Source organism: Fibrobacter sp. UWH5, from assembly GCF_900142505.1.
GTDB lineage: Bacteria > Fibrobacterota > Fibrobacteria > Fibrobacterales > Fibrobacteraceae > Fibrobacter.
Genome location: NZ_FRBB01000014.1, coordinates 1 through 56,626 on the forward strand (window position 1 = coordinate 1; position 56,626 = coordinate 56,626).

Sequence of the window (56,626 nt, forward strand, 5' to 3'; positions counted from 1 at the left end):
CTCAACACAATCAGGCTGGGCGTGTCAAACGCAAGGATCGAGGCGACGAACAACAAGATAAAGCTACTGATACGGACTGCCTATGGCTTCAGGAACATGAACAACATGCTGTCGCTGATAATGTTGAGCTGTTCCTATGTAGATGTAAAGATAGCCTACGAATGGGAATCGGAATCGAGAGAATCATCTAGCAAGGCTGCCTAAATGCTTCCACACATGTTGATGATGCCTCATTTTTTTTAGTATTTTTTTTTCAGTAAATTCAACATAAAATGGCAGTCCTACACATTAGTAGAACATAGCCAAAATGTTTATATTCAAGATATGCGTGGGTTAGTTTTTACAATTCTTATTTCTTTGCTGGTCTGGGCTTGTGATCCGGGATTACATGATGGTGGCTATGTGGATCTCCATGCGGTTACAAAGGCCGTGCATCGTCCATCGGTTTTGGAAGTTTCAGTAGACGTCTCTGGAAAATTAGACAGCGTCGCCGTGACATATAGCGACTGCTACCGCAATCGTGATATATCTGTTGTTGATTCCGTTGTGTTGTGCCCATCGAAAGTTCATCACGATGGAGACGATGTAGAAACCCATTGTCATGACTTTTGGGGTCAATGTTCGGGACCATGGACTGCGAAAATTCCTTTGGATGAAGATCATCATTTGCGTTTTGACTTGCTGGACGAAGATAGCGTGACGAAATCCTACGATGTGGATATGACTCCTTATCTAAATGCCGTAGTCAAGGAAAATGAGTCTTTTAAAATTTCTACTTATGACGAGGGGGTTCGGTTAGATGCGTACGTGTGGGCGAATGATATGACGGTGTCTGATGATGGAAGCTTGTTGGAAACGTGCTTTGAATATAGTGTTGATAGTGTAGCCTATGACTCGTCCTATAAATGTTGCCAGGGAAGTGTTGGAAAAAAAGAATGGGATAAGTTTTGCAGCGATTATATAAATGAATCTGGTTATGGGGTGTATCTTTCGGGAGAAGAAATGTGCATGCAAACTCCAAGCAGGGAGACCTGTATATCCGATTCCGTTTCACTGGTGGTAAGTGAGTATCATCCTGTAAAAAATGGGAGCGTTCCTTGTAAGAAACTCTCGTTGAATCGTAAGGCGATTGTGGATGACTTGTGGATTGTGGATGATTATGTTCGTCGTTCTCAAGTAAAGGATTCGTTGGATGCCTTTTTTGATGAAGCTGTGGTTGGTTTTGCTTATAAGAAAAATTTTGTTTGGCTTGCAACCTACGGCATAGGTGAGCAAAGTTCCTTTGAAACGGATTCTATTGTTGTTCTGTTGAAGTATTCGGAAAAGTAATCCCTGTTCTCTTTATTTTACAATCGCTCTCGGGTTACTCCCGAGGGCTTTTTTTGTGAGAAGTTGCATTCGTCAAAAAAAATGTTGGCTATGTTCTTTCAAATAGTAGATGTAATATAACTATCTAAAAAACACACCCCATTAGAAACTGAGATTCACCTACCTAAAAACTGTATCTTAGATACTTGGTCTAACCTAATTTTTGTTAGGTTAGACCATTTTTTTATTATACATCTTGTATTATAAAAAAAAGAAACACCCCGCTTGCGCGAGGTGTCTCCAAATGTTCCAGTTGTCGTTGGATCGACTCTCGGACTAACGAGAGTAGTATTCCACAACGAGCTGTTCTTCAAGCTGAACGGGGATCTGGTCGCGGAGCGGGAGCTTCACGAGAGAGCCGGACATCTTGTTAGCATCGACAGTCAGATATTCGGGAACAGCTGCGCCAGCGGCGAGTGCTTCCTTGATCTGTGCATGTTCCTTAGACTGTTCGCGAACTGCAATCACGTCGCCGGCCTTGAGCTGACGAGAGGGAGAGAAGCTGCGGACGCCGTTCACGGTGAAGTGACCGTGAGCAACATACTGACGAGCAGCGAAGATGGTGCGAGCGAAGCCCATGCGGAGCACTGCTGCGTCCAGACGGGTTTCCAGCAAGATCATCAGGTTGTCACCAGCAGAACCTGCGCGACGGTTTGCTTCGGCGTAAGCCTTAGCGAGCTGTGCTTCGGAAATGTTGTAGGTGAAACGGAGACGCTGCTTTTCGACGAGCTGCTGCTTGTAAACAGAAGAGGACTTCTTGCGGTTCTGACCATGCTGGCCAGGTGCGAAGTGACGGCGGTCGAGAGCCTTCTGAGTCTTCTGAGAAACAGCAAGGTCCAGGGAACGGGCAACCTTGCCCTTAGGTCCACGGAAAGAGGACATATTAACCTCGTAAAAGGAAGCTCTTTGGTTAATGACGTATGCTGGTAGAGCTTAACACGACATACGCTAGATGTTGGACCTATATATAGAAAATCCAATAGGGGTTTTCAAGTGTCATAGGAGTTCACGCAAGGAAATCCGGCTACCAGCGGGGAAACTTCCACCGGAGGAACGAGGTGGTGAGGTCGGAGCGGAGCTCCTAGAGGGGGTCTGGTCGCGTCTAGCGACGCTAGATGTCAGAAAAATGCACCATTAACCCCCTATAAAACCTCTAGCACGCTTGCGTGCGACCTCACACCTGAAGCGTAGCGTTCCTCACTCCATTTTGTCTATATTTATCTCATGAATTGGAACGAACCGCAGATTATTGATATTCCTATTGTACACGATGAACGTGGTAATTTGAGTGTTGTGGAAGGGGGACAACTGGTCCCTTTCGATATCAAGCGTGTTTATTATCTGTATGATGTTCCCGGTGGATCTACCCGCGGGGGGCACGCCCATCGCAAGCTTCGTCAGCTGATTTTTGCGGCCAGTGGCAGTTTTGACGTGGTTCTGGACGATGGTAAGACACGTCAGAAGTTCCAGTTGAACCGTTCCTACAAGGGGTTGTATATCCCCACCATGACTTGGCGTGAAATCGAGAATTTCTCTTCTGGCGCAGTATGCATGGTTCTTGCTTCGGAACATTACGAAGAAGCCGACTATATATATGAATATGAAGACTTCCTCAAAGAAGTTAGATGATGCATGGGGGCTACTGCCCCTGCGTCGTTAAAAATTTTTTGTGTAGTAGGTGTTGAGGGAGGCTTTGCCGCCTAGGCCTTCCTTGAACTTGAACAGGGTTTCGTTCAGGTATTTGCCGCCATCTTCGGTGGAGATTCCCCAGGACACGTTCTTGAAACCCTTGGTTGCCGCTTCGCGCATGATGGACGTGAGGACTGCCACGGTTGGGTTGAATGCGTCAAAGCTTGGGTCTGGGGCGATGTACTGGTAGTGTACGGCCTTGGTTTCAGGGAAGACGAAGAACATGGCTCCTGCGATGAGGTTTTCCCTGCCGGTTTCGTCTTTGCCGAAAATGCCTCGAAGCCAAATGTTATCTGCAATGCGGGCGGAAGCGAGATCCTTGATTTCCTCGATGGAATGGACTGGCTTGACGTTGTACTTGGCTTTTGAAATTTTCAGAAATTCGTAGAACGGTCCGAGTTCATCAGCCTCGATGGGGCGGTAAATGATGTCTTTGTGTTCGGCCTTGTATTTTTCGTATGCTTTAACCTGTCTGCGCTTAGCCCCTTCGCAGAGATCAAAAGGATCGGCGAATGTTCCATCCGGCGCAGAAACGATGGTTGTTACGGCGCTTAGTTCAGTATGTCTTTCGTAGCCCAGGTGCTCTAACAGGTATTCCACAAGGGCAGGGGATTCCTGACTAAATACGGCCGGGGTTAGTTTCAGACGGACTCTTCTAAAATTCTTTGCGAAATATTCGTCGGCGAATTTCAGGATTTCCTGCAGGCGGCTGGCGGTGTAAAAATCCTTTGAAATGACAGGGCCGCCGAAGGTGGAACCTTGGTGGGATATGAATTCTCCGTCTGCTGTAACCGTGCCGGGGAAATAGGCTGTTATGATCCCGCTTTTGTGGATGGCGAAGCTTGCATCCTTGAATCGATCTTCCGGATGGTAGTTCAAAAATTGCCGGGTCTGTAGAAAGGTGCCGTTGACGGACTCCCGGTTCACAAACCGGTCCAGTCGTTGGTCCAATTCCTTGTTGTAGGGCAAAATCTCGAACATATTCACAAATTAGTATTTAACGATGGATGAAAACTTTAGATTGTCCATTAAAATGGTGGTTTTATCGGTTTTAATGCTTTAGACTGTTTTTCAAATAGGGATATTTTCTACTTTGAGGTTCATGATTCAAGTTCCCTATTACCCTTTGAAGCGAGTAAGCGATTCCTACGGCTCCGAAATAAAGGAGGCTGTCAATCGTGTGATGGATTCTGGTTGGTATATCCGTGGCAAGGAATGCGGCGGTTTTGAAGAGAAGTTTGCCAAATACTGTGGATCTCGCCATTGCGTCGGGGTAGGGAATGGTCTTGAGGCCTTGGCCTTGATTTTGAAGGGTTATGTCTCCTTGGGCCGTTTGCAGCCTGGCGACGGGGTCATTGTTCCTTCCAATACTTTTATTGCCTCATGGCTTGCGGTAAAGGCTGCTAATCTTGTGCCGGTTCCTGCGGAACCGGATGCAGAAACTGCGGTTTTGAGTGCCGTTTCTGTGGATCGTGCGTTTGCAGGTGCCCTGCAGGACGGTCTTAAGGTTCGGGCAATTCTGGCGGTTCACCTGTACGGTCGTCTTTGCCCCATGATGGAACTGAAACAGTTTGCAGAGAATCGCGATCTTCTTTTGCTGGAAGATGCGGCCCAGGCTCATGGCGCGTCATTTGCTACTGAAAATGGCGTTGTTCGCGCCGGGAATCTCGGAGACGCAGCCGGTTTCAGTTTCTACCCGGGAAAGAACCTGGGGGCCCTTGGGGATGCCGGCGCCGTGGTTACCAGCGATGGCGAATTGGCTGCCGTTGTCCGCAAACTTGCAAATTATGGTTCCGAAAAGAAGTATGTTCACGAGTTTGCCGGTGAAAATTCCCGCCTAGATGAAATTCAGGCTGCAGTCCTGTCCGTGAAGCTTCCTCGACTGGACGAAGAAAACCGCCGCCGTAATGAAATCGCTAACCGCTACCTGGCCGAAATCAGAAATCCGCTGGTGAGGTTGCCAAAGGCTGCTGTTTCTGTGCCCGCCGGTACTGTGGCGGATTGTGTGTGGCATATTTTTGCGGTACACTGCGAACTGCCTAATGGCGAAAGTTGTCGCGACGCCCTTCAAAAACATTTGGCAAATCGTGGTGTAGAAACGCTTATTCATTATCCGACGCCGCCCCATTTGCAGAAGGCCTTTGCCGATGATTTTTCCACCGGGGCTTACCCAGTTGCAGAACGTCTGGCCAATGAGGAGTTGAGCCTGCCTTTACACCCCTTCATGACTGAAGATGAAATTGCAGCAGTAATTGAAGGCGTTAACAACTTTAAGGATTAGTCTATGTTTGTGAAAAGTTTCCTGGGTTCGGGTGCGGTAACGGCTTTTAACGCCTTGAGGGCTTTTGCCATCAACAAGCTTTTGGCTGTTTTCTTGCCGCCTGCAGCCTTTGCCTGCGTCGGGCAGTTCATGAACCTGTTGACTATCGGGCAGGCCACTTCCAGTCTTGCTCTTCAGAATGGCTGGACTAGCCTGACCGCTCAGAATTTCAAGAACGAAAAGCAACTTCTTGGAGTGTGGCGAGGCGGTCTTCGTCTGACAACTTTTGCGAGCCTGTTCACTTTTGTGGCTGCAGTTCTGTTCTGTTTCATGGCTCCATTGGAAACTCTGTTTCCTGGGATGAATACTCGACTGGTGCAGGCTGCAATCCTGTTTGCTTTGCCAGGTGTATTCGCTACCAATATTATCGCCATCTGTGCTGCCGTCATGAACGGTATGGGTGAAAATCGCAAGTGGGCGCTTATCAATATTGTGGCTTCCTTGTGGCAAGTTTTATGGGTTGCATTTTTCCTTTATACGGGCCAACTGTCTGTCCTTTCTATTATTGCGACCCAGTCCATCGTGGCCGCCTTTTTTGCCATCCGCATTGCAAGCCAGGCTGGTTTTAGAGTCAAGAAAGTCTGGTCTACGGCAGCCGATATTCGTGAACCTTGGGTCTCTTATGCCTTGATGGGCTTGGTTCCCATGGTCATGACTCCCGTTGTGCTTACGGTAATCCGAACCGCAGTGGCTTCGAACTTTGGGCAGGATGCCGCCGGCATCTGGCAGAGTGTGTTGAAGGTTTCGGACTTCCTCTTCATGATGATGTCGGCTATTCTTACCGTGATTATCCTGCCGAAGGTTTCGGCCCAGCAGACTAGGCAGGAATTTTTCAAGTTGTTTAATCCCTTGCTCTTGCGTGTGATGGGAATTTCTCTGGTGATGGTGACGGCTTTATTTTTGTGCCGCGGTCTCCTAGTGCAAATCCTTTTTTCAAGAGCCTATATGGGTGCCGCCGATTATCTGTTTTATCAACTGTTGGGAGATTTCTTTAGGGCTGGTGGATTTTCCTTGGCACTGGTCCTGATCGCTCGCCGCGAAACAAAGAAGTTCCTTTCCATTGAAATTGGTTCGGAAATTTTTCTGGCCGCAGGTTCCCTGATCCTAATGAAACTGGTGGAATTCCAGGGACCCATGATGGCTTACGCCGTAGAAAACTTCCTATACTTTGCAGTTATGTTCGTTGTTGTCCGGAGGCTGAAATGGAATCAGCAGTAATCGTTTCTGTGCTGATGGCCTGCTACAAGCATGAACGTTTTGTAGAGGCGGCTGTCCGTTCTGTAATGGCTCAAGAGGGCGTGTCCTTTGAATTGATCGTTATTGATGATGGCAGTCCCGATAGGTCGCCCGAGATTCTTGAACGCTTGGCAAACGAGTTCCACTTCAAATACGTCCATCGTCCGAACAAAGGGGTGGTGGCGACCATGAATGAATTGCTTTCTATGGCGAAGGGCAAGTATTTTTGCTCCATGGCGTCAGATGATATGATGCCTGCAGGCCGATTGGCTGAACAAAGTCAGTACCTGGAAAGTCATCCTGAAGTTCCCGTATGCTTCGGACAGATTGTGGTGATGGATGGGGAAGGGAATCATGGCGAAACCCCGGACCCGCGCTATACCCGTTCTGTTCCTCAAGTGACATTCGAGGAATTTTTCATGGGGAAGAAAGAAGTTCACGGCTGTTCCGAAATGATTCGCCTGGATGTATTCCGTGATATGGGCGGCTATGATAAGGAATTCCCTTTCGAGGATTTTCCCCAGTGGCTGAAGTTCTTCCATAGGTTTGGAACGTTACCTGTGTTGCCTACCTTGTGCTGCTACTACCGCGTTCACGGAAACAACATGTCCAGCAACAGCACCTTGATGTATGGCACGTTCTTAAAGGCGCTGGCTCGTTACTCCGATCATCCCCTTTACCCGAAAGCCGTGAAAATCTGGAAGTCCCATTGGTTCTCCATGCTTGCTTATACCAACAAGGCCGAGGCCGTTCGCAGGATTCCTCAGCTAGCCTCGTTCTCCTGGGACTTTTTCAAAAGGTTCCCGAAGCTGTTTGTGCCCAAGTTTATTCTGGACCGCCGTTTTAACGTCTGATTCAAAACGCCGTTATCGTCTGAAAATTTTCTTGATGGTCCCTGCAATTCCCAGTGACTTTAGGTTTGTCCAAAGGGCAAGGGGAATGGAGAGAATCTTGGCGACCGGTGTCGGGAAAATCTTGTAAAGCTTTTGACGACGTTCAATTCCCTTGCGGACGGATTCCGGTCTCCAGTTACTTTGAAAGTGGTGGATGCAGTAGGTTTCTGCAGTGGCGCGAATCTTGCCGTCTATAAAGCTCTTGGGTGAAAAGAAATCTTCTGGGAAAATTTCCAAAGGGTCACGCAGACTGTTAAAGGCGTTGGCAAGGATGTTGGGCAAGACCAGCTCATTCACCTGGGATTCTGTGTAGTTGAATGATTCTTGTCTGTAGAAGTCCAGGGCTTTTGTAATGGAGGGGTGATTTTTGTTTGCGGCGAGAATCGCGCCTTCTATGCGGCGGGATCCGTTTTCGAATCCGAAGAAATATTCGCGGCCCATTAACGGATCGAAACTTTTCACGACTTCAACGTCGGTGTCGAGATAGATACCGCCTTCTGTTTCTAGGGCGTACAGACGGACTGCATCTGCGGCGAAGGCCCATTTTTTTTGGGCGAGGGCCTGCATTACCCAAGGAATGCCTGTGGCTTCGGCTTTGGAACGGTCCCAAAGGATCAGTTCATAATCGGGTAGAACTTGTTTCCACCCGTCCAAAAATTGGGTTACATCAGCAGGGAACGGCTCCCCGGAAAACCAACAGTAATGAATTTTCCTAGGAATCATTTTTCATCCCTCCTAAGCATTTTTTGCAAGACGTCGCGGCCTCCGAAAGAGATTATGTTGGCCACCTTGTTGCGAAGTCTAACCTTGAAATCCAACAGGTTCTGCAATCGAAGTTCCTTGATGTGATTCCAGGCGCGATTGCGGTAATCCTGGAATTCGTCGGTATCGGGGGTGCGCTTCAGAATGCTGTAGCTGGTGCTGATGAGCATGTTCTTTGCGGCACGAAGTAACTTCGGGTTCCTTATTTTTTCCGTGATAGTCGTACAAAGGTTTTCGGCGATGTCCAGCAGTTCCGCTTTCTTTAAATTGTAGGCGGAATTCAGGATGCTGGTTTCGCGTTTGCGGTACAGATATAGAGGCAAACTTACGGAACGGATTTCCTTTGCGCTCAAGAAAATCTGCGGGATGGTACAAAGGTCCTCGAAGTACTTGCCCCTCGGGAAGCGGACGTCTTTCCAGAGCCTTGCTGAGTAAAGTTTGTTCCATGCGGAATGGTCGGGAATCCTGTCTTGGTACAGCGCCTGGATAAGGGCGTCTTCGGGGGACCAGATTTTCTGGATGGACTTGCTTCGGTTTCCTGGAATCTTGGCGGGCAATTCGGTAAAGCTGTTGGACCCGCAGCAGATAATCTCTGCATCGGAATCTTGTGAAGCCTTGAGCAGGGTTTCTAGAAATGTGGGGGCGATCATGTCGTCGCTGTCGACGAATGTAATCCAGGGGGCGGTGACCTTCTGGAGGCCTGCATTGCGGGCTTCGGAAAGTCCTGCGTTCTCTTGGGACAGAAGCGTGAAACGTTCATCACGTTTGATGAATTCTTCGACAATTTCTGCAGAGTTGTCTGTGGAACCGTCGTTAACGACAATGGCTTCGAAGTCGGCAAAGGTCTGGTGCTGTACGCTGATAAGGCATGCTTCCAGATATTCGGCGGTATTGTATACCGGAATAATGACGCTTACGGTTGCCATAGGGTGGGCTTTTTTACGCCTGGTTTAGGTTTTGGACCACTTCGCCCCAGCCCATTTGCACAAGGGCACCTGCTCGTACCAAGTTCCCCTGGGCGTCTTCGTATTCCTTCAGGATGCGGCTCCATTCGGTTACGTCGCGCTTGAACTTGATGTCCTTGCGAATTTTTTTCATGAGCATGTCCTGTTTCCATTGGGCGGCTTCGCCAAGGAACTTGCAGGATTCGTCCAGTGCGTCGAGATAGGCGGGCACCGCGTTCAGGAAGGTCTTTTCAAAAGGTTTGGCCTTGCCTTTTGCTTGACCCACAAGGTTCTTCTGATTGATGACGTTCTTGCGCAGTTCGCTCATCAGTCGTACGATTCGCTCGAAATCCACCTGGGGCCAGATCAGGTTGAAGGGCCACATCTTTTTCCAGTGGAACTTGAACATGGACTCGTGGGCCGTGTTCTTGGCCTTCAGCATTTCCTTGAGGTTGTTGAATATAATCTGGGATGGAAGCAAATCACTCATGGCCTCCAATATAGATTAATTCTCCATTTATAACTGAAAAAAGCCCCTTTTGTGGTAATTTTACAAAGCTTAGTTTGTTATTTTGGAAATAAGAAGTTAAATTCACCCCTGCATAAACTTGTAAAAAGGAAATCTATGAATAACAAAAAGTTCAAGATTCTACTTATTGTAGATATCGCATTGATTATCGGCTTGTTTGCCTTGATGATGATCCTCAAGGGTACTTATAATGACCAGGCTCAGAAGTCCGTTGGCGAACAGGTGGGTGCCTACCTGGAACAGTCTAACGGTGTTGTTCAGGAACAGTGGAAGGCTGTTGACCAGTACGGCATGGCCTGGAAGCTCGTTTTTGCCACTTTGACCGGCGACAAGACCGAAGCTACCTTTGATGCCACCGCAAAGGCTATCGAAGAAGACAAGGATGCCCGTTTCAAGCAACTTTCCTATATGTACAACGCTGCAGGCATTCCTCCTCAGGCTCAGAACTCCATCTACGAAAAGGCTGGCCTTGCTGACAAGTTCCTTCTGAAGAATGAAGGCGGCGTCAAGGAAGTGGCTTGCGGTAAGAACTGCGTCATTAGCTTCACCTTCGCAAAGGGCAAGCTGAAGACCGCTGACTACAAGGCTCTGACCGAATACAACATGGGTGCAAACTTTAAGCTGGAAGCTCCGGCTCCCTACCACTTTGAATAAGGAGTAATGAACGATGAACATGAAGAATATTTCCATTGCTCTTTCTGTCGTGGTTGTGCTTTTGCTGGCAACTCTTCTGATGCAGAAGGGTAGCTACGTTTCTCAGGCAACTGAACACTACGAAAAGACCACTACCAAGTCCTTCAAGGGCGCTTCCCAGATCATTGAGTATGTGAACAACTCCATCGAGACCAACAAGGGCGTTTGGACCCTGGCTTGCGAAGCTGTTCAGAGCGTAAAGACTTCTCAGGATCAGGCTCGCCTCGAAGCAAAGCTCTTCCCCTCTGTAAAGGGTACCATGAGCATTGCCAACAAGACTCGTAAGTTCGAAGCTAGCTCCGATTATTACATCGTTTCTAACTTCGCCAAGGTCGAAGTCGACAAGAAGACCGAAGTGAAGTCCCTTTCTGGCCTCGTCTCTGTGAACGTGAATGCTCTTCTGGGCAATGCCGCTGTTGCTGCATCTGACGAAGATGAAGAAGAGGGCGAAGAAGCTGTTGTGGAAGAAGCTCCGGCTCCCAAGAAGGCTGCCAAGGGTAAGAAGGGTAAGAAGCGCTAATCTGGCGAGCTAGAATTGGTGCGGAAAACCTAACTCATTGATACTCAAAGAATTACAAAAATCCTCGCAGAAATGCGAGGATTTTTTGCATTTCTTCACCTGCTAATCACTAGCCACTAACCACTAACCACTAACCACTATTTACTATCTTTCCCCTCGTAAAAACAAATAACACAAGGTGCCGGCTAACCCCCGGCAAGAGGTAAAAATGCTCATTCTTCGTGGTACTCCGGCTCTGTCGGACTTCCGTCTCCAGAAACTTCTGGCTGACTTCAAGAAAGAAAACCTGAACGTCGCAAGCGTTTACGCTGAATTCCTCCATGTGGTGGATCTGTCCGCCGATCTTTCCGCTTCCGAAAAGGAAACTCTGGAAAAGGTGCTCCACTACGGCCCCATGCGTGAAGCCAAGGCCCTGGAAGGTGAACTGTTCGTGGTTTGCCCCCGTCCGGGTACCATCAGCCCCTGGAGCTCCAAGGCTACCGATATCGCTCACATCTGCGGCCTGCCCGCTATCAAGCGTATCGAACGCGCCATTGCCTACTATGTGAAGTTTGAAGGTGCCGCTTCTGCCGACGCTCGCAAGGTGATCGAATCCAAGATCCACGACCGCATGACTCAGGCTGTATTCGCAGACACCGCTTCCCTGGACGTTCTCTTCAGCAAGGAAGAACCGCGTCCGCTGAACATTATTCCGGTGCTCACCGAAGGCCGCGAAGCCCTGGTGAAGGCTGACAAGGCCATGGGCCTCGCTCTTTCCGCCGACGAAATTGACTACTTGGTCAACAACTTTACCGCTCTCAAGCGCAATCCCACCGACGTGGAACTGTACATGTTCGCTCAGGCCAACTCCGAACATTGCCGCCACAAGGTGTTCGGTGCCGAATGGACCATCGACGGTGTCAAGCAGGACAAGTCCCTGTTCCAGATGATCAAGAACACCTACGCTCTGCACAACACCAACATCTTCAGCGCCTATAAGGATAACGCTGCCGTGATGAAGGGTGCAACCGCAGGTCGTTTCTACGCTGACCCCCGCACCAACAAGTATGACTTCCACAACGAAGAAGTGGACATCTTGATGAAGGTGGAAACCCATAACCACCCCACAGCAATTTCTCCGTTCCCGGGTGCCGCTACTGGTAGTGGTGGTGAAATCCGTGACGAAGGTGCTACCGGTAAGGGTTCCAAGCCGAAGGCCGGCCTCACTGGCTTCAGCGTTTCTAACCTTAAGCTGCCGGGTGCAGTTCAGCCTTGGGAAAAGGATTTTGGCAGTCCCAGCCGTATCGCTAGCGCTCTGGACATCATGATTGAAGGTCCTCTGGGCGGTGCCGCATTTAACAACGAATATGGCCGCCCGAACATTCTCGGTTACTTCCGTACTTTCGAACAGGAAGTCTCTGCTGAAAAGGGTAACGAAGTCCGTGGTTACCACAAGCCCATTATGCTGGCTGGTGGTCTTGGCAACATCAAGCACGACCACATCGAAAAGGGGCACATCGATCCGGGTGACCACCTGGTAGTTCTGGGCGGTCCTGCTATGCTTATCGGCCTTGGTGGCGGTGCAGCAAGTTCTGTGGCCAACGGTGCTGGTAACGAATCTCTGGACTTTGCTTCTGTGCAGCGCGAAAACCCCGAAATGGAACGCCGTTGCCAGGAAGTGATCGACCGTTGCTGGGCAATGGACGAAGAAAACCCCATTACCTTCATTCACGACGTGGGTGCAGGTGGACTTTCCAACGCCTTCCCGGAACTGGTGAACGATGGCGGTCTGGGCGGTAAGTTTGAACTCCGTAACGTTCCTAACGACGAACCGGGTATGAGCCCCTTCGAAATCTGGAGTAATGAATCCCAGGAACGTTATGTGATTGCCGTTGCCGGTAACAAACTGGACGTGTTCGACGCTATCTGTAAGCGTGAACGTTGCCCGTACGCAGTAGTGGGCGAAGCTATTCCTGAAAAGCACTTGACTCTTACCGATAAGCACTTCGGTTCTACTCCCATCGATATGCCGCTGGAAGTCTTGCTGGGCAAGCCGCCTCGCATGATCCGTAACGAAAAGAGCCAGAAGCGTCCGCTCACCTCTCAGGTGGTTCCTGCTGATGCAACCATCAAGGATATTGCACACCGCGTTCTCGCTAACCCCACTGTGGCTGACAAGACCTTCTTGATTTCCATCGGTGACCGTTCCGTGACCGGTATGATCTGCCGCGACCAGATGGTGGGCCCCTGGCAGGTTCCTGTGGCTGACTGCGCTGTGACCTCTGCAACTCTCGACACCTACGAAGGTGAAGTGATGTCCATGGGTGAACGCGCTCCTATCGCTCTCATCTCTCCGGCTGCCGCAGCCCGCATGACTGTTGCTGAATCCCTCACCAACATGGCTGCCGCTTACGTCCCCGACATGGGCCGCGTAAACTTGTCTGCAAACTGGATGGCAACTCCCAACTACGAAGGTGACGGTGCCGACCTGTACGAAGCTGTAAAGGCAATCGGTATGGAACTCTGCCCGGAACTGGGCATTACCATTCCGGTGGGTAAGGACTCCATGTCCATGAGCACTGTATGGCAGGACGAAAAGGGTAGCCACCGCGTGACTGCTCCCATCTCTCTGGTCATCAGCGCCTTCTCTCCCTGCGCCGACGTTCGCAAGACCATGACCCCGCAGCTCATCCAGAACAAGGAGACTACCTTGATGCTGGTTGACCTGGCTCGCGGAAAGAACCGTATGGGCGCATCCATTGCCGCTCAGGTTTACAACATGCTTGGCGACAAGGCTCCGGATGTGGATTCCGCTAAGGAACTCCGCGCCTTCTTCGAAACCATCCAGAAACTCAATGCCGACGGCAAGATCATGGCTTACCATGATAAGTCTGATGGCGGTCTCTATACCACCGTTACCGAAATGGCTTTCGCAGGCCACGTTGGTGTTACTTTGGATGTAAACGCTCTCCAGGGCAACGTCATCGACGCACTCTTCAACGAAGAACTGGGCGCTGTGCTTCAGGTTGCAAATGCTGATGTTGCCGCTGTTAAGGCAGCTTTCGCTGCTGCTGGCCTTGGCGACACCGTTTCTGAAATCGGTAAGCTGAACGATACTTACAACCTGGTTATCGGTGACTACGCCGAAGGTCTCTCTGACCTTCGCGCTATCTGGTCCGATACCACTCGCCGCATCGCCGCCCTCCGTGACAATCCGGCTTGCGCTGAAAGTGAATACACCTTGAAGCTGGAACAGGATGATCCGGGTATCACCCCGAAGGTCACCTTCGACCTCAACGCTAGCGCAAAGATCATCAAGGATTACTCTAGCCGCCCGAAGATGGCTATCCTCCGCGAACAGGGCGTTAACGGTGAATTGGAAATGGCTGCCGCATTTGCTAAGGCCGGTTTCGAATCCATCGACGTCCACATGACCGATATTCTTTCCGGTCGCGTTAGCCTGAAGGACTTCAACGGTCTCGTGGCTTGCGGTGGCTTTAGCTACGGTGACGTTCTGGGTGCTGGCGAAGGCTGGGCAAAGAGCATCTTGTTCAACCCCAAGGCTCGCGCAGAATTCGAAGCCTACTTCAACCGTAAGGACACCTTCACTCTGGGCGTCTGCAACGGCTGCCAGATGGTTTCCAACCTGAAGGATTTGATTCCTGGCGCAAAGCACTGGCCCCGCTTCGTTCAGAACCTCTCTGAACGTTTCGAAGCCCGTTTCGCAAGCCTGAAGGTGGAAGATACCCCGGCTGTGCTCCTGAAGGGTATGGCAGGCTCTGTGCTGCCTATCGCTGTGGCTCACGGTGAAGGCCGCGCAGAATTCGCTTCCCGCGAAGCTGCAGAAGCCTGCCTGAAGACTGGCCTCGTGGCTCTCCGTTACGTGGACGGCAAGCACGAATACACCGAACGCTACCCGCTGAACCCCAACGGTTCTCCCTTTGCCATCAACGGCCTCTGCTCTGAAGACGGTCGTGCTCTCGTCATGATGCCGCATCCGGAACGCGTGTTCCGTACCTGCCAGTACTCCTGGCATCCGGCTGAATGGGGCGAAGACGGTCCGTGGATGCAGCTGTTCCGCAACGGCCGTATCTTTGTGGGCTAGCTAGGGTCGAATGCGGCCTGGCCGTATTTTCGTGGGCTAATAAAAGTCTTGTCGCGGGCATGTACCGCGCTGCTTGAAAAATCCGCTTTCTGCTTTACCGCAGGGGCGGATTTTTTTACATTGCAGGTTGTTAAAAGTTAGGAGCTTATTATGAATCTTTTTAAGAAGATTTCTTGGCTTAAGTCTGCGGTGATGGCGATAGTGGAACTTCCTCAAATGAAGATGTCAATGAAATTTCATCTTCAAGTGTAGTTGATGAAATCTCATCCAGTGAAAGTTCTGCAGACTTACCGAATGAAGGTTTTGCAAGTTCCTCCAGCGAAATTCCTGCAAGTTCCGCTAATGAAGGCTTTGCAAGTTCGTCCAACGATAATTCTGGATCTGTGTCCAGCGCGGCTGTTACGTCAATTACTTCAAGTAGCGAAGAAACAGACTCTGACGATATCGTTGCAAGTTCCTCCAGTGAGTTGCCTGTAAGTTCTTCAGGAAATATTTCGCCTTCTAGTAGTGAAGAAATGATTTCATCTAGTTCTCTATCTGAAGGGTTGTCTTCGGGGGCTGATTCTTTCAGAAGGAATCGTTCTTTAATCCCGACGTTACGTATGGCACCTTGGTCGATGAAAGGGATGGAAAAATTTATAAAACGGTAGTGATTGGCTCTCAAACCTGGATGGCCGAGAATCTGAACTATGCGGATTCTGTGCAGACCCCGAGTCTCAAGGAAAGTTCCTGGTGCCGTAATGATGATGCCGATGAATGCTCCATTTTTGGACGCCTCTATACGTGGATTGCTGCCATTGATTCGATCTCGTTGGCTAATGACGCGAATGACCCGCAGAATTGTGGCTATGGAGTCGTATGTGATCGTTTAAAAGACGATGCTCTTGCTTTGGCACCAGTACAAGGTGTTTGCCCCAACGGATGGCATTTGCTCAGTTTAGCGGAATGGGAAACTTTGTTTGAAAGTGTTGGCGGCTGTGAATCTGATTTTTGGTCCGTTACCCAAAATGAAAGTGAAGATTATCATGGCCGATACGCATATTACGTGTTCATGACTTGTTATGCAGACTATGCTTTTTTGCAAGGTAGTGACCGTGTCAAATCGAATGCGATGTCCGTTCGCTGCCTCAAGGATTAGTCAGTACAGTAGTCTTATCAAAAATGTTTGTCAAAATTTACGAGTAATAGTGGTTTGACAAAACTATATTTGTACCACTATTAGAGGGTTTTGACATGAAAATCGGTTCTTCTACATTAGCCCTTGCCTTGGGCGCATTTGTAACATTTAGCTCTGCAGCCCAGATTCAAGGCTTTGTTTCAGGATACGCACCTGGTAACGTTAAAGAAAAAAAAGAAGTAAAAGGTGTTGAATCCAGCCGAGATCTCCATACCGATTTTATGTGGGGACTTGGTGCCGAATATTTGGCTTTCCCGGTCGGTCCCCTTATGGTTGGCGGTGGCCTCGGATTTTTTAGTGTACAGACTGATGGCGGCTATAATGTCGTGATGCCTTCCGTGCCTCTGTGGCTTTCTGTTGGTGTAATTGGCCCTGATAGCTGGAAGGTTCGCCCTTACCTTGGCGCTCGCGTGGGATATCCGATTCCGGCCACTAATTATTTGACTTGGTGGGATAAGCCTCAGGACTTTTTCGTAACGGGAAACGTCGGTGTGCAGCTGCCGTACCATATGGGTGTAGAGTTCGACTGCACCTATCTGACCATGGATAAGTACTTCAGTAAGCATGGTGTGAATTTCCGCCTGAGTTCTGTGAAGTTTGGTGGTTCCATTACGGTTCATTTTGATTTGTCTGGCAAATCTGCTGAAGCCGATAAGGCCGCTACTGTAAATGATGCTGTTGTGGCGGAACCGGTTGTAGAAGAAAACTATGACGCATATGCTCCTTCTGGTGTGAATGAAAATTCTGAGTCTACGGATCCGTATTCTAATTATGGTGAACCCGCTGCAGAAAATATGACTGGTGAACCTTCTGCTGAACCTGCTTATGATGCTGCTCCCGCAGAAGAACAGCCTGCCGCAGAATCTTCTGAAGTTGCTCCGGTTGAAGAACCTGCCGCAGAGGCTCCTGCCGAAGAATCTCCCGCAGAAGAGGCTGTGGCTGAAGAAGCTCCTGCTGAGGAACCTGCGGCTGAACCCGCTCCCGAACCGGAGAAGAAGCCTGTAGCCAAGAAGGCAACCAGCAAGAAAAAGGCTGCCGCCAAAAAGACGACTAAAAAGAAGGCTGCTGCAAAAAAGAAGACTTCTAAAAAGAAAAAGTAAAGTCTAATCTTTGAGAGGTGCCGCGCTATGCGGCATTTCTTGTTTGGAATGCTATTTTTGGAATGGTAAAAAATGTCTGAACAGAATTTAACTCGTGAAACTTTGGTGGAATTCTTCGGTGCTGAAGAATACTCTCGCCTGTGCCGCCATGAGGCGGGGCATGCTCTGGTTGCCTTTTTGTTTAAGCGTCCTCTGGAATATGTGAAGATGACAAATTCCAAGGATCGTCCGGGCGTTACCCGCATTACCGGAAGTGAACTGGACGGCTCTGCCCACATTGCCATTGCGGGCCATATTTCCGAATTCATTATCCGCAAGAATTTCGCTTGTGACCTAGATACGGTGATGCGTGAACTGCCTATGGAGCTGAACCGCAGTGACGCGGACTACCAAAGCTTTCAGGCTGCTTGCTATTACTTCCAGATGTCGGAAACCAACGTGGTGGAGCAGTGCTACAACATTCTGATGGCTTGCCAGAAGGCCTTGCTTGTGATTGTGGATGGGCTGGAACAGCGCACCTGCATGACCTGTGAAGAAATCGCCGCTCTTTTCCAAAAATGATTGCGCAGGTTCATTCGTAAACGCCCCAAAGGCGGTGGATTTGCATGAAAAATGCCGAAATCCACCGCCTTTTTATTAATTTATTTGTAAAATCCGTGGCGGAATGGAACAAAAAGTCCTTTTAAGGGCAGTTGTCTTGGCCTTTTTGTTTGCCTTTTTGATTGTAAAATAGCTCAAAATGCTTTTGATTTAGTGTAAATTAACGAAAAGGCAGTGCCTGAACTAAAAAAATAGTTCAAGACACTGCCTTTTTTAGCGAATTGCTGTTTTCGATTACTTCAAAGCAGCGATAATAGCATCGCCCATGCCGGTGGTACCGACCTTGGTGCAGCCTTCCTGGTAGATGTCGCCAGTGCGGTAGCCCTGAGAAATCACCTTTTCGCAAGCGGCTTCGATGGCGCGAGCAGCTTCTTCTTCCTTGAAGGTGTAACGGAGCATGAGTGCAGTGGAGAGGATCTGTGCCAGCGGGTTTGCGATGCCCTTGCCTGCGATGTCCGGAGCGGAACCACCTGCCGGTTCGTACAGACCGAAGGAACCTTCAGCAATAGAAGCGGAGGGGAGGAGGCCCATGGAACCGGTAAGCATTGCGCATTCGTCGGTCAGGATGTCGCCGAACAGGTTCGGGCAGAGCATGACGTCGAAGTCGCGGGGGCGCTTCAGGAGCTGCATAGCAGCGTTGTCCACGTAGAGGTGTTCGAGGGTCAGTTCCGGATAGTCCTTGATGACTTCGTTCACGACTTCGCGCCACAGAACGGAAGTGGTCAGAACGTTAGCCTTATCGATGGAAGCAACCTTCTTGTTGCGGAGCATAGCGGCGTCGAAAGCGAAGCGAGCGATGCGTTCCACTTCGTAGCGGCTGTACTTCATTGTGTCGAAACCGATTTCTTCCTTGGAGCCCGGAACGCCTTCGCGGCCCTTGGGCTGACCGAAGTAAACGTCACCAGTCAGTTCACGAACGGTAAGGATGTTGAAGCCGTCACCGACGATGTCGGAACGGAGGGGGCAAGCACCGGCCAGTTCCTTATAGACGCGAGCGGGACGGAGGTTGCAGAAAAGCTTGAAGTGCTTACGGAGGGGGAGCAGAGCACCGCGTTCCGGCTGCAGGTTAGGAGGAAGGTGTTCCCACTTCGGGCCACCCACAGAGCCGAAAAGAATACAGTCAGAAGCTTCACCCAGCTTGAGGGTGGATTCCGGCAGCGGAGAACCGCTTTCGTCGTAAGCAGCGCCACCGACGTTGGCCCATTCTGCGTTCACGTCGAAACCGAACTTCTTGGAAACAACGTCCAGAACGCGGACAGCTTCCTTCATCACTTCCGGACCGATACCGTCGCCCGGGAGAACTGCAATCTTGTAATTCTTGCTCATTATTGAGTCCTTGGTTAAAATTTGAACGAATCAAAGATAGTAAAAAACGAGGGGCATTTCTACCTCTCGTTTTGTTTAATTCCCGTTCTTTCCGCCATCCTCGCGAGATTCTCGTTGGGCCACTTCGCGGGGGTGAAAACTCTTGTGTTCCTGCTTGATAAATTCCTTGTCCACATGAGTGTAGATCTGGGTGGTGCTGATGTCGGCGTGACCCAGCAGTTCCTGCAGCACGCGGAGGTCCATGCCCGCTTCGAGGCAGTGGGTGGCGAAGCTGTGGCGGAAGGTGTGGGGCGATACCTGCTTAGTCAAGTGTATGGTATGTTGCTGCACGATCTTCCAAGCGCCCATGCGGCTCATGGGCTTGCCGCGGGAATTTAAAATTACGTTGTCTGTTTCCGGATGGGTGAGGGGACGACCTCGCTCGATCCATTCTTTCAGGTTTTCCTTGGCCTTGCTGCCCAGCGGGATCAGACGCTGCTTGTTGCCTTTGCCGATGGGCGTAAGCCATTCGTTGTCCAGGTCCAGCTGGGCAAGCTTGATACCCAGGGTCTCCGAAATGCGAAGTCCTGCGCTGTACATCAGCTCGAACATGGCTGTGTCTCTCAATGGGTTCTTGCCGTTGGCGGCGCTTTCGAATACGCTGTCCACTTCTTCGCGGGTTAGGTATTGGGGCAGGTAGTGGCCCAGTCGCGGTGTGGCCAGCATGCTCTCGGTACTGAAATCGTACTCGCCCTGGTTCTGCATGTACTTCAGAAATCCTCGGAGGCTGGAGAAATGCCTGGCGATGCTGGTGGGGGAGTATTCCTCGTGAGCGGCCGCATCGGATAAAAATTCGTCCAGTTTTTCTGGGGTTAGGGCTTTTAAATCTAGAGAATGTTCGTCTAACCATCCAACGAAATGGCGCAAATCTTCTTGATAGCTCTGGATCGTGGCCGGGGAGAGGTTTCTCTCGACCCCCAGGAATGCCATATAGGCGTCAAGTCGGTTGAAATTTGGGCTCATAGGCTGGTACTAGGTTTGGGTGCGCGCCTTTGGCGCTAGAGATTTGAAGTGTGAAATACAAGATATAAAAAGATATGAGGTATGAGATATGAGGTATGAGGTATGAGATATGAGATGTCTTCTCTATTCTTTGGCTTTATGCTTGTTGCTGTTTGGTATGTTTCCGGTATCGGTAATCGCCTAAGTGTCTAGATCCCTCCTTGTAGAGGGTAAGGATTGTGAGGTGGCGATTTGAGTCTCTTGCTCTGGATTCCTCGACTACGGCCTTACTGGCCTCCGCTCGGAATGACACGTAAAAGAACTCTTCGCTCATCATTCTTCGCTCTTCACTATCCACTATTTTGGGGTGGTTTCAAAAAAAGAAAAAATTTTTGCCTTTCCCCCTTGCCGAGTGTTCTTTTCTTTTCTATCATTGTGCGCGTCTTCGAGACGCGACTATGGATGATTAGCTCAGTTGGTAGAGCAGCTGACTCTTAATCAGCGGGTCGCAGGTTCGACCCCTGCATCATCCACTACCGCTCGAGCCAAGAAATTGGTGAAAGTGGAAATCAGAAGCGACAGACAAAGATAAGCACCTTTCGCGAAAGCGGAACATGAACTTTGAAACTTCGTCTTCTTCTTTTAAGCTTCGGCTGGAAAGACTTCTGATTCTTCGATTGAAGACGACATAGCTTAATAGCGACCGTCACCTTATGGATGATTAGCTCAGTTGGTAGAGCAGCTGACTCTTAATCAGCGGGTCGCAGGTTCGACCCCTGCATCATCCACTAAAAGCGACAGGCAAAGATAAGCATCTTTCGTGAAAACGAATCATGAACTTTGAAACTTCGTCTTTTGCTTTACATAGCCGCAAGGCATAATGATCTGGATGATTAGCTCAGTTGGTAGAGCAGCTGACTCTTAATCAGCGGGTCGCAGGTTCGACCCCTGCATCATCCACTAAAAGACCTCTCGAAAGGGAGGTCTTTTTTTATGGTTAGAATTTTTTATTACACGTTTTTTTATAAAAAATCCAAAGAATTACATTTTATAGTATGATATTAGTATTACAAAATTTATATCTTGTCAAAAAAGCTATCTTTTAGAGACTAACTTTTCAAATTTGTTTCACACGGATTTTTAATGAAGATTGTTCTCCCTGTTGCTGGCAATGGACTGCGTCTGCGTCCTTATACCGAAAATCTGCCGAAGTGTTTGCTTCCGGTGGCCGGCAAGACTATTTTGGACTGGATTGTTGAAGACTCATTGTTTTTGAAGCCTGCCGAAACCATTTTTATCACTGGTTACAAGGCTGAAACTGTTGATTCATTCCTTGCAGAACGTTCCGCATGGGGTAAAACCCGTACTGTCGTCCAGAATAACCCCCAGGGCCTGGGTGAAGCCATCAGTTTGGCTCTTCCTTTTGTTGGAGACGATGAGCCGCTCCTGATTATTTTGGGCGATACTCTTTTTGAGGCCGATCTTTCTGTGCTGGAACAGGCTGACGAAAACATCCTCTACACCTTCAAGGTGGAAGATCCCCGTCGCTTTGGCGTGGCCGTGACTGATGCCGAAGGTCGTATTGAACGCCTGGTCGAAAAACCCCAGGAATTCGTTTCTGATGAAGCCATTGTGGGCATCTATTACATCAAGGATACCAAGGTTCTTAAGGAATCCCTCAAGTATCTGATGGTCAATGATATTCGTACCAAGAACGAATTCCAGCTGACCGACGCTCTTGAAATGATGATCCAGAAGGGTTGCCGTTTCCGTACTGCACCTGTAAGCAAGTGGTTGGATTGCGGTCTGGCAGAAACCCTGCTCGAAACCAATGCTCACGTGTTGAACCGCAATGACAATTCCGCTGACTTTATAAGAGACGACGTGAAGGTTATTGCTCCCTGCTATATTGGCAAGGATGCCAAGCTGACCAATTGCACCATCGGTCCTAACGTGGCGGTTGGCGACGGTTGCGTTGTCGAAAATTGCACAATCGAGAATGCTGTCCTCTGGAACGGAGTCACGGTCTGCAATAAGCAGCTTGATAACGTTATCATCCACGAGTAGTGGATTTACGATCATGAACTATCTTGCCCTGGATTATGGCGAACATCGTGTGGGAGTCGCTTTTGCCGATTCCGAGCTGAAGTTTGCTTTCGCCCGCGAAACTATCGACCAGAAGACCACAAACTTGTGGGTTCGTCTAGATGCTCTTGTCAAGGAAAACAAGGTGAACGCCTTTGTGGTCGGTATGCCGTACCATCCCGATGGTCGTGCCAATGGCAAGAACGTTGTGGTCGAAAAGTTTGTGCAGGATCTCAAGGAACGTTTCCCGGGTATGCCTGTCTACACTCAGGATGAATCCTATTCCAGCGTGCAGGCCCAGGCTTGTACCGCACATTTCAGCAAGAAGAAAAAACAAAAGAGCAAGGCGGTTATTGACCAGCTTGCAGCCCAGATTATCTTGCAGCGTTGGTTAGACGAGAATTAACCGAAAATGAAACTAACCGAAAATGATTTAAGGCCGGCTTACTGTCGGCCTTTGTCGTTAGTCGTCTTTACGTTTTTTTTCGGCCTTGTCCGTGTACATTTCGTGGTCGGCCCTTTCCAAATACTTTATGATGTCGTCGTTCTTGGAAGTCATGCAGGAGTAGCCGAAGGCAACGCTGAAGCGTCGTCCGCGAATTTGTAGCATCTGGGCCTTGGACTTCAGGTGCAGAATGTAGTTTAGCAACTGAGGTTCCGTAGTTCTCGGGATGATTGCCAGGAATTCGTCGCCGCCCATTCTGAAGAACATGGCGTCTTCGGGGAGTACCATCTTGAACAGCACGCCCACAAGTCGGATGTATTCATCGCCGATCAGATGTCCGTAATAATCGTTTACCTGCTTCAGGTAATTGCAGTCTGCCGATATGAATCCCAGCGGCAACTTGTCGTCGGTAGCGATCGTTCCTAGAATTTCGTTCAGGTAAGTTCGGTTGTATAGGCCGGTCAGTTCGTCGGTAATGGCCAGACGGTGCAGCTGGCGTTTAAGCTTTTCCTGTTCCGTCACGTTGTTGATCAGGGCCACGATGCCGTAAATGTTGCCCTTGTCGTCGTGGACGGGTTCCTTGATGATCTCGAGGAATTCCTGGATTCCGTCTGCGTTTACCTCGATGACGTAATGGGCGCCCTTGCCGGTACGGATAATCTCCTTGTCCTTTTCCATGGCCATCTTGGCGTTTTCTTTGTCCTTACGGATTTCCACGTCGGTCTTTCCGCGGATCGTCCAGCCCGGTTCGTCGGCGCCGTGAAGGTGGTGCCAGTAATGGGTGCAGAACACGTACTTGCCTTCGGCATCCTTCAAGAAGATGTTGGAGGGGAGTCGCTTTAGAATGTACTCCAGTTCCTGCAGATGGATGGATTCCTTGACGTTGGTCAGCTTTTCAAGTCGGTTGACGATTAGCTGCTTGCTGTAAGGGGCACTGATAAAGTCCAGTACACCGTAATCCAGGCACTTGAATTCCTTGTCGGACGGAGTCTTGGGGGTGACCACGATAACGGATGCCGGAAGCAAAGTCTTTTTGGATTGGATCGCCTTTAGCAGACTGTAATCGTTGTCTGTGGCGGCGTCCGACATGATTAGGATGATGTCCGGATTCGTTTCGGTCAGCGTTCCCCAGATGCCATTGCCCGATTCTGTAGTTAAAAACTGGCTGTCGAAATTTTCGACAAGGATGCTCTGGAGCGTCTTGTCAACTTTCGATTTCTTTGAGAATAGAACCAGTTTTTTCATTTACGGTAATCCTTGATTATGCAAACTGTAAAACAGCACACTCCAAATATAAATAGAGCTTGTAAAAAAATTGTGCGATTTTTTTTTGAAAAATGCTATTCCAAATGCGATTAAAGGCTGATAATTAGAAGAAAAAGGTTATATTCACCAAAAAAAGAGAGGTTTCTTCTATGGAATTTTTGGATTTGGTGAAAAATCGCTACAGTTGCCGCAAATTTTGTGACAAGAATGTTGAAGAAGAAAAGCTTCTGCAGATTTTGGAAGCTGGGCGTCTGGCTCCTACGGCGATGAATCATCAACCATTGAAGATTTTCGTTGTAAAGTCTGCCCAGTCGCTGGAAAAACTCCGCGGAATTACCCGCATGGCCTACAACGCCCCGGTTGTTCTTATGGTTTGTTACGACAAGGACTTGTGTTACCGCGCCCTAAATTACAACGACGAACACGAATGCGGCGATATGGATGCCAGCATTGTAACCACGACAATGATGATGCAGGCCACGGAACTTGGGCTTAACACCCTGTGGGCTCGCGGATTCAATGCGGTGGAAATCGCCCGCGGTTTTGAACTGCCCGAAAACCTGAAGGTGAGCTGCCTTTTGGATGTAGGCTACGCCGATCCTATCGAAGGTGGCCCCAGCCCCCGTCATCCTGTCCGTAAGGAAATGGGCGAACTGGTGGAAGAACTTTAATTTCGCTGTGTAAGGAACTAGGATAATTCCTAGATGCTTTCATGACATGTCAGAATTTTTTTGACATGTGTACTTGTTTTTCGCTGATGACGTTGTCAATAGGGTTGGTTAATCTTTTAATTTTCATTGTCCTTTCGGCTCCAGCTGTGTTCCTTGCCAATAAAGTGCTGATAAATGTTTTCCAAAGTTTGCAAATCCTTGATGGGAATATCAATATATTCATGATCTTTGGTGGCGTCCCAACCATGAAAGCGTAATTCAGCGCAGCCCAGTTCATAGTAGAATTCATTTTCTAGGCAATTCCTAAATCGATAGACGACGGTCCTTCTTGTACAGCGCATGTTTCGCCATTTTACAATATCCCTATTGACCTGTTTTGTTTTCATGATTTTGTCAATTTCTTTCCATTTCATGTGATGCCTATATGGTTTAAATTTGAATGTTTCTAATATAAATTTTTGAAGTGTCGTATTTTGTCATTTTTAGATTGTATATTAAGACGTGACAATAGGAAAATAGATTTAAAATGTTGTTATACTTGTGAATTCAATATAGACTGATGAGGGCTTTATGCGGTATTTGATTTTCATTCTATTATCCAGTTCGGTTGCGTATTGTGGCGTTGCTGCAAAGTGGTTTTGGGGATTTAGCTGGCCTGAATATAAAACCTATCAGGAAATTAAGAGTATTCGAAAAAATGTGGAAAAAATTGCTCGTTCTATGGACTCTGACGAGGATGATATTGGATGGAGTAAATCATATGATTCTGATGAGACAAAATATTATGATGGAATGCGAGAGTATTATGAGGAGAAATATGGTACCGATAAAGCGGTGGCGCTCGCTCTAATAAAAACATCAGAACGTTACAAGTTTGACATACTCAATGTCAACCGTATGGTGTATAAAGAAACATGTCCTATAGAACCTTTGACAGATGGAGAAATTGATGTAAAAACGCTAACGATGGTAAAACAAATTGGTTTCGTCAAAAAATCCGGTGGTTGGACTTATGATGGGTATTCTGTGAAGATGGGGATCCCTCGCCCTATTCCTATTTCTGTAAAGAAATATCCTCGCCAGTCTAAGGCAATTGAAGTTTCTTTTTCTCCCAAAATAAATCCTTCAAGGGAGAGAATTGCTCATATTTCTGTAGCAACGAACTTGCCAGATGGTTTTGACATACTTGTTCAGTTGAACAACGAACGTGTTGATTCTTTAGAGTTTGAACAAAATGCTACAGTTAAGGATGGAAAAATTGATATAACGTTTGGTTCGACTGAAATGCCTTTGCCAAAGGGCATATATTCCTTGTCTTTTAGCGGATATATTCTTGGCCAAGAACATGGAGTGGCTCAAGTTGTGGGAAATCGTTTTGAAAGGCTTTGTGGAAGGTATTCCTATGTTAATTGGGGCCTTGGCAATGATGTTCAGGCGAAAAAATTGATATTCTTTGAAGTGAGATGACGTTTTTTTGAATTTTGAAAAAAAGGAATGCTTTGCATGACTCTAGAAGAAATCAAAGAATATAACGAGAATTCCAGGAAGGAATTCGAACGTGGAAATATAAACGGGTATTTGGGTTATTTCATACCTTTTATCTTGTTTTGGGTTGGAATGTTGACTCCTGTTTACACGGATAATATTCTTGTGTGGACCTTTTCTTTAGTCCCGTTTTATGCCTATTCGTTTATTTTGGCAGCTGCATATTCGAATGACAAAACTGATGAATCAGTCATTGCTCCTGCGAGCCTCTCTTTTGTAACATCAGTTTGTCTCGCGATTCTTCTTTTTATTGTTCCTGAAAATTGGGAGACTATAAATACTATTTGCACGATGGGATTTGTTAATGTGTTCGGCTCTTTGCTTTACCTTTTCTTCCTTGCGCTTGAAACTTCAACAAATGTTTCCTTTGGAATGTTTTTGGGACCGCTTTTTTTGATGTTTCACGATAATAAAAAGGGATGAAGTATGTATTATACTGCAAAAATCGTTCAGGATTCAGAAGAAAATCGTGAAGCATATAATATCACGTTTCCTGATATTCCTATGGCGATTTCTTGTGCTTTTTCTATGCCTCAGGCAATTGAGTATGCCCAAGATGTTCTTGAATTAGTTTTGGAAGATGTACTTGACGGATGTATGAAACTTCCCAAAAGGACTGTAGAACCGGATGAGAAGAAGCATTTGTATCGAATTGATATTGGAGCGAGGATGACTGTAGCTCTTGAGGTTTGTCAAGCCAAAGGTCGCTCGAAGGCGAATTCTATCGCAAAGAAAATGGGGATAACTCCGCAATCATTTGCAAAACTAATGAAGCCGTCAAGTAACGTAAGTATTTCGATGCTTGAAAAGTTTGCCAAGGCTGTTGGCAAGAAATTAGAAGTGAAAATTGTGTGAATTGTTGAGCGAGGCGAATGATTATGTATTATGGAAATTATGATCCAAGCCTGTATTGTCATAAGTGTGGAGAAAAGCCTTTTTTCGGAAACTTAGTTCATGGGTTGTGTAGCGAATGCCTCGAAAAGGAAAGGCGAGAAAAAAAACTTGAAGAGATTCGTCGCATAAAAAATCGTGAAGATGCAGAAAAAAGAATACGAGAAATTCTTGAACAAAATGATAAATTCCATCGGGAAATGATGGAACAATCTGAACGACAGCATCAGCAACTTTTAGACGTCTTGTTGCCGTGGCAAGAATGTTGCCATTGCCATAGGCAAGAGAGAAAGGATCGCCTTGTTACAGAAGCTTCAAAAACATATTGTTGTGAATGTGGGCGAAAATTGGAAAAATGTTTTGTCTGTGAACAGGTTTATGTAAAAGAAGAACCTGTCTATGTGTATTCATGTGAAAACGAAGGGGCTGTTAATCAAGAAAAAGCCTTGATCGTTTGTGAAGAAAAGAGTATTTGCCCAACATGTTTTGCCAATGATCAGAAAGAAAATCCTGCGTTTTGGGAAAATCAGGCTTTATTGAAAAAATCCTATGAAGCACAGCCTGCTTGCGAAAAATTGGTGGAATTGGAAAAGAAAGAGATTGTTGGGCGAGAAAATGAAAAGCAAACTGTAGATGAAAAAAAGAATGAAGAGGCGGGTGTACAAAGAGTTCATGTTCGGGGCGTCAGCGCAATTATTTTGATTGTGGGCTTTATGTTGCCTGTAATAACGCTGCTTGTGGAATATTTTTATTTTGGCTGTAGCCGTCTTGATATGGCTAAATCTATAGGTGCTTTTGCTGGTGTGTATTTATTTGTTGGTTTGTTTAATTCAAACATCTTTGTGTTGTCAGTTACATTGCTTCTTTCTTCAGTTATGGCATTATTTGCTTCATTGGCGATTTATTTCGCTCTTTTGGCGTTTGGACTAGTCTCTTGGTGCATAAAAGCCTTGATTGAGCTTTTCTTTGATTGCATGGGAAGTCTCGATTTCATTACGGAAGGCTTCAATATTTTGATTACAGACGGTGCTTGTGTAATTTATTATTGCTTATGCTTGCTACTTGGTTGCCTGTTGGGAATCTTTTCTCAAAAAAGCGATCGATGAACATTTTAGATTAAAACTGAAAAATCATTTTTTCTACATTTTACCCCGAAAACATAAATCGGGGATAACCCAAAGGATAAATCATGCGTGATCAATTCGAAAGCCCGCTGATTCAGCGTTATGCTTCTAAGGAAATGAGTTTCATCTTCAGCCCGCAGTACAAGTTCCAGACTTGGCGCAAGCTGTGGATCTACCTGGCCGAATCCGAAAAGGAACTTGGCCTGCCCATTACCCAGGAACAGGTGGACGAACTGAAGGCTCACGCTACCGATATCAACTTTGACGTTGCCGAAGAAGAAGAAAAGCGCCGCCGTCACGACGTGATGAGCCACGTTTACGCTTACGGTGTGCAGTGCCCCAAGGCTAAGGGCATCATCCACCTGGGTGCAACTTCCGCTTTCGTTGGCGACAATACTGACCTCATCCAGATGCAGCAGGCTTTGATCATCGTTCGTAAGCGCCTCTGCCGCGTCATGGATAAGCTCTCCAAGTTTGCCATGGAATACAAGGACATGGCTCAGCTGGGTGCTACTCACTTCCAGGCTGCTCAGCTCACCACCGTTGGTAAGCGCGCTTGCCTCTGGCTCCAGGACTTGCTCATCGACCTGGAAGAAGTGAACTTCCTTATCGAAGTGCTGCCGTTCCGCGGCGTTAAGGGCACCACCGGTACCCAGGCTTCCTTCATGGACCTGTTCAACGGCGACGAAGAAAAGATCATGGAACTGGACCGCCGCGTTACCGCCAAGGCTGGTTTCAAGCGCGTTCTCACCATCACCGGTCAGACCTACACCCGTAAGTGGGACAACCGCGTAAACCAGGTGCTCAGCTCCATCGCTCAGTCCCTCCACAAGTTTGCTACCGACATGCGCCTCATGCAGGGCGTTAAGGAAGTGGAAGAACCGTTCGAAAAGACTCAGATCGGTTCCTCTGCCATGGCTTACAAGCGTAACCCCATGCGTTCCGAACGTATCTGCTCTCTGGCCCGTTTCGTCATGGCCCAGGTGAACAGCACCGCCATCACTCAGGCTACCCAGTGGTTCGAACGTACTCTGGACGACTCCGCCAACAAGCGTCTTGCCATCCCCGAAGCATTCCTCGCTATGGATGCAATGCTCATCATCGCTGAAAACGTGACCAACGGCCTGGTGGTTTACCCGAAGGTAATCGAAAAGCGCATCATGGCAGAACTTCCGTTCATGGCTACCGAAAACATCATCATGGAAGGTGTGAAGAATGGCGGCGACCGTCAGGAACTCCACGAAGAAATCCGCGTGATGTCTCAGGAAGCTGGCCGCGTCGTTAAGGAACAGGGTAAGGATAACGACCTCCTTGAACGCGTTCTCAAGAACGAAAAGCTCCAGAAGCTGGGCATCACCGAAGAAAAGCTGAAGGAAATTCTCGACCTGAAGAAGTTCGTCGGTCGCGCTCCTGGTCAGGTTGTGAAGTTCGTTACCGAAGAAGTTCGCCCGGCTATCGAAGCAGTGGAAGACTGGAATAATATCGACGCCGGCGAACTGAAGGTTTAATTTTGTCCTATAGCCTGCGCGATACTGCGTTGCTCGCCCTCTCACGTACGATTAGTACGCTACGAGGGCTTGCGCCTTGTCTCGCTTGACTCTAGAACAAAATTGAATGCCTGGTTCTAAAGCGAAATTTGATTCAGATATCATCCCTTCGACAAGCTCAGGGCAGGCTCTGAGCGTTAGCGAAGGATCTAGCAACTTTTAAAGTGCGGCTCCTATGGGGTTGCATTTCTTGTATTTGTTTCGTTTTTTCGAATTTTTGGACTCCATTTTAATTGGTTTATCGGATTTGGAGTCCATGTTTTTAGACAAACTAACGTAAAATGGCGGATTACCGTGTTGTCTAAGTTTTGAATGGACTCCTTTTTTTCATTGTTGTCCATTTTGGAGCCTATTTTTGAACAAGCATTATCGCGTTTGTTGAATACAAAGTAATAAAATGGACTCCAAATAAGCCTGGTTTGCCTCTTTGGAGTCCATTATTGCGAAAAATGACCTTGCGGTGGGTCACAGAACTTATGAAGAAAAATTTTATAATCAGTAATCCTTGAATTAATTATTTTTGGGCAATGGATCAGTGGGCTTTGACAATGGTAATTGGCGGATTAGGTCTGTTCTTCTTGGTGATGACCTATGGAGCCTTGATTTCTAGTAAGAAAAGCGGACATTATTCGTCTGGAGTGCCTCTTGTTGGTGGTACCCTTATTGCCATAGCCTTTTTAATTTCGCCCATTAAATGGCTAGCTTTTTTGGGCCTGCTTGATTATGGTTTTTGGATGATCTTATCAAGTCTTGTGAAAAATTTTAATGCTGGTAGGAAATAGAAGATTTTTAGCTTCATTGTTAGAAATGAAAACTTATATTTCCTTTCTATGAACAACTTTACCTTTTACAGTCCTACAGAATTTGTGTTTGGTCGTGCCACGGAATCCCAGGTGGGGGAGCTTTGCGCTAAGCATGGCGCATCCCGCGTGTTGATTATTTACGGTGGCGGAAGTGTGGTGCGATCCGGCCTTTTGGAACGCGTCAAGAATTCCTTGGCTGCTGCTGGAATTGCCTTTGCTGAAATGGGCGGCGTGCAGCCGAACCCCATTGATACCAAGGTTCGGGTCGGCCTTGAAATTGCCCGCGAATTTAAGCCGGACATGTTGCTGCCGGTAGGTGGCGGTTCTGTTATCGATACGGCCAAGGCTATGGCTGTGGGCTACTACTACGAAGGTGACTTCTGGGATCTTTATGAAGTGGTGGATGGAAAGAAAAAGGCTACGGGAACCCGTGCGCTGCCTATTGGCGTTGTGCTGACTATTCCTGCGGCAGGTTCCGAAGGCTCCGGCAATTCCGTCATTACTAATACAACGACGAAGGTGAAGGTGGGTATCCGCTATCCCATGCATCTTCGCCCGAAGTTTGCGGTGATGAATCCGGAGCTGACCATGACCTTGCCGGAATGGCAGACAGCCTGCGGCGTCAGCGACATGATGGCCCACATTCTGGAACGTTACCTAAGCAACACTCCCGACGTGCAGATTGGCGACCGCCTTGCCGAAGGTATGCTCCTTGCCATTATGGAATGCGCCGAAAAGGTCATCGCGAATCCCGATGATTACGAAGCCCGCGCCAACATTATGTGGAGCGCCACGGTGGCTCATAACGATACCTGCTCCATCGGCCGCGTCGAAGACTGGAACAGCCATGCCATGGAACATGAAATTTCCGCGGAGTACGACGTTACCCATGGCGCAGGCCTTGCGGTGATTTTCCCTGCATTCCTGCAGTATGGTGCCAAGCATAATCCTCACAAGATTGCCCAGCTGGGACATCGCGTGTTGGGTATTGCAAACTCCGGCGACGAAGCTGCCGACGCCATGGCTGCGGCCCTTGCCATGAAGACTTGGCTACACGACAAGCTCCATATGCCTGTGACTTTCGCGCAACTTGGCATAGAAAACCCCAACCTGGAACTTCTCAACGAACGCCTCCACAAGCTGAAGGGTGAAGTTCTTCACGGCTACATGGATCTGGACGCCGCCGCCACTATGGAAATCTACAAGCTGGCTTTGTAAGGTTCGTTGTGTCGGGAAAGTCCTATAAATTTTACGGTTGGGAAGGTGCGCCTGAAAAAGTGCTGCACCTTTACGATCTACTTTCCGAAATCTGGTGCGTTGAAACTTGCGCGCCCCGCCTTCGTCAAAAATGGTCCCGCAAAAACAAGACTTGCGGACAATGTTCCATTACCGCATTTTTAGTGCAAGATCTTTTGGGTGGGGATGTGTATGGCATTCTCCGGCCGGAAGGTGGTGTCCACTGCTATAATGTAATTGGAGATCGTGTTTTTGACTTGACCAGCGAACAGTTCGGCAGTGAAAAGCTTTGCTATGAGGGTAATGCATTGCAGTCTCGTGAGGTTCATTTTGCCAAGGAAGAAAAACGGCTTCGTTACGAGATGCTGAAATCTCGATTGTTAGAGGTTATTCCGGGGCATATTTAAAAGGGTTGCCTTCGCTTTTTAGGAATCATCCGTTCTGGATGATTCCTTTTCTATTTATTTAAAAGTATGCGTTTTTTATTTATGATATTATATTCCTTGTAAAGAAGGATTTTTTTTATGTCTACTATTCGTAAGCGCTTGTCTACTGAATCTACCTCACGTTCCGAAATGGCCATTTTCGATATGGCCTCCTGCTTGGATGAAAAATGGAATGTGTGGATGAATGTTCACCTGAATTTTGCCGTGAGAGGCCGGGGTAATGATGTGGACCGCGAAGTGGACTGCATCCTTTACCACAAGAAGTATGGGATGCTCCTGATTGAATGCAAGGACGGCCAGATTTCTACGGAAGAGTCGCAGGGTTCCGAAAACGGTTTTATGTGGAAGCAGGGAAACCGCGTGATGGAACGTTCTCCCGTTCAACAAGTGCAGTCCTTGATTTATCCACTTCATGATCATTTTAGCGGTATGTTCCCCAAGGATGAAGGGGCAGGCTATCACCGGGTTCGTGTGCAGTGGGCCGTTTGTTTTGCGGATATGGATAGCGTTGGAAAAATTGGCAGCAATGCCATGCAACCTAAACGCGCGATTTTAAAGTCGGACCTGAAAAGCTACAATACTTTGGAACGTAAGGTCAAGAAAATCCTGGAAATGAAGGAAGAATCTCGGGGAGGAAATCCCTTCCCCAATGATGAACTTTCGGATGAAAATTTTGACAGGCTGGTTTCGTTCCTGGGTTGCTTTGATGAACCTTCCTGGCCGGAACTTTGGGATATGCAGGCAGAAGCCCGTGTGCGCCCGACGGAAATTCAGGAAATGCTGATGGAGTCCATTGTTCGTAACCCGCGCATGCGTATCGAGGGTGTGGCTGGTTCTGGAAAGTCGTTGTTGGTGCAGTGGGAGGCGACCCGCCTGGCTCGCGAAGGGAAGCGGGTTGTGGTTCTTTGCTACAATGATTTGCTGGCGGAACACATGCAGCAAAATTTTGTGGAGGCTGGCCTAGATGAATCGCAGGTGGTGATGTCTGGATTCCATAAGTTGGCGGCTAAATATGTGCGCCTGGCCAAGGTCAAGGGTGTTGCCCGCAAGGAACCGGATGATGCTAAGGAGAAGGCTGAATATTTTGAATCCATGTCGGTCTTCTTTAAGGAGGCTCTGGAAAAATTACGTGGCAAGAAGAATCGCTTTTTTGATGCCCTGATTATTGATGAAGGACAGGACTTTGCCAACGATTGGCTTGATACGGCTTTGCTTCTGTTGAAGGATCCAGAAAAGGGGATTGTGCGATTCTTCTATGATTCCAAACAGACTTTGTACAAAGGCCGCGAGGTTCTGGGGAATGCTGCCATTAATGCCATGCCTGTAATGGTTCTTAAGCGAGGCTTCCGCAGCACCAAGAAAATTTTGAACTGGGTTCATGACGTAACGGATATCCGTATCCCTTGTTACGAAGATACGGTGCCTGGCCGTGAGGTAGATGTTCGCCTATATGACAAGCCCGAAGACCAGGTTGAAATGTTGCGGAAGGTGGTTCTGGATCTGAAAAAGAAGGGTGTCGAACCTAAGGACATTCTGGTTGTTTCATTGAGAAGCAAAAATCATTCCGGCCTGGCGTCGTTGAACGATGATGTATTCCAGTGGAGCGATGTGAGCGATTCTTTGAACAGTCTTGCCATAAACATGGTGTCGGCCTACCGCTATAAGGGCTTGGATAAGCGGGTGGTTATTTTGACGGATCTAGAACCGTCCAAGAATGACCCTGGCGCGCCTCATAGCAATGCCAATCTGATTTTGGTGGGGGCTACCCGAGCCAAGGAACATCTGGTCGTTTTCAAACAGCGAAAGAATTTCTAAAAAATATTTTTTCTATCTTGTCTCCTGTAAATAATTACAGGAGTTTTTTATGTCCGTTCAAGTAATGGTAAATGGTATTCCGGGAAACATGGGCAAGATTGTGGCCGAAACCTGTGTCAAACGCGGTTTGGAACTGGTCCCGTATTCCCTGACTGGTGAAATCATCGTCGAAAATGAATCTGAAGTGGCTGGCAAGACCATCCAGCTTCTGAAGCCCAGCAACCGCGAAGAACGCATCGGCGAAGTCCTTGCCAAGTACCCCAACCTCATCTGCGTGGACTACACTCATCCCACTGCCGTAAACGACAATGCCGCTTTCTATGTAAAGCACAAGATTCCGTTTGTCATGGGAACTACCGGCGGTGACCGCGACGCTCTCCTGAAGCTGGTTGCCGATGCAAACCATCCTAGCGTGATTGCTCCCAACATGAGCAAGCAGATTGTTGCCTTCCAGACCATGATCGAATGGCTGGCTACTGAATTCCCCACAGCCTTCAGCGGCTACAAGCTTTCTGTGGTTGAAAGCCACCAGAAGACCAAGGCTGACACCAGCGGAACTGCACGTGCTGTGGTTGGCTCCTTCCAGAAGATGGGCTTCAGTTACACTCCGGACGATATCGAAAAGGTCCGCGTCGAAAGCGAACAGATGGAACGTATGGGCGTGCCCGAAGAATACCTGGGTGGTCATGCATTCCACACCTACAGCCTGGACAGCGAAGACGGCACCGTCCACTTCGAATTCCAGCACAATGTGTGCGGACGTAAGATCTACGCCGAAGGTACCGTTGACGCCGTGAACTTCCTTGCTGAACAGATTGCCGCCGGCACAGCAAAGCCCTTCAACATGATGGACGTCCTCCGCTCCGGCAAGATGCGTTAATCAGCTTAAAGGTTAAAGGATAAAGTTTATAGAAGAATAATGCGAGGCTAAGCCTCGTTGATGAAGAGCGGCGTAGCCGCCTAGCTAAGTTCTTTAACCTTTCCGCTATCACCTCGTCGCTAATATGCGTTCTTATATCCTTCGACGTTTGCTGCTGATGATCCCGACTCTTATCGGGATTTCATTGGTGTGCTTTATCCTGATTCAGCTGTTGCCTGGTGGCCCGGTAGAAGAAATGATTTCCCGTGCCCAGCAGGCTGCTGCCATGAAGGGTGGGGTAGATGCGTCGAAGGCTCTTTCTCCAGATCAGATTGCCCAGATTCAGGCTTATTTCGGTTTCGACAAGCCGGCCTGGCAGCGGTACCTGACCTGGCTCTGGAACGTACTTCATTTGGATCTAGGGAACAGTTATACTTACGGTCTTCCTGTGTGGGACGTAATCACTAGCCGTTTCCCCATTTCTCTTTTCTTTGGTTTTACGTCATTCTTCTTAAGCTACTTGATTTGTATTCCGTTGGGACTGTGGAAAGCGGTTCATCATGGAAGCAAGCTGGATACCTTTAGCAGCGGCGTGATTTTTTCGGGCTATGTGATGCCCGGTTATGCCCTTGGTATTTTGCTGATTATCTTTTTGGCCGGCGGTTCTTACCTGGATATTTTCCCCCTGGGCGGTTTGACATCAGACGAATTTGAAGATTTCACGTTCTTCGAAAAGTTAGCGGATCTGGCGCACCATCTGGTGCTGCCTATCTTCTGTTATATGATCAGTGAATTCGCCTTCTTGACCTTTCTCATGAAAAACTCCGCCTTGGAGGAGCTGGGCCGAGACTATATGCGAACTGCCCTGGCCAAGGGCATGAGTTTCAACCAGGCTTTGGTACGCCACGCTCTGCGCAACGCCCTGATTCCCATTGCCACCCGCCTGAGCGAAATCTGCACCCTTATGTTTGCCGGAGCGCTCTTGATCGAAAAGGTTTTTGATATCGATGGCATGGGATTGCTCTATTACAATTCCATGGTAAACCGTGACTACAATGTGGTTATGGGGATTATTTTCCTGAGCAGTCTAATGGCCATGGTGGGCCGCCTGTTCAGCGATATCCTTTATACTTTGGTAGACCCGAGAATTAAGTTCTCGTAATAAAGATTGCGGTACCTTGACCGCTAATTTTATATATATTCCGTACTATGAATAACGAAATTGTCTCTTCTGCAGTTAAAGATTTTCTTTTGGCTCACGGCTATGCCGCGGATTTTGAAATTACAACCATTGCCGGTGCCGGTTCGGGACGCAAGTACTACCGCATTGCCAGTGGCGATAAGTCCTGTGTACTTCAGGTTTCCGCATCTGTAGATGACGACTTTAAGCGCTTTGTAGATTATTCCGCCGCCTTCCGTGAATTCGGTCTGCCTGTGCCTCGCGTGTATTTTGTGGACGAAGCAAGTTGCTCTGTGTTGCAGGAAGATCTGGGCGCACACAACCTGCTGGATGAAATTCTTCCGTCTGGTCAGAACAAATCCGGCAACGTCCGCATCCTGTATCCGGTGGTGATTGACGCTCTCGTCAAGTGGCAGGAAGTTTCTCGCTCCCTGTTCAGTTCCCGCTCCGACCTTTGGCTCCGTCGTTTTGACTTTGCCGCCCTCAAGTGGGAAACCGACTACTTTACCGAAAACTTCCTGAAGGCTCATAAGGGAATTCAGGAAATTCCTCAGTCGGTGTTGAACTTCTACTCTGTGCTGGCCATTTCTGTGGATGCTCAGCCCAAGGTACTTTTGCATCGCGACTTCCAGAGCCAGAACATTATGGTGAAGCCCGATTCTGAAGTTGCCTTCGTAGATTATCAGGGCGCCCGTCGCGGTTCCATGTTCTATGATCTGGCTAGCCTCCTGTGGGATCCTTACGTGAGCCTGTCTCTGAACGAAATCAAGGACTTCTTTGAATACTGGCGCACCATGTTCCGCGAAACCAAGACCTATACACAGGAAGATGCCTGGGAAGCCTTTATCCATGCAAGCCTCCAGCGCGTGATGCAGGCCATGGGTGCTTATTGCTTCCTCTCTAAGGTTAAGGGAATCCAGAAGTTTGAACAGTACATCGAACCGGGTAAGGCTCAGCTCCGCGTACTGTTCGGTGAATTCAAGAAGATCGCCAAGGTCACCGAACCGGAAGTCTTCGAATTTATGGATAAGGCACTGGCATAGCCCATGGCTCTTGTTTATACAAAATTTTATGCAGCAGAAGAAACCTTTGGCCGAGCCTTGGGTTTCGCTTATGATGCTCTTGTACATGGTCCCTGCTCCTTTGATGCTAATGCGACATGGAAGGGGCTTGTGGATCGTGTGAAGCAGGGCGTGTATATGGGGGAGGGCTTGCTCTTGCCTCATACTCGTGTGCCGGGACTAGCTGAACCGTTGATGGCTTTCGTAGTTTGCCCCGAGGGTCTGACGGATGTTGAAATCCGCGGTGGTGAAAAGGCGAAGTTCATGTGCGTGCTGTTGTCTCCGGCGGAGTCTGCAATGGCCCATACCACTGTCATTGCAGACATGGCTCGTAAGATGCTGGACTCTGAATGGAAGACTAAGGCTTTGGCGGTTAAGACCGACGAAGAAATAAGGGCCTTGTTTGGATAGCTGGATTGTACAGCAAATTTTTAAAGGGACCGCGCCAAGGCGTGGTCTTTTTTTATGAAAAATAATGTGGACCACTTGCAGGGAAACGTTTAACTTTTTATATTAGTAGTTGAATGATTGTTCAACTATTTGTTTGGTTGAACTGAGATCCTTGAGGTAACAATGGCTGAAATCGAATTAGAAGGAACCGACTGTAGCTGCATTCACGAAGAAGTGGTGAATGCTATTCGTCCTATGATGCCTGAGGATGAAAACCTTATGGATCTGGCGGATATCTTCAAGATTTTCAGTGATTTTACCCGCGTCAAGATTCTTTGCGCCTTGATGCGTGCCGAAGTCCATATGGCTTCCCACAAGAAAGGAATTAGCAAATGCCATGGGAATGACTGTCGCCCGGAAATGTGCGTCAGCGATATTTCGGTCTTGCTGAATATGACCAAGTCTTCCATTTCCCATCAGCTTCGAATTTTAAAACAGTCTAATCTGGTGAAGTACCGTAAGGAAGGGAGCGTTGTATATTACTCCCTGGCCGATGAACACGTTAAGATGATTTTTAATCAGGGCATGGCCCATGTCATGGAGGATGAAGATTAACGGCAAAGGCTGTTTTTCTTTCTCTTAAAGGTTGAAAGATTGTTCAACTATTGAATCTTAAAAAGAGGAATAATATCATGGAATACGTAACAATATTTCTTTCTGCATTAATAGAACTCTTTGCCGAAATGGCGCCCTTCCTGCTTTTAGGGTTCCTATTGGCGGGAATTTTGCACGTGTGGGTTCCCAGATCCTTATATGTGCCTAAGATAAGTAAGCCTAACTTCAAGTCGGTTCTGCTTTCGGCGCTATTTGGAATTCCGCTTCCTATTTGTAGTTGTGGCGTAATCCCTACGGCGGTGGCCCTACGTAAGGAAGGGGCTAGCAAGGGTGCCAGCGTCAGCTTCTTGATTTCTACGCCTGCTACTGGGGTGGATTCCATTCTGGCGACTTATTCTCTGCTGGGACTGCCTTTTGCCATTCTCCGTCCGGTGGCTGCATTTGTCTCTTCGATGTTCGGCGGGCTGCTAACCAATCTGGTAACGCGGGGCGAGGCTGAAGATGACCTTTCGAAAATTGCGGTTCCCAAAAGTGAATGTGGCTGCGGCAGTTGCGGTCACGACCATAAGGAACACGACGAACATGAGAATCACGAATGTTGCTGCTGCCACGATCACGACCATGATGAACATGAGGAACGCAAGTGTTGCTGCGGTCATGAAGAAGTGCATGGTTGCAGTTGCTGTCTCGATGAACACTCTTCTGAAAAGGCGAACGGTTTTGTTGGAAAATTGAAGGAAACTTTCAAGTACGGCTTCGGCGATTTATTGCCTGAAATTACCCGCTGGCTTTTGGTCGGTTTGGTTTTGGGTGCCTTGATTGCTGCCTTCGTTCCCAATGAATTGTTCATGTCAATTCGCGAGTATCCCATCCTCTGCATGTTTGCCATGCTGTTGATCTCCATGCCCATGTACACCTGTTCCACAGGCTCCATCCCTCTGGCTTTGGCCTTGATGGCAAAGGGACTTCCTCCTGGTGCTGCCTTGGTGTTGCTGATGGCTGGTCCTGCAACAAGCATTGCATCTATGGTTGTGGTGGGTAAGACTTTTGGCAAGCGTACTTTGATTGCCTACCTAATCAGCATTGCTGCCGGAGCCTTCTTCTTTGGATGGCTGGTGGATACGTTCATGATGGACACCTTCCTTAGCACCATAACTGCAAATGGCCACTACGGGGATGGTGATGGCCTGGGATGGTTCGATTACAGCTGTGCCGCTGTTCTTGCCTTATTGATTTTGGTGGGATTTATTCCCAAGAAGGGGCATCACCACTGAATGGATCCGAATCCGTAGGTTCTGTAGCCTTCGTAATCTCCGAAGAATCGTGAGTAACCGGCACGGATGCTCATCCACCTAAAGGGATAGAATTCCAGCTTGCCGCCTACTTCGTAATACCTGAATGAGGTTTCATCATTCAGGTATTTTTTGTCGATGGCGCTTTCGGGAGTGTGAATGTCGGTAATGTTTCCGCCGAATGCGGTATCCTTGGCGACGGCGCTGGCAAGCAATGTTCCGCGGATGAGGGCGTCTTTCAGCAGACCGGATTCTACGCGGTAGAGACCGCTAACTTCGGTGTAGAGTTCCTGACTGTTGGGGCCTAAATCGCTGCCCATGCTCTGGGCGTAGCTGGCATAGGTGTAAGCGCCGCCTTTGTGGTGGGTGTAAACCCAAGGTTCGATGCGGGTGTATTCCCCATACCAGTTCCAGAGCGTCTTGCCGAGACGCAGGCTGTCGCGGGCGATGCCAACAGAGGCTGCCCACTTATTGCCCCACCAGGAATCATCAAACATGGAGGTGGGGGACTTCATGTCGTCCCAAAGCAGTTCGCCGTAGAAATCCCAATGGGGAATGGTCTTGACGCTTAGATCAAAGGCTAGGCCGATGTTGTCTTGATCTCCCTGCAGATGTTCCTGGAAAACGTAAGGGATAAAGGGAATCATGTAGGACCATTCAAAGTCGCGGCCGCTGCTATCGGCGTCCAGGTTGGGGTTGGAGCCTGCGGGTTCTGTTGTGGTTCCATAGAGGGCCGTTTCGGAAAGTCCCAAGGTAATGTTGGCCGGCAAGTTCAGGTCAAGACGATGGACGTGTAGATATTTACCGTTCCCTTTTTTCTCGAAAAGCTTCATGCCGTACTGGGAATATACGACAGGGCCCACTTCAAACTGATAACCGAAATAGGGCGTAGGGGCCGGGTCGCTAATGCGGCTACTGCTATCTTGCCAAGGGCGGTAGTTTGCCTGTTCTCCGCGGAGAATCACATGGTTTCGACGGGCGGGACCCATGTCCAGGTAATCAAAACCGCCAAGCAATGTTACGGCGGAAAGCTGGTAGCTGGCGTGTGCGGCGAACAGGTCCCAGGTACGCTTGGTGTCGCTCTGCTTGTTGTAGGGAACGCCTTCGTTGGGGTTGTAGAAATGGTCGGCGATATCGCGGTTGGTAAAGTCGGTGCTGACTTTTACTCGGGCAGCGAACTGGAAGGCATCTGTAAAATGACCATCCAAAAACAGACGCACCGACATGGCGTTGTCATAATGGGTGGGGGTGTTGCCTTGACCTGGAATTTTTTCGTAATTGGTAATTGCCAGGGAATCCAACAGCTGGGCGTGTATATTGACTTCGTAATTTTTTGACGTATCGACTACGGTAAAATGAGCCGATGCATAAACGGCTAACAATAGAAGGGCGGCGACGATTCTCATTTGAAGGCTTCCTTCAACAAGGCTAAATGATGGCGGAGGTATTCCCTCTTTTGTTTGGCGGAGGCTCCTGCCAGACAGCGGGGAAGGGCGGTCAATATGCGGACAAGGCTACGGGTCATGCGGAATAACTTGGAAAGCAGAAGTCCGCGGAGTCCGAAATGCTTGCGGAACACGTATTGCTGGGAGCGGTCATGCTGCAGGGCGCGACTGAGGCTGTTGCTTGCGGAGCCGCCACCCAGGTGGGTGATGGGGGCGTTCTGTGCGATGTAGAAGCGTGCGCCCAGTTTGCGGAATCGCAGGGCCAGATCCGCATCTTCGTAGTACATGAAAATTTTTTCGTCGAACCCGCCTACGGTTTCCCAGAGGGCTCGGTGCAGCATCCAGCAGACGGCACTTGCCCAGTGGACTTCCTGAAGACCATTTTTGTCGGCGGGGGCGGGTGTGCCCTCTAGAATGCGGGCGGCACCTGATTCGCTGCGGAAGGCGTTTAGGAAAAACGGAATGGCTCCAATTCCGTCGGGGCCCAGCCCAGCAAAAAAATTGTTCTGACGGCTGCCGTCTGCGTTTAGCGTTGTAGGCGCGATGATCGCTTCGTGGCCTGCTTCTGCAGCCTGGTCAAGATTCTTTCGCAACGTCACGATAGCTTCTGGATTGAATCGCGTGTCGTTGTTGAGAAGGCAGATGGCGTCGAATTCTATGCCGTCTGCGATGAGACCCTTGATGGCCCCGTTGTTGGCGGCGCCAAAGCCCAGGTTGCCTTTTTGCGGGTAGAGGTGTACCCATGGAAAGTGGGCTCGGATTTTTTCTACTGTTCCGTCGGAACTTCCATTATCGGCGATGGCTACGACGAAATGATCTGCAGTTTCTGCATCGTTGGCAGAAACCAGGGGCAGCAAATCTTTAAGGCAGACCTCGGTCAAGGCCCATCCGTTATAGGTAACCAAAATAATGGCAGTCTGCTTTTCCATCAGGATTTCCCAAAAAGTTTTTTAGCCAGTGGTAATCCAAGGGCGCTAAAGAGAATCTGCTTTAATCTGGTGACTGCAGATGTCTTTAAGAAAAGGTCATCTCTGTGGGCAAAAACCCAGGGGAGGAATCGGAAAGCGGTTGTGTGAGCTGTCTTGTATTGAGTCCAGCGCAGGTGCTTTTTCGCGAAATTGATTTCCCCGTCATTCATTTTGAGTCGGTCTGCGTTGGCGATAATTGTCTCGTTCCAGGAAATTGCCGTGGCCAGGGTCTTGCTCATGCAAGGCGTGGCGACACCTCCAACGGCGTTGCCTCCGTGAATGCGGTAGCTGGCGACGGTTTCATCGATGGCGACAATGCCTCCGTTCTTCAGGGCCATCATGGCGATCCAGCGGTCGTGTACGGTGACTCCTTCTGGAATGGGGAGGATCTCGTTCAGCAATTCTACTCTGAAAAGAGAAATCATTCCCGTGACGTTGTTGATGCCGGCAACCTGGCGGCAAATGTTGGAGTCCTTGCTAATATGGGCGAGGGCGCGCCAGGAATCTGCAGTCTTGTTGCCTTGACCGTCTATGATCTGGGCGTCTCCAAATGCAAGGGCCTTGCTGCCGATGCCCTGGACCAACTTTTCGTTTTTGGTTGGATTCCAGATGTCGTCCTGGTCGGCGAGAGCGATGAAATCTCCCGGCTGTACAAGCTGTCGAGCGTATTCCAGCGCTTTCGAAAATGCGGCTCTGTGCCCCGTGTTGGTTTCATTTCTGTAAAAATGGAGGGGGAGCTTTTCTCTATAGCTTTCTACAATTTCGCAAGTCCTGTCAGACGAGGCGTCGTCAAGAATGGTGACGGATTTTGCCGGAAGGGTCTGCCATGCAATGGAACGGAGCATTTCATCAAGATAGCGCTCGCCATTATAGGTGCATAGGACAACGTGTACAGAGTTCATTGCCCTAATATATAAATATCGGGAGCTGTTTAAATCTGAGAAAAGATGTTCAACACCTGTTGTTGGAACTCTTGGTCTCTACGGCCTGCAAAAAGGAATTGGCGGACCTCTTCAAAGGTTTTTTGATTCCACGCCTGGGGCAAATCAAGGATCTTCTGGACGGCGTCCTGAACGTTGCCGGGGTCGTAGGTCATCCAGCAGGGAAGCCTGTAGTCCTTGGCGTATTCTTCGTTGGCGGCTAACACGGGAATGCCACATTGCAAGGCTTCGAAAAGCACCATGGGGCCGCTTTCAAACTTTGACGTTACAAGCAGCAGGTCCATTTGATTCTGAAGTTTTTCCTTGACCTCGTTAGGGGAAAGCCAACTGTAATTATGAACAACGTTAGATGTTCCGCAGTCCTGGACCATCTTGTTGAAAATGTCCCTGTCGGGGCCTTGTCCGATGACGTGAAAATGAACGCCTTTTTCTTTTAGCAGGCTTGCTAGCGGGGGGATGATCTCCTGACCTTTTTGCCCGAAGTATAGTCTGCCGATGTTTGCGATGTTTCTTACTTCGGAAGGTGCTTTGGGGGCTGCGTCTTCCTGGTAGGTCAGCGGGTTGGGCAACTGGAATACAGGCGTCTCACTGGGAATAAATCTGCGGAGCAGACGTTCCTGGTAAGGCGTGTTGACGATCCATTTCGAAATCTTCGGATAGACTTTCAATGCCAGCCTGTCGCGGAGTGTTCCAAACTTGGCCAGCGATTCCTTTTGGGTGAAGGCCATGGGGTAATAGGAAATCAATTCCAGATTGAGTTTGGAGGCGGCAACTACGGCGGGAATACAACGTTCTATGTTGCCCGGGCAGATGATAAGCTGCCTAAAGTTGGCGGAACCTGCTCCATGTTCTTTTAAAAGTTTGAAGGCCTTGCCCGACTTACCCGAAAACCTATCTCGAACAATGGGGAATGGTCCCTGGGAATGGTAGGGTAGGGGAATCCGTTCAATGGAGGGGTATAACTCGGAATCAAACTTTTGAGCGGAAAAGAAAAAATGCACCTGGTAACTTTCTGCCAGAATGTTGGCGATACGGGCCGAAAGAATTTCCTGGCCGCCCCATTCCGACGCATCGCTATAAAAGTAGAGGTGCTTGCTCATAGCCCACAATATAAAAAAAGGAATTTTTTATAATTGACGTTGTGAAGAAAATCCTTTTTGTTTGCGATAAGAATGAGTGTACCAGTTTTGGACGTCTAACCTTGAATTTGGTGAAGGCGGTAACGCCGGAGTTTGAAACCCATGTGCTGTGGTTAAAGACTCCCAAGTTCTTCCCGGATGCGGCCAAGTCGGCTGAAGGTGCCGCTGCAGTGGTGTCGCCGGATTCCTATACTTCTCACGAAGTGTGGGCCAAGTCGCTCTATACTGGATTCATGAGTTTCCGCAGTCCTTTAAAGAAGGCGATTAAGGCGGTGCAGCCGGATGTGGTTTTCTTTATTCGACCGGAGTTGGGTTTTCTGGTGCCGGTGGCAAAGTCGGCGTTAAAGGCTTGCAAGAATGACGGACGTACAGTCATGTTCGTTCACGATACCTTTGCAGAAACCCTTTACCCCACAAGTGCCAAGTTTATCCTGTTGAACCTGTTCTATATCCGTGCAACCGTCAAGGCGGATTCTTTTGTCTATAATTCGGGATGGACTCGTGAACAGGCTGCGGCTCACTTTGGCAAGAAAATGTCCTGTGCTCCCGGCTCTGTAATCGGTTGCCCCATTGACCAGGATCTGTTTAACAAGCCCGAAGTGGCAATTACTGCCGACGATAAAAAGGCATTCCGTCGCAAGCACGGTATGCGTAATTTCGAGGGCATGTGCGTTAACGTTAGCCTTGATGAACCCCGCAAGAATATCGACACTTATTTTGAAACGGCAAGGCTCCGCCCCGATGTGGCCTTTGTCCGTGTGGGTAAACTTTCGGAACGACTCCGCGAAATCATTAACGTTAAAAAGCTTTATAACGTCTACCATTTTGAACGCCTGAACGCAACGGAACTGCGGGACTTTTACCGCCATGCCGACCTGATGGTATACCCCTCTCTGTTAGAAGGTTTTGGCCTGCCTCCTATTGAATCTCTTGCCTGCGGAACTCCTGCCCTGTGTGCAGCCACCTCTGCGGTAAAAGAAAACCTGGAAGGGGTTGTTCCTCTGATTGATCCGCCTACCGATGCCGAAGCCTACGCCAAGGTAATTGACCGCGTCATCGCCGGCGAAAATGTGGTAGACGAAAAAAGAGCAGCGGAACTTTTGCTCCACTGCTCTATGAATTCCTTTAAGAATTGTGTGCTTTCGGCACTTACTTCTTTTCTGTCCAGACCTTGATTAGGCTTCTGTTCTTGCGGAAGATAAGCCACAGGGTGGGCCAGATCAGCACCAGGTCGCGGATAAGGCTTGTCCAGGCTTCGGCCTTGTCGTGAGCGTCACCGTCTTCCAGTTCGAAGCAACCGCAGGTAATGCCTAGGTCGTTGCCCAGGGCCCAAGCCAGCGCGATAATGAAGCTGACGAACATCCAGAAAATAGCGAAGGCGCTTTCCTTGACGAAGGGGCTAAAGATCATGGCCAGACCGAACCACAGTTCAAACTGCGGGTATACCAGGGCGAAGAAGTTGTTGATGAAATCCAGGTGCAGGGTGGAGAAGAACTGGTACTGAGCCACCAGCGTTGCAAACTGGTGAGGATCCTGGATCTTGAAAATACTTGCGAAAATGAACATGCCGCCAATGCCCACGCGGAACAAGGTTTCCAGGGCGCGGATGGCGAAGTCCTTGTGAAGCTTGTAGGCGGGAATGCAGATGCCTGCTGCCACGATGATGGCTCCCAGACCCACATGAATGTTATAGCGGTAGGACTTGGGCCAGATATCGATCATCCAATCCTTGTCGGTAACGGTCAGGAAGGTTTCGGGGAACGAGATTTCTGCAACGCCGAAAGCGACAAGAATGGAGGCGACAATCAGCAGTGCCAGAGAAATTGCGGTCTTCTTGGTAAACTTTTCCATATGGCCCCCTTACAGAATGTCTGCCGGCTTTTCCAGGATTTCCTGGCTTCCGATCCATTCCACAGACTTGGAATCTTCGACGCGGATATTGTTTACGATGGCGAGGATCACGCAGAAGGCGGCAATGCCCAGGAGCACGATCCAGTTCAGGGACTTGAGGTAATTGAAGGGGCGCACTTCAAGCATACCCTTCAAGAAATAGAACAACGGCAGAATATAGGTCCAGGTCAGAATCTGCACGACGCAAATCTTGACGATGGAAATGGCGAGTTGAATGCAATCTTTGATCATGCTGAAAAGATATAAAAAAGCGAGTTCCCGAATGTACGGGAACTCGTTTTTTTACACAAAGTTAGAATTTGCCTTTCGGCGTCGCTTTGGATTTTCTGTTAGACATCGCCGATGTCGCCGGTGGCCACAAAGTTGCGGATGGCGCGGGTAATGCGCATGCTGCAGAAGTTAGGGCCGCACATGGAGCAGAAATGGCTGGACTTTGCCTGGTTGCCGGGCAGAGTCGCGTCGTGGTATTCCATGGCCTTTTCCGGATCCAGGGACAATGCGAACTGGTCGTTCCAGCGGAAGTCAAAGCGGGCACGGCTCAGGGCATCATCGCGGAACTGGGCTGCAAAATGGCCCTTGGCGATGTCTGCGGCGTGGGCGGCCAGCTTGTAGGTCACAACGCCTGCACGAACGTCGTCGCGGTTGGGGAGGCCCAGATGTTCCTTGGGGGTCACGTAGCAGAGCATGGCGGTACCGTACCAACCAATCTGTGCTGCACCGATGGCAGAAGTGATGTGGTCGTAGGCGGGAGCGATGTCGGTAGTGAGAGGTCCAAGAGTGTAGAAGGGGGCGCCGTGACACTTTTCCAGCTGGCGGGCCATATTGTCCTGGATCTTGTGCATAGGCACGTGACCCGGACCTTCGATAATCACCTGAACGCCGTATTCCCAGGCGATCTTGGTCAGTTCGCCCAGAGTATCCAGTTCGCCGAACTGGGCTTCGTCATTGGCGTCGGCCAGAGAACCCGGACGGAGACCGTCACCCAGGGAGACGGCTACGTCGTACTGTGCCAGAATTTCGCAAATTTCGCGGAAGTGGGTATACAGGAAGTTCTGCTGGTTGTGCTTCATCTGCCACAGGGCGAGAATGGAACCGCCTCGGCTAACGATACCGGTGGTACGCTTGGCGCACATGGGGATGTGTTCCAGCAAAAGGCCTGCGTGAATGGTGAAGTAGTCCACGCCCTGTTCAGCCTGTTCGATCAAAGTGTCGCGGTAAAGTTCCCAGGTCAGTTCCTCGGCCTTGCCGTTGACCTTTTCCAGGGCCTGGTAGATAGGCACTGTTCCGATAGGTACGGGGCTGTTGCGGATAATCCATTCGCGGGTTTCGTGAATGTGCTTACCGGTAGAAAGATCCATGACGGTATCTGCCCCCCAGCGCACGGACCACACCATCTTTTCCACTTCTTCTTCGATGGAACTGGTAATGGCGGAGTTGCCGATGTTGCTGTTGATCTTCACCAGGAAGTTGGTGCCGATGATCATAGGTTCGCATTCCGGGTGGTTGATGTTGCCCGGAAGGATGGCGCGGCCGGCGGCAATTTCGTCGCGGACGAATTCGGCGGTAATGGGCTTGCCGTTAGCTTTTATCTTTCCTGCGGCCACCAGTTCGTCAATACGCTGGTTTTCGCGGATAGCCACGTATTCCATTTCCTTGGTAATGACACCTGCGCGGGCATAGTCCAGCTGGGTCAGCTTGTGGCCAGCCTTGGCGCGCATGGGGTGGTGTTCTGCGCTAAAGCGCAGGTGGTCCAGCTCGTGGTTTTCACGGCGGGCGCGGCCATAGGCAGAAGTCATGTCGTCCAGCTGTTCGGCGTCGCCACGTTCGTTAATCCAGCTTTCACGGAAACGTTCGATACCCTTGGTTACGTCGATCTTGGCGTCGGCATCGCTGTAGGGTCCGCTGGTATCATAGACGGTAACAGAGGGAAAATCCGGATCTTCAATCTGGATTTCGCGCATGCCGACCTTGATATCATTGAAAATCTTGCCGGAAACGAACACCTTCTTGGAGTTCATGAACGGTTTCTGGAGCGAATCCTTCTGATCACTCATAAATAATCTCGCTTTTCTTTGGCCTTAATCTAGGCGCAAGTTAATTTCATCTTGTAACGAACTGGAATATAGAATTTTTAAAAAAATGTAAGCGTTGTGAAATTCCGTTTGCCTAGGTGTATATTATTAACATATATTGTAAGAAATAAATATCTTAAAGTGGAATTACATTTTCGATGCAGAAGAGAATCATATCTTACAAGGGTGACGAGGAATTACGGAACAATCTGGAAGTCCTGAAGGCGATTTTGCCCATGACTGGGAACGGAACTGAATTGCCTAGGATGTACATCCAGATTTTCACAACGGTTCTGAGCCCGCACAAGCTGCAGCCTATCTGGACGATCATCGAGGAAGTATTCCCCGGTGTGCCTTGGTTCGGAAATTCCACTAGCGGTAACATCGTTGACTGCGATGCTGCTGCCGAAATTACCATTGCGGTTACTTTTTTTGAAAAGCCCACGACCCAGTTCAAACTTTTACAGTACGACATGTCCAAGATGTCGGCCCGCGAAATTACCCAGAGCATTGTGGCCGAGGCCAATGAAAATCCGTGGGTCAAGGCTATCGAAATGTACCGTACCATTTCGGCCAACTCCTCTACAAATTTCTGCGAAGGCATGGATGGTCTGCGTCCCGATATCCAGATGTTTGGCGGCATTGTCTGTTCTACGGATTTAAGCAGTTCTGATTCCTGCGTGTTCTCTTCTGTCGGCGGTTATAACCCCAACGGTCTGATTATCCTCTTTTTCGGCGGCGAAGATTTTATTGTGGAGTCCATCAAGATCAGCGGATGGAAACCTATCGGACGTAATTTCCATGTGACCAAGTCCGACGGAAGTGTTCTCCACGAATTGAGCGGCATTCCCGCTTTCGATGTTTACCACAAGTATTTGAACATCAACAACGACAGCAATTTCTTTATGAATGCGCTGGATTTCCCCATTATGTACGAACATAACGGAACCACCATTGTCCGCGCTCCTGCTTCCAGCAATCCGGACGGTTCCATCAACATGAGTTCCGATGTACAGGTGGGTTCTATTGTTAGACTTTCCTATGGAGAACCTCAAACCATTCTGGAATCCATTAGGCAAGAAAGCGAAAAGATCAAGGTCTTTAATCCTGACGTGCTGCATATCTTTTCTTGTGCCGCCCGCAAGGCCTTCTGGGCCACCCAGGAACCGACCTACGAAATTTTTCCCTTTAAGTGCATCGCCCATAGCACGGGATTTTTCTCCCACGGTGAATTCCTGCGTGAGAAGTTCCACTTGAATCAGCATAACATTACCCTTGTGATTGCGGCTATGCGAGAGGGCCCCGGCAAGGGATTGCAGGCTTCGGCATTCAAGCGCCATGAAGCTCGTTCCACCAAGTTGCCCCTGGCCGCACGAATGGCGACCTTCATTCGCGAGACTTCCTTCGAACTGGAAGAAATCAACAGCAAGCTGCAGGTGTACAACCAGCAGCTGAAGGGCCTTGCTTCTAGGGATAGCCTGACCGGGCTTGAAAACAGGTTGGCTTTTGATTCCCTGTTAAAGCGAATTGATTCCGAGGGGAATGCTCCTTCGGATTGGTCGATGCTCATGATCGACGTGAACGGTCTGAAGTATACCAACGATACTTTTGGACATCTGGCTGGTGACGCCTTGATCGTGGCAGCTGCCCAGACCGTTACAGAGGCCTTCGGTGCTTCGGGTCATTGCTTTAGAATTGGCGGCGATGAATTTGTGGTTGTTGCAGACGCCGGCAAAGAAAAGATGTTCCAGCTGCAGAAGCGCCTTCGCAATGCGGTTGAGACTTACAACAAGACCGCCCTGTACAGGCTTTCGATGGCTGTAGGTGAAAGCCGTTTGAAAAATGATTACGGCATGCGCAAGTCCATAAGCGACTGGAAAATGGATGCCGACTTGAATATGTATCGCGATAAGAGTGCGTCTCATCATGCGGATAGTTACGGCGAAAATCAGAATTTGCGAGAACTGGTGTCTTGCCTGATTTCCATCGAAGAAGCAAAGGATGCATACACTGCCCATCATTCCGACCGAGTGCAGGAACTTTCCATTAAGTTTGCAAAAGCTCTCGGACTTTCTGACAGTTCCCTGAAGATGATTTCTGATGCGGCCATTCTCCACGATATTGGTAAGGTGGGAATTAGCGATGCTATTCTCGGCAAGCCGGGAAAGCTAACTGATGATGAGTTCGCCGCGATTAAACAGCATCCGGCTATCGGTGCCAAGATTTTGATGCAGTCCAACTATACCCAGGAACTGGTGAATATTGTGATGCATCATCATGAACGTTATGATGGTAGAGGCTACCCGGAAGGAATTTCTGGTGATGATATTCCGCTGGGTTCCCGCATTATTGCCATTGCGGATTCCATCGACGCCATGACCAGTAAACGTTGCTATCGTGATGCCATGTCCCTGGATTTCTGCCGCGAAGAGATCGAGAAAAATCTTGGGAAGATGTACGATCCTGCCATTGGCAAGGTGGTGCTGGACATGTGGGGCGAAGTGACCGATGAACTGCTACGCCTGATGAGTAAGCGATGACGTAAGGGGGCACTCCCCCCTTAGAACCCCCGCTGAAATGTGTGATGCACATTTCGTCGCAGGCTTTGCCTGCGATTTATTCGCAGAAGGGGAATGCAAAAAAATCCCGGCGGTTTTTGAACCGTCGGGATTTTTAGTTAGGCTGTATGCGGGTGCGGCCCGCGCCATGTTCCTTTATTTTACGCCAATCAAAGACAGGTCGCGGACTGCGCCCTTGTCGGCAGAAGTTGCCATGGCGGCGTAAGCCTGCAGAGCCTTGGAGACTACGCGGTCGCGAGAAACCGGCTTCCATGCCTTTTCGCCACGAGCTTCCATTGCCTGGCGGCGTGCGGCAAGTTCGTCGTCGGTGAGCTGCACGTTGATGGTGCGGTTCGGGATATCGATTTCGATAACGTCGCCAGTTTCCACCAGACCGATGTTACCCTTGTTGGCTGCTTCCGGAGAAGCATGACCGATGGAAAGGCCGCTGGTACCACCAGAGAAGCGACCGTCGGTAAGGAGAGCGCAGCTCTTGCCCAGGTGACGGCTCTTCAGGTAAGAGGTGGGGTACAGCATTTCCTGCATGCCGGGGCCACCCTTCGGGCCTTCGTAGCGGATCACAACGACGTCGCCAGCCTTCACCTTGTCGCCAAGGATGCCGTTCACGGCGTCTTCCTGAGATTCGAACACCACTGCGGGACCGGTGAACTTCCAGATGGATTCGTCAACGCCTGCAGTCTTCACGATGCAGCCGTCCTGAGCCAGGTTGCCGTACAGAACTGCGAGACCGCCGTCCTTGGTGTAGGCGTGTGCGCCATCGCGGATTGCGCCCTTTTCGCGGTCCAGATCCAGAGATTCGTAGTAGGTGCTCTGGCTGAAAGCGACCAGGTTGTACTTGCGGCCGGGGCCTGCCAGGTAACGCTGCTTGATTTCTTCGGTTGCGTTGCCGCGGACGATGTCGTTAATTTCAAGAGCTTCGCCCATGGTTGCTGCGTGAACAGTCTTTGCATTCTTGTGGATGAGGCCCATGCGGTCCAGTTCGCCGAGGATGCCCATGATACCGCCTGCGCGGTTCACCTGTTCAATATGGATGTTGTGAACGGTGGGAGCAACCTTACAGATGCAAGGAGTGTTCAGGGAGAGACGGTTGATGTCCTTCATGGTGAAGTCAACGCCGGCTTCCTGTGCCACAGCCAGGAGGTGGAGCACGGTGTTGGAGGAACCGCCCATGGCGATGTCCAGACGCATTGCGTTTTCGAAGGCGTCCATGGTAGCGATGCTACGGGGCAGGATGCTTTCGTCACCTTCGTCATAGTACTTGTGGCAGAGTTCCACGATGCGCTTACCGGCTGCTTCGAACAGCTTCTTACGTTCGGAGTGGGTGGCGACGATGGTGCCGTTGCCCGGGAGAGAAAGGCCCAGGGCTTCGGTCAGGGAGTTCATGGAGTTTGCAGTGAACATGCCGGAGCAGGAACCGCAAGTGGGGCAGGCGTTAGCTTCGATAGCGGCAACTTCTTCATCAGAAACGGAGTTGTCTGCAGAATCGATCATGGCGTCGATCAGGTCAAGAGCGCGATCCTTGCCGTCCTTAGTGGTAACGTGACCAGCTTCCATGGGGCCACCAGAAACGAAGATGGCAGGAATGTTCAGGCGCATGGCGGCCATGAGCATACCCGGAGTCACCTTGTCGCAGTTGGAGATGCAGACCAGGGCGTCGGCGCGGTGGGCGTTGGCCATGTATTCGGTAGAGTCTGCAATGAGGTCGCGAGAGGGGAGGCTGTAAAGCATGCCGTCGTGACCCATGGCGATACCGTCATCCACGGCGATAGTGCTCATTTCCTTGGCAACACCACCGGCGGCTTCGATAGCGCGGGCAACGATCTGACCCACGTCCTTCAGATGAACGTGACCCGGAACAAACTGGGTGTAGCTGTTAACAACGCAAATCACCGGCTTGCCAAAGTCTTCCACCTTGGTACCTGTTGCGTGCCAAAGGGCACGTGCACCGGCCATTTCGCGGCCTTCCATAGTCTTCAACGAACGAAGTTTCGGCATAATGTTACCTCATAAATTGCGCAGTTCCGTATATGCGGGGCGGGGCTGCGCCGATTCTATAAAATTTGAACGAGGAAAATATAGTATATCGCGATATTTCTCGATTGTCATTCTGAGCCCCAGGGGCGAAGAATCCAGTGAGTTTCTAAAAATCTTTAATCTCTGGAATGAAATACTGTAATGCTGAATATTTAAAGACCGGCCTTACGCCGAAATCACCGTTTTCAAGGCTATGTTTGAATGCTTGGACATATTCCTGGAATTCACGGATGATTGTATTGATATTTCTCTTTAATTCTAGCCATTCTTTTTTATCAACAGCGCTGTTTCGTTCAATGTCTGATTCTTGAATGACTACGGCCTTTGTATAATCAATACCAGGCAGTCCCTTTTGTTCCTCATCTTTTCTTTGGGAAGTGTAGAAATAAAACGCAAATTTATGTTTGAGATTTGTTCTAAATGGTATGGCAAACATTTTATCCTTGCATTCAATAACTAAGGTAAGGTAGGGGCGCCCGTCCTTGTCGGAAAGGATTTCCTTGTGTTCTTTGTGTTTCTCGTAGAAGTCTTTTTTCAGGACAACAGTTTTTACTTCGTTCATTTATTTTTCCTTAAACAAAAAAAATCCGCGTTCTGTAGGATATACAAAACGCGGATATTCATCCAATGGCCGTTCTTTTTTGTCTTAGGTGGGCTGGCCTGCCACCCTGTCATCCAATGGCCGTTCTTTTTTATCTTAGGTGGGCTGGCCTGCCACCCTGTCATCAATTGATAATATACAAAAGTATATGTGTATTTGTCAATAGATTTAATTTGAAAGGCTGGGACGCTTGTTAGATTCTTGCAAAGATTGCGTTTAGGCTGAAGCCGCCGTGACTTGTCTCGATGAGCTTTGCCTCGGGATTGTTGCTTGGGTTTAGGGCAGGGCAGGCTTTCAGCAGGTTTTCTGTGCAGGTGTAATGGGCGCCGCCGCGGGTATCGTCTTTGGGGGCGAGGATGGCTACGGTCAAGTTGATGCCGCGGGGGTGGGCGTCGCGGCTCCATTCGTTTAACTTTTTACCGATTTGGGAATAAAGTTTTGGGGCGTCAAATGCCAGGCGCTTGCCGTAGGGCGGGTTTAGCAGGATGATGATGTTGCGGGCGGATTCGCTCGACGCTTTCTGAAAATCTTCTATGGTGTAGCTGAAGAAATCTTTCAGCTGTGGGTTGATGGTAACCGCGTCGGGATTTGTTTTCGCAATTTCTGCCAGCGGGCTGCATTCTACATTATGCTTGATGATGCTGACGGGGCGTTCCGAAATGTCGGAGGTAATAATCGATAGAAGGTTCGTTGTGGATTCTTCGTCGCTCCGCTCCTCAGAATGACGTAAGGGCGCTGCTGTTTCAGAATGACGTCCTTTTAGGATAAAGTTCCAGGTGCCTTCTTTAAAGGCGGGTTGGTGCTTCAAGGCAAAGTCCCTACATTTCCCAGGAATGAGGCCGTTTGCGATGTAGGCGGCTTCGAGAGAGAAGGTGCCGCTGCCGGCCATGGGGTCAATAAAGGTTATGAGGGCGCTCGCGTCGCTCGCTTTGAGGTGTGGGGTCGCACCTTCGGTGCTTTTGGGGGTATTGGTGCTCGCGATTTTTGCGGATTCAAAAATCATGGCGGCGGCTATGGTTTCCTTCAGCGGGGCTTCTGCCACAAAGCGTTCGTGGCCGCGTTTGTAAAGTTCTTCGCCGGCTAGGTCTAGCCAGAGTGTGCAACGGTCGTCTTGCAGGTTGACGTACAAGTGCTGGGGCGCGCTAGCGTGATCTGTGGGGGTGATGTTTTTGCGGATGCGTTCTTCGACAGCGTCGCTATGGTACAGGCGAGAATGCCTGCAAGTGACGTGGATGACAACGCCCATCTCGCCTAAATAAAGTTCCCAGGGCACTGCTGCTACGCCTTTTTCCAGCTGTCCGAAGTTCTCGGCCTTGAAGGTGGCGATTTCCATGAGGACTCGGTTGGCGATGCGGCTGTAGGCTACGGCCTTCCAGGCTTCGGTAATCTTTGCGGTGAATTCCACCTTGCCGTCGCCCGCGACCTTGATACCTGCGGCGCAGTTCCCATTAGCGGTGCAATCCTGGACGCACTCCACTCCGATGTACTTCAACTCCTCCACCAAAGTCCCTTCAAATCCCAGAGGCACCACGGCCATAAAGCGGTGGGGCTTGCCAATGACCTGACGTTTCAGGCGCTTTTCCAGATTGGATTCTGGGCTTTTATTTTCGGAGGAATTCATCACTACAAATATAAAATTTGCAGTACCCTTATGCGGGTCTAAACTTCTCGATGGGATCTTCCTTTTCGTTTCCGGCTTCCATATCCCTGTTAGCGTTGTAGTTCTGCACGAAATCTACAAACTCATCCTGGGGCAGGGGCCTAGAGAAGTAGTAACCCTGAATGTAGTCCACGCGTTGCTTTTCCATGGCGCGCAGTTCTTCTTCGGTCTCGATACCTTCGGCCACCAGCTTCATGTTCAAACCGTGAGACATTCCTTCTACGGCGTTCACCACATACTTGGCCTTGTCATTCTTGAAGTAGGACTTGCTCATGTCGAAGTCCAGCTTCACAATGGAAACCGGCATATCCACCATGTACATCAGGTTAGATTCGCCCTTTCCGAAGTCATCCAAGGAGAAGGTGACGCCATGTTCCAGCATACGTTCCATGTTCTTCAGCAATTTCTGCTTGGTCACGATGGAGGCCGTTTCGGTAATTTCCAGGTTGATCTTCTGGGGCGGAACGTGGTAGCGGTCCATAATCTCGATCAACTTCTGAGACAAGCCTTCATCTTCGCACTGGACCACCGACAGGTTGATTTCGATGTAATCCAACAGGTCCATGTTCTTCGAGATGAATTCGCAGGTCTGTTCAAAAATCTTGTAGCCCAGTTCCGAAATGGAACCGTTCTGTTCGGCAACGGGAATGAAATCGCTGGGCATCAGGATCTTTCCGTCGCGGGTGCGGATTCGGGCCAAGGCCTCGCCAGAAGAAATTCGCTTGTCGTGAACAGAATAGATGGGCTGAATGAACGTCTCGATGCGGTTCTCGATCAGGGCGTTATTCAGTTCTATTTCAAGCTGCTTGCGGTTATGATAAGCTTCAACCAAACTGTCGTTGGTGGTAAAAATTCGGCTCTTTTCGTTGTCGCAGGTCTTGGCGAAACTCAAGAAACTCAGAACTTCTACGGCATTGTTGAATATGGAGCAGTTGTCGCTGCGCACAAATCGGGCCAGTTTAGAAATGTAGGGAATCAGGGCTGCTTCTCGTTCCAGTTCCTTGCCTAGGTCGTCAATGGCTTCCTTGGTCCTGGCGATGGCAATAAAATCCTGGCCGATGCCTCTAAAAACCCATACGCCGGGTATGCGTTCCATGACGCTGAGGGCGTGGGAGGCTTCCTTGTACAGGGCGGCACCAGTCAATGTTCCTGAAGATTTCAATGAAACGGACATCAGGTGGATGGGGGCCTTGATTTCCAGCATTTCGTCCAGGTAGTTCAGCAAGGCGAAATAGTTGAAACAGCCATATTCCTTGTCCAGCTTAGATTCCGGCTTTTCGAGCAAGACGAACAAGATCAACACGCCCAACGCAACGGCCAGGCTAGAAAGCATGATATGGGGAACGTAACGCTGAGTTAGGACTAGGGCCACCCACATGGCAATCCAGAGCAGGATCCCAAAACGTCTACGACGTTCCACTTTTTCGATATTCTTGATCAGGAAAAACAGGGTGACCAGGAAGTTTACGCCCACAATGACATAGCCCACGTTAATGGCCGGTCCGTAAGAAAATCCACGGGGGTCGATATGGGTGGTATGAACGGCTGCTAGAACGATTTCGGCCAGAAGTACGGCCAGGGTCGTCTTGTTCAGGTCGTTATAGGCTTCTTTCTTGAGAATGTTGGCCATCAGGTAGATCAGCACGGTCCCCGAGCAGAGGATGATGGACCCTTCGTAGATTTTACTCATGCCCTTGATCATGTTCAGGGGTAGAGTATCCATATTCTGGATGGCTAAGACCTTCAAAATGTCGAGAATCAGCATTCCCGTAGTAATGCGAAG

53 protein-coding genes and 3 tRNA genes (1 of these 56 cut by a window edge) are annotated in these 56,626 nt (G+C 49.2%); 35 read left to right on the plus strand and 21 right to left on the minus strand.

Annotation, left to right across the window (positions count from 1 at the left end):
* A partial coding sequence (locus BUB38_RS11070) for a transposase (RefSeq protein ID WP_139258420.1) occupies positions 1-204 on the plus strand: 204 nt, incomplete at its 5' end.
* Positions 205-324: 120 nt separating this feature from the next.
* A complete protein-coding gene (locus tag BUB38_RS11080; protein WP_139258421.1) occupies positions 325-1,329 on the plus strand; it encodes a hypothetical protein in 1,005 nt (334 codons plus the stop codon).
* 315 nt (positions 1,330-1,644) lie between these two features.
* On the opposite strand, the gene rpsD is transcribed toward BUB38_RS11080, so the two are convergent.
* Entirely contained in the window at positions 1,645-2,250 is a 606-nt protein-coding gene (rpsD, locus tag BUB38_RS11085) for a 30S ribosomal protein S4 (RefSeq protein WP_073160538.1), read from the minus strand.
* 342 nt (positions 2,251-2,592) lie between these two features.
* Between rpsD and BUB38_RS11090 the strand changes: the two genes are divergently transcribed.
* Positions 2,593-2,997 (plus strand): sugar 3,4-ketoisomerase, encoded by a 405-nt coding sequence (locus BUB38_RS11090; RefSeq protein ID WP_073160540.1) that lies wholly within the window; start codon positions 2,593-2,595, stop codon positions 2,995-2,997.
* Between the two features lie 27 nt (positions 2,998-3,024).
* Here the strand turns inward: BUB38_RS11090 and BUB38_RS11095 are convergent, their stop codons facing one another.
* On the minus strand, positions 3,025-4,038 hold the full coding sequence (locus BUB38_RS11095) for a GNAT family N-acetyltransferase (protein ID WP_073160542.1): 1,014 nt from the start codon (positions 4,036-4,038) through the stop codon (positions 3,025-3,027).
* 121 nt (positions 4,039-4,159) lie between these two features.
* Here BUB38_RS11095 and BUB38_RS11100 point away from each other — a divergent pair, with 121 nt between their 5' ends.
* The 3 genes from BUB38_RS11100 to BUB38_RS11110 are packed head-to-tail and all read left to right on the plus strand — an operon-like array spanning position 4,160 to position 7,467.
* The gene (locus BUB38_RS11100; protein ID WP_073160544.1) at positions 4,160-5,338 is read left to right on the plus strand and encodes a DegT/DnrJ/EryC1/StrS family aminotransferase; all 1,179 of its coding nucleotides are present in this window, start codon (positions 4,160-4,162) and stop codon (positions 5,336-5,338) included.
* A 3-nt stretch (positions 5,339-5,341) separates the two neighbouring features.
* Positions 5,342-6,595 carry an O-antigen translocase gene (locus BUB38_RS11105; RefSeq protein ID WP_073160546.1) on the plus strand — a complete coding sequence of 418 codons (1,254 nt, stop codon included), beginning with the start codon at positions 5,342-5,344 and terminating at the stop codon, positions 6,593-6,595.
* On the plus strand, positions 6,580-7,467 hold the full coding sequence (locus tag BUB38_RS11110; protein WP_073160548.1) for a glycosyltransferase family 2 protein: 888 nt from the start codon (positions 6,580-6,582) through the stop codon (positions 7,465-7,467). Before BUB38_RS11105 ends, BUB38_RS11110 begins: the two co-directional genes overlap by 16 nt.
* A gap of 12 nt (positions 7,468-7,479) precedes the next feature.
* On the opposite strand, the gene BUB38_RS11115 is transcribed toward BUB38_RS11110, so the two are convergent.
* Genes BUB38_RS11115 through BUB38_RS11125 form a run of 3 tightly spaced genes read right to left on the minus strand, consistent with a single transcriptional unit; the run spans position 7,480 to position 9,702 of the window.
* Positions 7,480-8,229 carry a glycosyltransferase family 32 protein gene (locus tag BUB38_RS11115; RefSeq protein WP_073160550.1) on the minus strand — a complete coding sequence of 250 codons (750 nt, stop codon included), beginning with the start codon at positions 8,227-8,229 and terminating at the stop codon, positions 7,480-7,482.
* Positions 8,226-9,194 carry a glycosyltransferase family 2 protein gene (locus BUB38_RS11120; RefSeq protein ID WP_073160552.1) on the minus strand — a complete coding sequence of 323 codons (969 nt, stop codon included), beginning with the start codon at positions 9,192-9,194 and terminating at the stop codon, positions 8,226-8,228. Before BUB38_RS11120 ends, BUB38_RS11115 begins: the two co-directional genes overlap by 4 nt.
* Before the next feature lie 13 nt (positions 9,195-9,207).
* Positions 9,208-9,702: a hypothetical protein gene (locus tag BUB38_RS11125; protein ID WP_073160554.1), complete on the minus strand. Its 495-nt coding sequence runs from the start codon at positions 9,700-9,702 to the stop codon at positions 9,208-9,210.
* Positions 9,703-9,837: 135 nt separating this feature from the next.
* Between BUB38_RS11125 and BUB38_RS11130 the strand changes: the two genes are divergently transcribed.
* From BUB38_RS11130 to purL, 3 genes are all read left to right on the plus strand, one after another.
* Entirely contained in the window at positions 9,838-10,395 is a 558-nt protein-coding gene (locus BUB38_RS11130) for a hypothetical protein (protein WP_073160556.1), read from the plus strand.
* Positions 10,396-10,408: 13 nt separating this feature from the next.
* Entirely contained in the window at positions 10,409-10,954 is a 546-nt protein-coding gene (locus BUB38_RS11135) for a hypothetical protein (protein ID WP_073160557.1), read from the plus strand.
* 208 nt (positions 10,955-11,162) lie between these two features.
* Positions 11,163-15,038 (plus strand): phosphoribosylformylglycinamidine synthase, encoded by a 3,876-nt coding sequence (purL, locus tag BUB38_RS11140; RefSeq protein ID WP_073160559.1) that lies wholly within the window; start codon positions 11,163-11,165, stop codon positions 15,036-15,038.
* A gap of 178 nt (positions 15,039-15,216) precedes the next feature.
* On the opposite strand, the gene BUB38_RS16085 is transcribed toward purL, so the two are convergent.
* On the minus strand, positions 15,217-15,702 hold the full coding sequence (locus BUB38_RS16085) for a hypothetical protein (RefSeq protein WP_139258422.1): 486 nt from the start codon (positions 15,700-15,702) through the stop codon (positions 15,217-15,219).
* Here BUB38_RS16085 and BUB38_RS11145 point away from each other — a divergent pair.
* From BUB38_RS11145 to BUB38_RS11155, 3 genes are all read left to right on the plus strand, one after another.
* Complete coding sequence (locus BUB38_RS11145) at positions 15,688-16,176, plus strand: FISUMP domain-containing protein (protein WP_254794944.1); 489 nt, start codon at positions 15,688-15,690, stop codon at positions 16,174-16,176. The two genes, BUB38_RS16085 and BUB38_RS11145, sit on opposite strands and share 15 nt — an antisense overlap.
* A 95-nt stretch (positions 16,177-16,271) precedes the next feature.
* A complete protein-coding gene (locus BUB38_RS16395; protein ID WP_073160562.1) occupies positions 16,272-17,315 on the plus strand; it encodes a hypothetical protein in 1,044 nt (347 codons plus the stop codon).
* 72 nt (positions 17,316-17,387) lie between these two features.
* Positions 17,388-17,876: a hypothetical protein gene (locus BUB38_RS11155; protein ID WP_073160564.1), complete on the plus strand. Its 489-nt coding sequence runs from the start codon at positions 17,388-17,390 to the stop codon at positions 17,874-17,876.
* Positions 17,877-18,149: 273 nt separating this feature from the next.
* Here the strand turns inward: BUB38_RS11155 and leuB are convergent, their stop codons facing one another.
* Together leuB and BUB38_RS11165 are read right to left on the minus strand one after the other, a co-directional pair.
* Positions 18,150-19,241 (minus strand): 3-isopropylmalate dehydrogenase, encoded by a 1,092-nt coding sequence (leuB, locus tag BUB38_RS11160; RefSeq protein WP_073160566.1) that lies wholly within the window; start codon positions 19,239-19,241, stop codon positions 18,150-18,152.
* Between the two features lie 75 nt (positions 19,242-19,316).
* Entirely contained in the window at positions 19,317-20,243 is a 927-nt protein-coding gene (locus BUB38_RS11165) for a tyrosine recombinase (protein ID WP_073160568.1), read from the minus strand.
* 439 nt (positions 20,244-20,682) lie between these two features.
* On the opposite strand from BUB38_RS11165, the gene BUB38_RS11170 reads away from it, so the two are divergent.
* From BUB38_RS11170 to ruvX, 5 genes are all read left to right on the plus strand, one after another.
* Positions 20,683-20,755: transfer RNA gene (locus BUB38_RS11170), tRNA-Lys, on the plus strand.
* Between the two features lie 182 nt (positions 20,756-20,937).
* Positions 20,938-21,010, plus strand: a tRNA-Lys gene (locus tag BUB38_RS11175).
* A 99-nt stretch (positions 21,011-21,109) separates the two neighbouring features.
* Positions 21,110-21,182, plus strand: a tRNA-Lys gene (locus BUB38_RS11180).
* Positions 21,183-21,365: 183 nt separating this feature from the next.
* Positions 21,366-22,289 carry a sugar nucleotidyltransferase gene (locus tag BUB38_RS11185; RefSeq protein WP_073160570.1) on the plus strand — a complete coding sequence of 308 codons (924 nt, stop codon included), beginning with the start codon at positions 21,366-21,368 and terminating at the stop codon, positions 22,287-22,289.
* A gap of 13 nt (positions 22,290-22,302) precedes the next feature.
* Positions 22,303-22,713, plus strand: coding sequence for a Holliday junction resolvase RuvX (gene ruvX / locus BUB38_RS11190; protein ID WP_073160572.1), 411 nt, complete (start codon positions 22,303-22,305; stop codon positions 22,711-22,713).
* 57 nt (positions 22,714-22,770) lie between these two features.
* On the opposite strand, the gene BUB38_RS11195 is transcribed toward ruvX, so the two are convergent.
* Positions 22,771-23,997, minus strand: coding sequence for a diguanylate cyclase domain-containing protein (locus tag BUB38_RS11195; RefSeq protein WP_249269276.1), 1,227 nt, complete (start codon positions 23,995-23,997; stop codon positions 22,771-22,773).
* A 170-nt stretch (positions 23,998-24,167) separates the two neighbouring features.
* Between BUB38_RS11195 and BUB38_RS11200 the strand changes: the two genes are divergently transcribed.
* Positions 24,168-24,689 (plus strand): nitroreductase family protein, encoded by a 522-nt coding sequence (locus BUB38_RS11200; RefSeq protein ID WP_073160574.1) that lies wholly within the window; start codon positions 24,168-24,170, stop codon positions 24,687-24,689.
* A gap of 116 nt (positions 24,690-24,805) precedes the next feature.
* On the opposite strand, the gene BUB38_RS11205 is transcribed toward BUB38_RS11200, so the two are convergent.
* Entirely contained in the window at positions 24,806-25,075 is a 270-nt protein-coding gene (locus BUB38_RS11205) for a hypothetical protein (protein ID WP_139258423.1), read from the minus strand.
* A 184-nt stretch (positions 25,076-25,259) separates the two neighbouring features.
* Here BUB38_RS11205 and BUB38_RS11210 point away from each other — a divergent pair, with 184 nt between their 5' ends.
* The 15 genes from BUB38_RS11210 (at position 25,260) to BUB38_RS11280 (ending at position 39,475) form a co-directional block, all read left to right on the plus strand.
* Positions 25,260-26,156: a hypothetical protein gene (locus BUB38_RS11210; protein ID WP_073160578.1), complete on the plus strand. Its 897-nt coding sequence runs from the start codon at positions 25,260-25,262 to the stop codon at positions 26,154-26,156.
* Positions 26,157-26,192: 36 nt separating this feature from the next.
* A complete protein-coding gene (locus tag BUB38_RS11215; protein ID WP_073160589.1) occupies positions 26,193-26,657 on the plus strand; it encodes a hypothetical protein in 465 nt (154 codons plus the stop codon).
* A gap of 3 nt (positions 26,658-26,660) precedes the next feature.
* On the plus strand, positions 26,661-27,089 hold the full coding sequence (locus tag BUB38_RS11220; protein WP_073160591.1) for a type II toxin-antitoxin system HicB family antitoxin: 429 nt from the start codon (positions 26,661-26,663) through the stop codon (positions 27,087-27,089).
* A 17-nt stretch (positions 27,090-27,106) separates the two neighbouring features.
* Positions 27,107-28,231: a hypothetical protein gene (locus BUB38_RS11225; RefSeq protein ID WP_073160593.1), complete on the plus strand. Its 1,125-nt coding sequence runs from the start codon at positions 27,107-27,109 to the stop codon at positions 28,229-28,231.
* A gap of 83 nt (positions 28,232-28,314) precedes the next feature.
* Complete coding sequence (purB, locus tag BUB38_RS11230; protein WP_073160595.1) at positions 28,315-29,757, plus strand: adenylosuccinate lyase; 1,443 nt, start codon at positions 28,315-28,317, stop codon at positions 29,755-29,757.
* A 566-nt stretch (positions 29,758-30,323) separates the two neighbouring features.
* Positions 30,324-30,578 (plus strand): hypothetical protein, encoded by a 255-nt coding sequence (locus BUB38_RS11235; protein WP_073160597.1) that lies wholly within the window; start codon positions 30,324-30,326, stop codon positions 30,576-30,578.
* Between the two features lie 48 nt (positions 30,579-30,626).
* Positions 30,627-31,817: an iron-containing alcohol dehydrogenase gene (locus BUB38_RS11240; protein WP_073160598.1), complete on the plus strand. Its 1,191-nt coding sequence runs from the start codon at positions 30,627-30,629 to the stop codon at positions 31,815-31,817.
* Between the two features lie 8 nt (positions 31,818-31,825).
* The gene (locus tag BUB38_RS11245) at positions 31,826-32,242 is read left to right on the plus strand and encodes a YunG family protein (protein ID WP_073160600.1); all 417 of its coding nucleotides are present in this window, start codon (positions 31,826-31,828) and stop codon (positions 32,240-32,242) included.
* A 117-nt stretch (positions 32,243-32,359) separates the two neighbouring features.
* Complete coding sequence (locus BUB38_RS11250; protein WP_073160602.1) at positions 32,360-34,096, plus strand: DNA/RNA helicase domain-containing protein; 1,737 nt, start codon at positions 32,360-32,362, stop codon at positions 34,094-34,096.
* A 49-nt stretch (positions 34,097-34,145) separates the two neighbouring features.
* Positions 34,146-34,976 carry a dihydrodipicolinate reductase gene (gene dapB, locus BUB38_RS11255; RefSeq protein ID WP_073160604.1) on the plus strand — a complete coding sequence of 277 codons (831 nt, stop codon included), beginning with the start codon at positions 34,146-34,148 and terminating at the stop codon, positions 34,974-34,976.
* Positions 34,977-35,100: 124 nt separating this feature from the next.
* Complete coding sequence (locus BUB38_RS11260) at positions 35,101-36,117, plus strand: ABC transporter permease subunit (protein WP_073160606.1); 1,017 nt, start codon at positions 35,101-35,103, stop codon at positions 36,115-36,117.
* Positions 36,118-36,164: 47 nt separating this feature from the next.
* The gene (locus tag BUB38_RS11265; RefSeq protein WP_073160608.1) at positions 36,165-37,178 is read left to right on the plus strand and encodes an aminoglycoside phosphotransferase family protein; all 1,014 of its coding nucleotides are present in this window, start codon (positions 36,165-36,167) and stop codon (positions 37,176-37,178) included.
* A gap of 3 nt (positions 37,179-37,181) precedes the next feature.
* A complete protein-coding gene (locus tag BUB38_RS11270; protein WP_073160610.1) occupies positions 37,182-37,607 on the plus strand; it encodes a PTS sugar transporter subunit IIA in 426 nt (141 codons plus the stop codon).
* 162 nt (positions 37,608-37,769) lie between these two features.
* A complete protein-coding gene (locus tag BUB38_RS11275; RefSeq protein ID WP_073160612.1) occupies positions 37,770-38,201 on the plus strand; it encodes an ArsR/SmtB family transcription factor in 432 nt (143 codons plus the stop codon).
* A gap of 77 nt (positions 38,202-38,278) precedes the next feature.
* On the plus strand, positions 38,279-39,475 hold the full coding sequence (locus BUB38_RS11280; protein WP_073160614.1) for an SO_0444 family Cu/Zn efflux transporter: 1,197 nt from the start codon (positions 38,279-38,281) through the stop codon (positions 39,473-39,475).
* Here BUB38_RS11280 and BUB38_RS11285 read toward each other — a convergent pair.
* From BUB38_RS11285 to BUB38_RS11300, 4 genes are read right to left on the minus strand one after another with little or no spacing between them, the layout of a single operon-like run.
* The gene (locus BUB38_RS11285; RefSeq protein WP_073160616.1) at positions 39,466-40,899 is read right to left on the minus strand and encodes a hypothetical protein; all 1,434 of its coding nucleotides are present in this window, start codon (positions 40,897-40,899) and stop codon (positions 39,466-39,468) included. The two genes, BUB38_RS11280 and BUB38_RS11285, sit on opposite strands and share 10 nt — an antisense overlap.
* Positions 40,896-41,867: a glycosyltransferase family 2 protein gene (locus BUB38_RS11290; RefSeq protein ID WP_073160618.1), complete on the minus strand. Its 972-nt coding sequence runs from the start codon at positions 41,865-41,867 to the stop codon at positions 40,896-40,898. The genes BUB38_RS11285 and BUB38_RS11290 overlap by 4 nt, the downstream gene beginning before the upstream one ends.
* A complete protein-coding gene (locus BUB38_RS11295) occupies positions 41,867-42,808 on the minus strand; it encodes a glycosyltransferase (RefSeq protein ID WP_073160620.1) in 942 nt (313 codons plus the stop codon). The genes BUB38_RS11290 and BUB38_RS11295 overlap by 1 nt, the downstream gene beginning before the upstream one ends.
* A 29-nt stretch (positions 42,809-42,837) precedes the next feature.
* The gene (locus BUB38_RS11300) at positions 42,838-43,947 is read right to left on the minus strand and encodes a glycosyltransferase (protein WP_073160622.1); all 1,110 of its coding nucleotides are present in this window, start codon (positions 43,945-43,947) and stop codon (positions 42,838-42,840) included.
* A 41-nt stretch (positions 43,948-43,988) separates the two neighbouring features.
* On the opposite strand from BUB38_RS11300, the gene BUB38_RS16650 reads away from it, so the two are divergent.
* Positions 43,989-45,161 (plus strand): glycosyltransferase, encoded by a 1,173-nt coding sequence (locus BUB38_RS16650; protein WP_073160624.1) that lies wholly within the window; start codon positions 43,989-43,991, stop codon positions 45,159-45,161.
* Here the strand turns inward: BUB38_RS16650 and BUB38_RS11310 are convergent.
* The 3 genes from BUB38_RS11310 to thiC all read right to left on the minus strand — a co-directional run bounded on the left by BUB38_RS11310 (position 45,136) and on the right by thiC (position 47,951).
* Entirely contained in the window at positions 45,136-45,837 is a 702-nt protein-coding gene (locus BUB38_RS11310) for a MauE/DoxX family redox-associated membrane protein (RefSeq protein WP_073160626.1), read from the minus strand. The two genes, BUB38_RS16650 and BUB38_RS11310, sit on opposite strands and share 26 nt — an antisense overlap.
* A gap of 9 nt (positions 45,838-45,846) precedes the next feature.
* The gene (locus BUB38_RS11315) at positions 45,847-46,128 is read right to left on the minus strand and encodes a hypothetical protein (RefSeq protein WP_073160628.1); all 282 of its coding nucleotides are present in this window, start codon (positions 46,126-46,128) and stop codon (positions 45,847-45,849) included.
* A gap of 98 nt (positions 46,129-46,226) precedes the next feature.
* A complete protein-coding gene (gene thiC / locus BUB38_RS11320; RefSeq protein WP_073160630.1) occupies positions 46,227-47,951 on the minus strand; it encodes a phosphomethylpyrimidine synthase ThiC in 1,725 nt (574 codons plus the stop codon).
* Positions 47,952-48,127: 176 nt separating this feature from the next.
* Here thiC and BUB38_RS11325 point away from each other — a divergent pair, with 176 nt between their 5' ends.
* A complete protein-coding gene (locus BUB38_RS11325) occupies positions 48,128-50,509 on the plus strand; it encodes an HD domain-containing phosphohydrolase (RefSeq protein WP_073160632.1) in 2,382 nt (793 codons plus the stop codon).
* Positions 50,510-50,683: 174 nt separating this feature from the next.
* Here BUB38_RS11325 and ilvD read toward each other — a convergent pair whose 3' ends face one another.
* From ilvD to BUB38_RS11345, 4 genes are all read right to left on the minus strand, one after another.
* The gene (ilvD, locus tag BUB38_RS11330; RefSeq protein ID WP_073160634.1) at positions 50,684-52,543 is read right to left on the minus strand and encodes a dihydroxy-acid dehydratase; all 1,860 of its coding nucleotides are present in this window, start codon (positions 52,541-52,543) and stop codon (positions 50,684-50,686) included.
* Between the two features lie 145 nt (positions 52,544-52,688).
* Positions 52,689-53,144 (minus strand): type III toxin-antitoxin system TenpIN family toxin, encoded by a 456-nt coding sequence (tenpIN, locus tag BUB38_RS11335; RefSeq protein WP_073160635.1) that lies wholly within the window; start codon positions 53,142-53,144, stop codon positions 52,689-52,691.
* Positions 53,145-53,376: 232 nt separating this feature from the next.
* On the minus strand, positions 53,377-54,804 hold the full coding sequence (locus BUB38_RS11340; protein WP_073160637.1) for a THUMP domain-containing class I SAM-dependent RNA methyltransferase: 1,428 nt from the start codon (positions 54,802-54,804) through the stop codon (positions 53,377-53,379).
* A gap of 28 nt (positions 54,805-54,832) precedes the next feature.
* On the minus strand, positions 54,833-56,626 hold the 3' portion of the coding sequence (locus BUB38_RS11345; RefSeq protein ID WP_175547680.1) for an EAL domain-containing protein. 60 nt of this gene lie beyond the right edge of the window; only the last 1,794 of its 1,854 coding nucleotides appear in the window; its start codon lies off the right edge, out of view — the gene reads right to left on this strand; its stop codon occupies positions 54,833-54,835.

What these genes read in the sequence shown, in the direction of transcription:
- BUB38_RS11080 (WP_139258421.1), top strand. Translation starts at nt 325, where the DNA reads ATGCGTGGGTTAGTTTTTACAATTCTTATTTCTTTGCTGGTCTGGGCT.
- rpsD (WP_073160538.1), bottom strand. Translation starts at nt 2,250, where the DNA reads ATGTCCTCTTTCCGTGGACCTAAGGGCAAGGTTGCCCGTTCCCTGGAC.
- BUB38_RS11090 (WP_073160540.1), top strand. Translation starts at nt 2,593, where the DNA reads ATGAATTGGAACGAACCGCAGATTATTGATATTCCTATTGTACACGAT.
- BUB38_RS11095 (WP_073160542.1), bottom strand. Translation starts at nt 4,038, where the DNA reads ATGTTCGAGATTTTGCCCTACAACAAGGAATTGGACCAACGACTGGAC.
- BUB38_RS11100 (WP_073160544.1), top strand. Translation starts at nt 4,160, where the DNA reads ATGATTCAAGTTCCCTATTACCCTTTGAAGCGAGTAAGCGATTCCTAC.
- BUB38_RS11105 (WP_073160546.1), top strand. Translation starts at nt 5,342, where the DNA reads ATGTTTGTGAAAAGTTTCCTGGGTTCGGGTGCGGTAACGGCTTTTAAC.
- BUB38_RS11110 (WP_073160548.1), top strand. Translation starts at nt 6,580, where the DNA reads ATGGAATCAGCAGTAATCGTTTCTGTGCTGATGGCCTGCTACAAGCAT.
- BUB38_RS11115 (WP_073160550.1), bottom strand. Translation starts at nt 8,229, where the DNA reads ATGATTCCTAGGAAAATTCATTACTGTTGGTTTTCCGGGGAGCCGTTC.
- BUB38_RS11120 (WP_073160552.1), bottom strand. Translation starts at nt 9,194, where the DNA reads ATGGCAACCGTAAGCGTCATTATTCCGGTATACAATACCGCCGAATAT.
- BUB38_RS11125 (WP_073160554.1), bottom strand. Translation starts at nt 9,702, where the DNA reads ATGAGTGATTTGCTTCCATCCCAGATTATATTCAACAACCTCAAGGAA.
- BUB38_RS11130 (WP_073160556.1), top strand. Translation starts at nt 9,838, where the DNA reads ATGAATAACAAAAAGTTCAAGATTCTACTTATTGTAGATATCGCATTG.
- BUB38_RS11135 (WP_073160557.1), top strand. Translation starts at nt 10,409, where the DNA reads ATGAACATGAAGAATATTTCCATTGCTCTTTCTGTCGTGGTTGTGCTT.
- purL (WP_073160559.1), top strand. Translation starts at nt 11,163, where the DNA reads ATGCTCATTCTTCGTGGTACTCCGGCTCTGTCGGACTTCCGTCTCCAG.
- BUB38_RS16395 (WP_073160562.1), top strand. Translation starts at nt 16,272, where the DNA reads ATGAAAATCGGTTCTTCTACATTAGCCCTTGCCTTGGGCGCATTTGTA.
- BUB38_RS11155 (WP_073160564.1), top strand. Translation starts at nt 17,388, where the DNA reads ATGTCTGAACAGAATTTAACTCGTGAAACTTTGGTGGAATTCTTCGGT.
- leuB (WP_073160566.1), bottom strand. Translation starts at nt 19,241, where the DNA reads ATGAGCAAGAATTACAAGATTGCAGTTCTCCCGGGCGACGGTATCGGT.
- BUB38_RS11165 (WP_073160568.1), bottom strand. Translation starts at nt 20,243, where the DNA reads ATGAGCCCAAATTTCAACCGACTTGACGCCTATATGGCATTCCTGGGG.
- BUB38_RS11185 (WP_073160570.1), top strand. Translation starts at nt 21,366, where the DNA reads ATGAAGATTGTTCTCCCTGTTGCTGGCAATGGACTGCGTCTGCGTCCT.
- ruvX (WP_073160572.1), top strand. Translation starts at nt 22,303, where the DNA reads ATGAACTATCTTGCCCTGGATTATGGCGAACATCGTGTGGGAGTCGCT.
- BUB38_RS11195 (WP_249269276.1), bottom strand. Translation starts at nt 23,997, where the DNA reads ATGAAAAAACTGGTTCTATTCTCAAAGAAATCGAAAGTTGACAAGACG.
- BUB38_RS11200 (WP_073160574.1), top strand. Translation starts at nt 24,168, where the DNA reads ATGGAATTTTTGGATTTGGTGAAAAATCGCTACAGTTGCCGCAAATTT.
- BUB38_RS11205 (WP_139258423.1), bottom strand. Translation starts at nt 25,075, where the DNA reads ATGAAAACAAAACAGGTCAATAGGGATATTGTAAAATGGCGAAACATG.
- BUB38_RS11210 (WP_073160578.1), top strand. Translation starts at nt 25,260, where the DNA reads ATGCGGTATTTGATTTTCATTCTATTATCCAGTTCGGTTGCGTATTGT.
- BUB38_RS11215 (WP_073160589.1), top strand. Translation starts at nt 26,193, where the DNA reads ATGACTCTAGAAGAAATCAAAGAATATAACGAGAATTCCAGGAAGGAA.
- BUB38_RS11220 (WP_073160591.1), top strand. Translation starts at nt 26,661, where the DNA reads ATGTATTATACTGCAAAAATCGTTCAGGATTCAGAAGAAAATCGTGAA.
- BUB38_RS11225 (WP_073160593.1), top strand. Translation starts at nt 27,107, where the DNA reads ATGATTATGTATTATGGAAATTATGATCCAAGCCTGTATTGTCATAAG.
- purB (WP_073160595.1), top strand. Translation starts at nt 28,315, where the DNA reads ATGCGTGATCAATTCGAAAGCCCGCTGATTCAGCGTTATGCTTCTAAG.
- BUB38_RS11235 (WP_073160597.1), top strand. Translation starts at nt 30,324, where the DNA reads ATGGATCAGTGGGCTTTGACAATGGTAATTGGCGGATTAGGTCTGTTC.
- BUB38_RS11240 (WP_073160598.1), top strand. Translation starts at nt 30,627, where the DNA reads ATGAACAACTTTACCTTTTACAGTCCTACAGAATTTGTGTTTGGTCGT.
- BUB38_RS11250 (WP_073160602.1), top strand. Translation starts at nt 32,360, where the DNA reads ATGTCTACTATTCGTAAGCGCTTGTCTACTGAATCTACCTCACGTTCC.
- dapB (WP_073160604.1), top strand. Translation starts at nt 34,146, where the DNA reads ATGTCCGTTCAAGTAATGGTAAATGGTATTCCGGGAAACATGGGCAAG.
- BUB38_RS11260 (WP_073160606.1), top strand. Translation starts at nt 35,101, where the DNA reads ATGCGTTCTTATATCCTTCGACGTTTGCTGCTGATGATCCCGACTCTT.
- BUB38_RS11265 (WP_073160608.1), top strand. Translation starts at nt 36,165, where the DNA reads ATGAATAACGAAATTGTCTCTTCTGCAGTTAAAGATTTTCTTTTGGCT.
- BUB38_RS11270 (WP_073160610.1), top strand. Translation starts at nt 37,182, where the DNA reads ATGGCTCTTGTTTATACAAAATTTTATGCAGCAGAAGAAACCTTTGGC.
- BUB38_RS11275 (WP_073160612.1), top strand. Translation starts at nt 37,770, where the DNA reads ATGGCTGAAATCGAATTAGAAGGAACCGACTGTAGCTGCATTCACGAA.
- BUB38_RS11280 (WP_073160614.1), top strand. Translation starts at nt 38,279, where the DNA reads ATGGAATACGTAACAATATTTCTTTCTGCATTAATAGAACTCTTTGCC.
- BUB38_RS11285 (WP_073160616.1), bottom strand. Translation starts at nt 40,899, where the DNA reads ATGAGAATCGTCGCCGCCCTTCTATTGTTAGCCGTTTATGCATCGGCT.
- BUB38_RS11290 (WP_073160618.1), bottom strand. Translation starts at nt 41,867, where the DNA reads ATGGAAAAGCAGACTGCCATTATTTTGGTTACCTATAACGGATGGGCC.
- BUB38_RS11295 (WP_073160620.1), bottom strand. Translation starts at nt 42,808, where the DNA reads ATGAACTCTGTACACGTTGTCCTATGCACCTATAATGGCGAGCGCTAT.
- BUB38_RS11300 (WP_073160622.1), bottom strand. Translation starts at nt 43,947, where the DNA reads ATGAGCAAGCACCTCTACTTTTATAGCGATGCGTCGGAATGGGGCGGC.
- BUB38_RS11310 (WP_073160626.1), bottom strand. Translation starts at nt 45,837, where the DNA reads ATGGAAAAGTTTACCAAGAAGACCGCAATTTCTCTGGCACTGCTGATT.
- BUB38_RS11315 (WP_073160628.1), bottom strand. Translation starts at nt 46,128, where the DNA reads ATGATCAAAGATTGCATTCAACTCGCCATTTCCATCGTCAAGATTTGC.
- thiC (WP_073160630.1), bottom strand. Translation starts at nt 47,951, where the DNA reads ATGAGTGATCAGAAGGATTCGCTCCAGAAACCGTTCATGAACTCCAAG.
- BUB38_RS11325 (WP_073160632.1), top strand. Translation starts at nt 48,128, where the DNA reads ATGCAGAAGAGAATCATATCTTACAAGGGTGACGAGGAATTACGGAAC.
- ilvD (WP_073160634.1), bottom strand. Translation starts at nt 52,543, where the DNA reads ATGCCGAAACTTCGTTCGTTGAAGACTATGGAAGGCCGCGAAATGGCC.
- tenpIN (WP_073160635.1), bottom strand. Translation starts at nt 53,144, where the DNA reads ATGAACGAAGTAAAAACTGTTGTCCTGAAAAAAGACTTCTACGAGAAA.
- BUB38_RS11340 (WP_073160637.1), bottom strand. Translation starts at nt 54,804, where the DNA reads ATGAATTCCTCCGAAAATAAAAGCCCAGAATCCAATCTGGAAAAGCGC.